This is a genomic window from Dictyobacter sp. Z7_2, assembly GCF_057551105.1.
This window is the reverse complement of sequence record NZ_BAAJPE010000001.1, coordinates 3,401,401-3,459,071: the sequence shown is the minus strand read 5'-3', so window position 1 is coordinate 3,459,071 and position 57,671 is coordinate 3,401,401. Positions and strand designations below refer to the sequence as shown.

Here is a 57,671-nt window from a genome sequence, read left to right as displayed (position 1 = left end):
CACATCGAGTCCAAGCAACGAATTCCCACCCAGCTCAAAAAAGTTATCGAGCATGCCAACAGGAGTAATCCCCAATAGATCCTCCCAGATAGTTGCAATCTGGCTCTCTAGCTCGTTCCCAGGAGCAATATAGGCGCTAAGTAGTGCCGGACGCGCATAGCTCGGATGCATTCGACGCTGCTCATGCGTCTGCTTCAAGATCTCACTGATCGTAAATTGCTTGCTCTGCTCTTTCACCCGACTAAAATCCTGGGTCGATACGATAATCGATCGTACGTCGGTCCCGAGTATCCTCTGTAGAGCCTCCATACCATCAGAAAAAGCGATCCCATAGCGCTGCCGATTGCTCGCGAAATACGCCTGTGCCTCGGCACCATAACCCTCAAGTCCCGCTTTCCAGCCATTCCACTGCCACTCGCTCCAATCGATCGCGATCACACGCCGCGACTCACTCTCATCCCGCTGAGCCCAGCTTTGAGCATAGCAATCAAGAAAAGCATTCGCCGCACTATAATCGAGTTGACCGGGTCCTCCTCCGGTCAAAGCGGTCGTCGAGGAGAAGAGCACCACCAGTTCTACCTCGCTGCCACGTAAAAGCTTTTCGAGCATCTGCACACCATCCAGCTTGGGAGCAAGCACATCGGCAATCTGCTGCGGTGTCTTCAATTGAGTCAATCCAATACCAGGAACGCCAGCAGCATGAAAGACACCATGCAAAGCCCCAAAACGTTGCTGAACCTGCGTCAGAGAGCTCTGCATCTGGCTTACATCTCGGACATCAGCCTTCAGGATCAGCACTTCAGCTCCTGATGTCTCCAACTCGCGCACTTGCCAGATACGTTGTCGTATTTCATACGTCTGCTCATCCTGATCCGACAAAATCGCATCCCACTGCTCACGAGCGGGCAGACCATGGCGACCCAGCAGCACCAACCTGGCTTGATACGTACTGGCCAACCAATGAGCCAACGCCAGACCGATGCCACCCAATCCGCCCGTGATCAAATAGACACCGCCTACACGGACTCGGACAGCCTCACGAGCTTGTGCCACCAGTGGAAAAGGTTCGATGACTTCAATCCAGCGACGCAAGCCGCGTAAGGCTACCAGATCAGCGCTACGTTCCCGTCCCAACTCTGCCCGTAGCGCACGGACAACATTTTTCTCCAGAGGACCTACAATATCGATCAGGCGACAGGACAACTGCGAATACTCTAGCGGCAAAACCTTACAGGCCCCGATCAGAGTAGCATTGAAGGGATACATAACTTCAGTGCCTAGGGCAGGCAAAACGCCATGAGTAACAATATCTATGGAGCACGGCTCAGGCTCGCGCTTGCCCAGAGCTTGAGCCAGAGCATGTAAGCTATACATGCCATACTGCAAAGAAGAAGCCGGCTCATCACGCGCGTCACCGCCAACCGAATGCAGTGACCAGAGATGCACAATACGCAATGGTAGAGCGGGTGATGCTTCACCTGACCAGTACTGACAAAGTTGAACATAATCTTCCCGTTCGGAGGAGCGGATCGTATACAGAGTTTCGCTCAATTGGACAAAAGCAGAGCCAGGCTTTACAGCGATCACGCGCTGCTGATGCTCATGCAGGGAAGCCACCAGAGCATCGCCCACACCCTGCTCATCCATAAAGATCAGCCAGTTAGCCTGTGGCAGAGGATCAAGTATTCGCGAGACCTGAGTAGAATATTCCTGTTTCCATGTCGAGAGGAAAAACCAATCTTTGAGATCAGGGATGCGTGGTAGCTCAGCTTCCTCAATCTGATTACCGGCCACGACAGCAGCACCATTCCGCTCTCCGCTTGAACTGCTAAAAGGAAGCCAATAACGCTGGCGTTCAAAGGGATAAGTTGGCAAGAGAACACGCTGTCTCGACTCAAGCAAAGAGAAATTGTGCCAGGAAACCTTCACCCCCAGCATCCAGAGACGTCCCAGAGCCACTAAAACTAACTCACGTGCCGTTTTACGCTCAGGCTGGACTGCTAACGTCGCCACGACCAAGGACATACGTTCACGGCTACAAGCGGGATGTTGGCGCACAAACGAGCTCAGAGCCTGCCCAGGACCCACTTCAAGGATCACCATCTGCTCATTCTCTAAGAGATGCGCGACACCCGAGGAGAAGCGGACCGTCTGACACATATGTTCGGCCCAATAACCAGGATCGGTCGCCTGAGCGGGAGTAATCCAGTCTCCGGTTACATTCGAGATATACGGCATCTGCGGGACATGCAACTGCACGCGTTGAACAAGTTGCGTGAGACTTTCTTCCAGAGGAGCCAATAAATCTGAATGGAAAGCATGCATCGCCTCGACGCGCTGAACCGCGATGCCCTCACGCAGCAAGCGCGCCTCAAGCTCAGTGATCGCCAGCGGTGTGCCTGTCAGCACGCAGGTTGACGGAGCATTGATAACCGCCACGCTCACATCCTTATTCAACCAGGATTGCAGTTCCTCCTCAGAGAGTGCCACAGCCAGCATCGCACCTTGCGGCTGATGCTGAATCAACTGAGCGCGACGAGCGACCAGCATCAAAGCATCCTCGAGCGAGAACACGCCAGCCAGACAGGCAGACACATATTCGCCAACACTATATCCCAGCATCGCCTGAGGATGTATCCCCCATTGCATCAGCAATTGAGCCAGAGCATATTCCACCACAAACGTTGTTGGCTGGACCAGTTCAGTCATTTTCATCCGCTCGCTTGCGACCTGGACCGCCTGCGTCCGATAATCTGGATTTTGCAGGGAGACCAACAGTTCAGGTTCTGATTCAGCATGTTGTGGCCAGGTCAGAGAGAAGAGCGCCTCCCGCAGATCATACTTGAGATACGGCTTGAGCAGGACACAGCAGCGATCGACCTGTCGACGGAACTCGCCTTCATGTCGATAGAGATCAAATATGGTCTCGATAAACTGAGCACCGATGCCAGGGAAAAGAAACGCCACGGGACGATCGCGATGCTCTTCATGCAATATACTGCTTGTTTGTTCGGATGCAACCTGCAACTGAGTACTGGCCTCAACTCGATCATTTACTACCAGCATGCGTCGATAGGGAAAAACACTTCTTCCGACCTGCAATGTGTAAGCCACATCTGCCAAATCTTGCTCAGGATGCTCGCTCAGATGCTGAGCAAGCTTTATCGTCATCATTTGCAAGGCGTGCTCAGATTTTGCGGAGAGGAGAAGCAGTTGTGCACATTGCTCCGACGCGACCGTAACGCGCAGGGGAGCCTCCTCCAGCACAACATGAGCATTTGTGCCTCCCATACCAAGAGCATTCACCCCGGCGCGTCTGGGGCGGCCTCCACGTGGCCAGCTACGCCGCTCTTGTTGCACATAGAATGGACTCTCAGTCAGTTGTAGCAGAGGATTCGCCTCTTGATAGTGTAGACTTGCCGGGATCTGCTCAGTATGGAGAGCGAGTACGGCCTTGATTAGCCCTGTAACGCCAGCAGCCCGATCCAGATGTCCAACATTCGTCTTGACTGACCCAAGACTACAATAGCCAATCTGATCTGTGGTCTCACGAAAAGCCTTCGTCAAAGAAGTCACTTCGATCGGATCGCCTAATGGAGTGCCTGTACCATGAGCCTCAATATAGCCAATGCTCTCGGCGCTCACGCCAGCCTGAGCCAGCGCATCGAGCACCACCTGAGACTGTCCTTTGACGCTGGGAGCCGTATAGCTCACTTTGCCAGCACCATCATTATTGACAGCCGAACCTTTGATCACGGCATAAATTTGATCGCCATCCTCAAGGGCATCCTCCAGACGTTTCAGAGCCACCAGCCCCACCCCATCGCCAAAGACGCCGCCCTCGGCCTGAGCATCAAAGGCTCGACAGTGACCATCAGGTGATTCCTGACCTCCCGGCTGATAGAGGTACCCTTCATGCACAGGTACATGTATTGAGACGCCTCCTGCCAGCGCCATATCGCACTCGCCAGCGAGCAAACTCTGACTGGCCAGATGGACCGCCACCAGCGAGGTCGAGCAAAAGGTCTGGATTGCCAGACTTGGACCACGTAAATTTAATTTATAGGAAACGCCCGTCGTCAATGAATCTTTGTCCATACTGATTGCGACCTGATAGCCATTGACGCGTTCCTGCAACACATGTAACAGCTCGGGCTGCTTCAACGCAGTATGGAGATAGGTACTGATATTGGTGCCCCCGAAGACCCCGATCAAGCCCTCATAGCCAGCTGGATCATACCCTGCTCGCTCCAGAACCTCCCAACAGCACTCCAGGAAGAGACGATGTTGCGGATCAAGCAGTTCAGCTTCTCGGGGACTATAGCCAAAGAAGGCTGCATCAAACTGCTCGACATCATTAAGTATCGGCCGTGCCTTCACATACTGTGGATGAGTGAGAAGTTCAGGAGCCACACCTGCGGCCAGCAGTTCCTCATCGCTCAAGATAGTGAGCGACTCCGTACCTTCGCACAGATTGCTCCAGAACTGCTCAATGCTATCGGCACCCGGGAAACGTCCGCTCATACCAATAATAGCGATCTCTTGCTCTTGTGCCTGATAGCGTGTTCTTTTCCGACGCTGCTCAAGTAGCTCTGGCTGTTTCTCCTCCAACCGTTGCACAGCCAGAAGAGAGCGCAGATAATCGATCATTGTACTAATCGTAGGAGCTTCAAACAAGGCCACAACCGGCAACTGGATCTGTAGCGCCTTCCGAAGCCGAGCGATGACCTGCAAGCCATTGAGAGAATTGCCGCCCAAATCAAAAAAGTTATCATAGAGTCCAATCTGCTCCACGCCAAGCACTTCATACCAGATCGCACAAAGCAACTGCTCATAATCGATCGCTTGTCGCGCCTTATTCTGCTGCTGCTCATCATGGACCGACTCAGCGCTTACCAGGGCCGGCTTGCTCTCCAGAGATGTCTGTAACGTGTCAAGCATGATCCACTGCCGAACACGTATTGCCAAATTGCCCGTTGAGTTCACAAGATGTGGAGTACCATGGGAAGCCAGCACGCGTTCAAAAGCGTTCAAAGCTTCCCATTGTTCCATTGCCAGGACCGTCCCCATCGTCTTGTGGGAATGAGACGCCTCTGGCTCTGGAGACTCAAGCTGCCAGCTATCCCAATTCACAGTCAGCCAGCGAGTATCTCCCTGTCGCTGAAGCTCCTCAACAAAGGCATCCATAAAGCCATTCGCAGCCGCATAAGCAACCAGACTCAGACCACCGAGGACCGCTGATAGCGAAGAGAACAGCAAGCAAAAATCAACTGTTCTTGCCCGCAGCACCTCTTCCAGAGCGAGCACACCAGCAACCTTGACTTCAAAGTGTCGTTCGCAATCGGCTGGCAGTAGATGATGCAGCGTGGTAAATGAGGATTCATCGGTGACACCTGCGGTATGCAGAATGCCCTGGATACTGCCAAAGTGTTCCTCGGCCTGCCTGAAGGCGGCTTCGAGCTGGGCAGAGTCAGAGACATCCGCCTGTACCAGCACGACCTGCGCGCCAGCAGTTTCCAAAGCCTGCAAGCGCTGGATACGTCGTCGTACGACATCGTCAGTCGTACCATCTGCCAGAAGGTGTGACCACGCGCTACGTTCTGGGAACGGCGTATGTGTCAGCAAGACCAACCGTGCATTCCAGTCTTGAAAGAGATATTCAGCTAATAGCAGACCAATCTGTCCCAATCCACCAGTAATCACATAAACTCCGGCGGGACGCAGGCGACTAGCCGCCGCATCCGCTTCCTCGAGGTGCAATGATTGATAGACGCTGAGCCAGCGCTGCTGCCCACGATACGCGACCATAGGTGCTGATCCGGTTATCCGCATCTCGTGCAGAATGTTCTCAGCTACCTGCGCCGTCATCGCAGTAGTATCGTCCGAGAGAGGAGGGATATCGATTACACGACAGCTCAGATGACTATATTCCTGTGGGATAACTTTGCTTGCCGCCAGTAATGTTGCTCGTTCAGGATACAGATGCTCTTCAGCTGAAAGAGTAGCGAGACCGGAAGCGACGACATAGAGCCGCATCTGCTCATTCACCAGATACTGATCAAGAACCTGTGCCAGAGCGATCAAGCTATAGAAGCCCATCTCCTGATAATATTGAAAGCTCTTCTGACTCCTTGCGAACAGTCGCATCTCTACATTCCAACAATGTAGCAGCGCCTGAGGGCGATATCCAGAGGAAAAGATTTGCTGAAAAAGCTGCTCATAATCGCTCCGCGCATCTGGTCGCAGCGCATAGTGTTCCTCGTCCATGCAGACAAATTGCGGGCCATGAGCCACATAAATACAACGTGTCCCCAGCGCGATCAACCGCTCACCAAGTTGGCTCATCAACTCATTCTCTTGTCCGAAAAGCACAACCACATCAGGCAACGTCACATCCGTAGTCCCAACATAATCGAACGCACTGCGCTCCCACACAGGAACATAAAACCAGTCAGCGATCTCAGCCAGCTTTCCAGCGGCAGCCTGCTCCTTCAACGCCGTCTGTTCCACAAGGAGTTGTCCAGTGCGTTCCTGTGGAGAAGCTATCCAATATGCCTTATGCTCAAAGGGATACGTCGGTAATGCGACCCGCCGGTACTGCCCATGAACTTGTGCCATCGACCAATCGACAGCAATATTCGCCAGCCACAAATGGGCCAGACAAGACAACAAAGCCTCGCGTGTATCCATCCCTGCAATGGAGACAGGCTCAAATCCGAGCAGTGCCGATATTCCATCGGCTCCTGCGCGGAGATGCGCGGAGATAGTATCCGTACTCAAAGTAAACGTCTCGTGTTCAGCAGGAAATGGTGTTACAAAATTGCCATCATGTAGGGAGCTCAAGGCTTCCGCCCGATTGCGGCAGAGCAATGCTCGGCGATAAGCAAACTCGCTACGGCCTACCTGCAAGGTATAAGCGATATCTTCTAAGCGCTGATCTGGCTGCTGCTGCATATGAGCATACAGCCGTTCAGTCTGAGCGTTTAAAGCGGCCTCGCTACGTGCCGACCAGATCAGCAGCTGCCAATCATCCTTGCTGCCAGCAATTGCTTCAACATCGGGATATTCTTCCAGAATCACATGGGCATTCGTGCCTCCCAGCCCAAAGGAACTGACACCTGCGCGACGCGGTTCCCCCGGTTTCAGAGGCTCCCAGGGACGCAATTCAGTATTGACATAAAAAGCGCTCTCCTCCAGACTGCTCTCCGGATGTGGCTGCTCAAAATTAAGACTCGGAGGCAACTGCTGATGGCGTAGTGCCTGGGTCGTTTTGATCAAGCCAGCGATGCCTGACACACGATCTAAATGCCCCACATTCGGCTTGACCGAACCGATCGCACAGAACTGCCTGCGACTCGACCGCTGTTCATACACCTTGCGCATCGCTGCCAGCTCGACAGCATCGCCCAGACGGGTCGCAGTGCCATGCGTCTCGATATAGCTAATGCTCTCGGTGCCGACACCTGCATAGCTCAAAGCCGCCTGGATCACATTCGCCTGCCCATCCAATCCAGGAGCCGTATAGCTCACCCGCGTCCCGCCATCATTATTCATCGCGGAGCCACGTATCACGGCATAGATCTGATCGCCATCCTGTATCGCATCATGCAGACGCTTCAGCGCCACCAGGCCGACTCCACTCCCCATCACGCTCCCCTGAGCCTGAGCGTCAAAAGTGCGGCACTCGCCATCCGGTGAGAGAATCCCACCCTCTTCGTAAATATATCCATGATTACGAGGCACCTGACAGGAGACACCACCGGCCAGAGCCAGATCGCATTCATAATTCAGCAGACTCTGACCTGCAAGATGAACTGCGACCAGCGAGGTTGAACAGAAGGTGTGGACAGAAACGCCTGGACCTTTGAGATTCAATTTATAGCAGATCTTCGATGCTAGCGAATCGCGATCGTTCGAGATATCAATCTGTAGCTGGCTCACCGTTGAGAGTAGCTGAGGATCTGCATAGAGATGATGCAGATAATACGCACTGAAGGCCGAGCCAGCAAAGACCCCGATCAGACCCACATAACGATGTGGATCATAGCCCGCATGCTCCAACGTCTCCCATGCGCACTCCAGGAGCAAGCGATGTTGTGGGTCCATAATCTCTGCTTCGCGAGGAGTATAGCCAAAAAAACCGGCATCAAACTGCTCAATCCCCTCGAGAGCGCCGCCCGCTTTGACATACGAGGGTGAGCGCAGTAGTACGGGATCTACTCCGGCAGCCATCAGTTCGTCATCGCTAAAGCGATGAATAGACTTCACGCCACCCGCAATATTCTGCCAGAACTGTTCGACATTTTGCGCACCAGGAAACCGCCCGGCCATCCCAACGATGGCTAAGGCCGACTCATATGCACTATCGTTCATATCTGTGCCTGTCATTGATTATCCATTCTCTACGCGATGCCTGCTTTTTAGCCTATGAGAGTATTTAGAATACTGTCCCAGTCTCGCGCACGCGATTTCTCAGACCAGCCCGCCGCTTCTCGCTACGTCCCTGCCACTCCTCGACCACCACGGCCTGCGATCCTCCCTGCTCTATATAGCGAGCTAACGCGCCCACGGTAGGAGCTTCATACAGGACATGCGAGGCCAGATTTTTTGCGTCACAGGATTTTTTGATGCGTGCAATCAGATCGATACCAGTCAGCGAATTGCCACCTAATTCGAAGAAATTATCATCCAGGCCAACGGGAGTAATCCCGAGCAAAGCTTCCCAGATGCCAGCGATCTTACGTTCCAGCTCGCTACCTGGCACGGCATAGGGATTCATCAACTCTGGACGCGGATGAGTCGCCTGTCCCTGCCTGCTCTGCTGCGTATGCTCCAGGATCGCTGCGGCAGTAAAATTCTTACTGCGGGCGGCAACTTCGCGGAAGTCCTGCGTCGAGACAACCACCTGAGGCAAACGCGTCGCCAGAATACGTCGCAGCGCCTCGGCCCCATCGGCAAATGAGATACCATACTGTTGCCGATGTGCTCGAAAATAGGTCTGTGCCTCGATATCATAGCCAGCCAGACCCTGAGTCCAGGCATTCCACTGCCATTCGCCCCAATCGATCGCGACCGTTTGCCTAGCATGGGAATGTGGCTGGAGAGCATACAGATCGAGAAAAGCGTTGCCAGCACAATAATCGACCTGTCCCGGACCGCCTCCCGTAACGGAGGTCATAGAAGAGAAGAGCACCAGAAAATCGAGCGGTTGTGCCTCAAAAAGACGTTCCAGCAGCAGAGTTCCTTGAATTTTGGCTGCCATAACCTTCTCAGATTGCGCGCGCGTCTTGAGCTGAATCAAACCAACTCCCGGAACGGCCGCAGCGTGAACTACTCCATGTATCGCCCCAAACAGCTCATAGGCCTGTGTCACCGCGGCACGCATCTGCGCTTCATCAGTACAATCTGCCTGAAGCAGGAGCACCTCCGCGCCCAGAGCCTCAAGAGCCACAACTTTATGCAACTGCTGTCCCAGCCCCTCTTGATCGCCCTGCGTCGCCATGATCTCCTCCCAGGTGGAGCGTGGCGGGACTGGCTTCCGACTGAGCAAGACCAACTTGGCCTGTACCTGCCTCACCAGATCTTCGGCCATCGCCAGAGCGATCCCGCCCAGACCGCCGGTAAACAGATAGACGCCTCCAGTACGCAGCAACTGTTGTTCATCGCGCTCCCAGGGAGCTAAAGCCACAGGCTCGAAGGTTTGCAGCCAGCGCCGACCGGATCGCAGAGCGACCACGGCATCATCAGCGTGCGCGATCAGCTCATCGTATAGCTGCTGCCCGGCACCAGACTCAGACAATGCCACATCGATATTGCGACAACTCAGACTGGCATATTCCTGCGGGATCACCCGACATGGTCCGATCAAAATCGCTTTCGCGGCCTGTAAATGCTCCCGACCGGTCACATCGTACAGATCATCGGTCACGATACTGATATCACAATGCTCAATATCCTGATCATTCAAAGCTTGCGCCAGAGCAATCAGACTATAATAGCCACTTTCCAGCAGAGTACCAAAGGAGGCGGAAACACCCAGAGTCCAGCAGTGAACCACCTGAGTTGGCTGTATATCCTGCTGTTTCAGAGCAGTCAACAGAGCTTCATAATCAGTACGCTTATCTGGGCGGATGCCATATTTTTCCGTCCCATACGTCTGAAACTGTCCACTCGCCTGTACCGTAATCACGCGCTGGCCACTCTGCCGCAGGCGCTCAACCAGCACACCAGAGGGGCCATCTTCGCCACTCAAGACCAGCCAGGTCTGTGACTGTGCAGTAGCGGGTATCTTGTAGGATGCCAGAGCAGGAACCTGTTTCCAGCTTGGGACCGAGAACCAGTCTTTGATATCAGAGAGAAAAGGCAGATCATCATTAGGACCAGCCTGCTGCTCATTGACCTGTGGCTGTGCGGCAGGATTAATCGCAGGAGCATCGCGCCAGTAGCGTTCGCGCTCAAAAGGATAGGTTGGCAACGGGATACGTTGACGTGGCTCATCGGCGGCAAAGGCATCCCAATCGATCGTGACGCCGCTCAGCCAGAGTTTTCCTACAGCCTGTAAGAGGCTCGCCTGATCAGAGCGCTGCTCATGAGCAGATGGCAGAGTAGAAAAAATCAGAGACATCCGTGTCCGTTCGCAAGCCGGATGCTGCTTGACAAATGAGCACAGCGATTGTCCCGGACCCACTTCGACGATAGCAGGTTCACGCTGCTGCAAAATAGTCTCGATACCATCGGCAAAGCGCACAGTCTGACACATATGTTGCGCCCAATACGTCGGATCAGTTGCCTGAGCATCAGTGATCCAGGTGCCAGTCAGATTTGAAACATAAGGAATCTGCGGTGCATGCAGAGAGATCTTTCGCACGAGTGCGGTCACCTGTGTACTGAGTGGTTCAAGCATCGCAGAATGGAAAGCATGCGTTGCCTCGACGCGTCGATAGACGATATCTCGTTGCTGCCACAGCTGCTCCAACTGATTGATAGCCTCGATCGGACCAGACAGGACACAGGTACGAGGACCATTGATAACAGCCAGGCTGATCTGCTCATCCAGATAGGGCTGAACATCCTGCTCCGAGAGCGCCACCGTAACCATCGCACCACCCTGAAACTCTTGAATAATGCGTGCACGCTCAGCCACCAGCATCAAAGCATCATCTTGGGTCAGGACACCTGCCAGACAGGCAGCCACATACTCGCCGACACTATAGCCCAGATAGGCCTGTGGCTGAACGCCCCACGCCATCAATTGTCGAGCCAGAGCCAATTCAAGCACAAAGATAGCAGGCTGAGCAATTCGCGTCTGCTTATGCTCCTCGGCTTGTCCTGCACGAGATGCGCCGCGTCCCAGCATCGCTCGCAGATCCATCACGCCTACCTGCCTGCTCTGTCGCAATTGTCCATCGGCCTCAGCGGGAAACAAGCTCTGACGCAGATCAATCGCGCAGTGCCTTTGTAGATAGGAATTACATTCATCAAAAACCTGCCGAAACACCTTTTCCTGTGCATAGAGCTCTCGAGCGACACCAGTATACTGTTCGCCGACACCTGGGAAAAGGAAGGTCACGGGTCGATCGCGTACCGCATCCTGACGTGTCACGAGGCTCGCCGCATCCTGACGTGCCAGAATCTCGATAGCTTCCGCTCGACTGGAACTGACAAGCATACGTCGATGCTGAAACACATTGCGCCCCACTTGCAGTGTATACGCCACGTTCGCCAACGACGCCTGTTCATCTTGCTGAAGATAGCGCAGCAGATTCACAGTCATCTGAGTCAGAGCACTCTCAGTGGGAGCTGAAAAAACCAGCAATTGCTCTGTACGAGCCTGTGATCCAACAAGTAGCGGTGGAGGCTCCTCCATAATCACATGAGCGTTTGACCCTCCCAGACCAAAGGAGCTCACGCCAGCTCGCCGTGGACTACCATTGCTCGGCCACTCACGTCCAGCCGTATTCACATAGAAAGGACTATTCGCCAGATCAAGATCGCTATTCGGCTGCTCAAAATTGAGGCTGGGTGGAAGATATTTATGCTTAAGTGCCAGAGCAGTTTTGATCAAGCCCGTGACGCCCGCTGCGCGATCCAGATGACCAAGATTCGGCTTAACCGAGCCGATCGCACAAAACTGTTTGCGATCCGTTTTTGTCGCAAACGCCTTCATCATCGCCGCCAGCTCAACGGCATCGCCCATCTCAGTAGCGGTACCATGCGCCTCGACATAAGAAATGCTCTCGACATCCACGCCAGCGTTCCCGATCGCCTCCGCGATCACAGCGGTCTGCCCTTCCAGGCCCGGAGCAGTCACGCTCACCCGCTGACTGCCATCATTATTGGTAGCCGAGCCTCGAATCAGCGCATAGATATGATCACCATCTTCGAGCGCATCCGAAAAACGTTTTAGCAGCACCACACCCACACCATTCCCCATCACGCTCCCATGAGCATCGGCATCAAAGGTTCGGCACACGCCATCGGGTGAAACGATGCCGCCCTCGGTATACAGATAGCCACCCGTATGAGGAATTTCGATTGCCACACCGCCTGCGACAGCCATATCGCACTCATAATTCAGCAGGCTCTGACACGCCATATGCACAGCGACCAGCGACGTCGAGCAGAAGGTCTGCACCGCCATACAGGGTCCCCTCAGATTAAGCTTATAGGCAACATTCGAGACCAGAGCATCGCGCTCGTTTCCGATGGAGGCCTGCATCACGCCAACCTGCTCCATAAAATCGGGGTCTGCATACAGATTACGCACCAGATACGAGCAGAAGCTTGAGCCCGCAAAGATACCTGTGATTGCTTGATTGGCCTCCGGACTATAACCTGCGCCCTCTAATGCCTCCCAGACACATTCTAGGAACAGACGCTGTTGAGGGTCCATCAACTCCGCCTCACGCGGTGTATAGCCAAAGAAAGTGGCATCAAAGCGATCGATATCATCGAGCAGAGAGCCTGCCTTGACAAAGTTAGGCTGTGCCAGCATTGCAGGATCGACGCCATTCGCCAGTAGTTCTTCATCCGAAAAGAAGCGAATTGATGTCACACCCTGAGAGAGATTTTGCCAGAAGGTCTCGACATCACGAGCGCCGGGAAAACGTCCACTCACGCCCACGAGAGCCAGCGCCGAGTCATACTCTTTATCAAGCCAATATGCATGTGTATTCATCCATCAACCTCGCTATCTTGTTTTTCTGCTTGCGCGTGCACGTTGCTGCTGACTGGCCCGACGCTTCTCACCGCGCTCCAGGCGTTCAGTGGCGGCATCATTCGACGAGCCATGTTCGATATATTGAGCCATCATCGCAATCGTCGGGGCCTCATAGAGGAGATGTGAGGCAAACGTTTCGAGCTGAAACATCTTACGCAGACGTGCCATCAGATCGATACCATTCAGCGAATTGCCACCCAATTCGAAGAAATTATCGTTGATGCCCACCGACGAGACGCCCAGCAACTCTTCCCACAGTGTGACGATACGCTGCTCTGCCTCATTGCGAGCCGGTACATAGGCCACTCCCAGGGCTGGTCGGGGATACTTTTCACGCTGCTGATGCAGTGCAAGCTCTTGCTCCAGGACAAAGGCAGCAGAAAATTGTTTGCTCTGTTCCGCCATGATACGAAAGTTTTGTGTTGAGACAATCGCATAATCTATCCCGGTCGTCAGCAGACGCTCAAGAGCCTCCGCACCTTCCTCGAAAGAGATTCCAAACTGCTGTCGATTCTCTTTCAAGAACGCCTGAATCTGCACATCATAGCCGGTCAGACCGGCCTCCCAGGCATTCCATTGCCACTCACCCCAATCGACAGCGACTATGCGACGCGTTTCAGCTTCCGGTCGCTGCGACCAGGATTGTGCATACGCGCCCAGAAAAGCATTTGCGGCGCTATAATCGATCTGTCCCGGGCCGCCACCTGTCATCGCAGTCACCGAGGAGAAGAGCACAAGAAGCTCAACATCACTATCCCGTAGCGCCTCTTCCAGCACCAGCGTTCCAGAAACCTTGGCAGAGAGCACCTCAGACGCCTGCGCTCGCGTCTTCAACTGCGTTAAACCGACGCCAGGCACGCCAGCGGTATGCAGCACGGCATAGATCTGACCAAACCGCTGCTGAGCCTGTTCAATTGCAGACTGCATCTGCGCCAGATTACTAACATCGGCCTGGACTACCTGCACCTCCGCTCCCAAAGCCTCCAGAGCTAACACCTGCTGGATACGTCGACTGACTCCACCCTGCCCCTCATCTTCCAATAACGTCTGTTCCCATAGTTGACGAGGAGGCAGGCCATGTCGTCCAACCAGCACCAGATTCGCCTGATAGGCACGAGCCAACCAGTTAGCCATTGCCAGGCCGATCCCTCCCAGGCCGCCTGTGATCAGATAGGTGCCACCGTGACGCAACGCACGAGACTGTCCTTCACTTGGAGCCAGAGACATCTTTTCAAAGGAAGAGATCCAACGCCGCTTTCCGCGCAAAGCCAGCAGAGCCGTCTCCTCTGAGGAGAGAATCTCCTGAAGTACCTGTGCCATCAGTGCCTTCTCTTGCTGTACCTGCACCACCTGCCCAAGCGTTATATCAATGGAGCGACAGCGGATATTAACATATTCCTGCGGCAATACGCGACAAGGACCCATCAGAGTAGCGCGTGCGGCTTGGAGCATCTCATTTCCGGTAACGTTTTGGACGTCGTTAGAGATAATCGTGATCTGACACTGTTCTAGATCGGCATCGCCGATGGCCTGAGCCAGACTGAAGAGGCTATAAAAGCCCAGTTCCAGCTCTTCTTCGACCGATCTTGTTGCTCGACCAACGCTCCAGAGATGCAAGATCTGCTCCACCCTCTCGCTACGCGTCTGTAAATCTTGCAGCAGCAGTGCATAATCGCCTTTCTCAGCTGGATTCACCTGATAGGCATCCACGCCGAGGCGAGCAAAGCCAGGTCCCGGCCTCACAGTGACAACCTTGCCGCCGTGCTGGATCAACTGCGCGACGAGTTGACTGCCAACACCCTCATCATCCAGCAGGAACACCCAGAGTCGCTCAGCACTGCCAATCTTGTTCGTCAGCGGAGCAGCCGATTGCCAGCTCGGGACATAAAACCAATCCTCCAAAGCCTCACGCGGTAAAGACTTCACAATATCCTGTGGTGCCGCCGCTGATATTGTCTCGCCACGATCCAGAATACTGCCGGCTCCCTTACGGGACTCCAACCAGTAGCGCTGACGCTCAAAGGGATAGGTTGGCAGAGGAATCCGTAGACGTCGTTCATGCTGATAGAACTGTGTCCAATCGATCGTGACGCCGTTCATCCAGAGTCTTCCCAGTGTCTTGAGTAGAAAAGGATGCTCAGCTTCTTTCTCGTAGGCAGGAGGCAACGTCGAGCTCACCAGAATCATCCGCTCACGTGTACAATCTGGATGCTGGCGCACAAACGAGCTTAAAGCTTGTCCGGGTCCTACTTCCAACAGTTGATACTCTGACTCATTCAGCAGCGTGCCGACACCTTCCGCAAAGCGCACGGTCTGACACATATGCAAGGACCAATATGCCGGATCAGTGGCTTGCGCGGCAGTAATCCAGGTGCCAGTCACATTCGAGACATACGGAATGCGAGGCGCATGCAGCGTGAGAGTCTGGACAAAGTTAGTAACACGCTCCTGCAGACTCGCGAGCATCTGCGAATGAAAGGCATGTGTTGTTTCCACATAGCGGTAGGCGATATCATCGAGCCGAAGCTGCTCACAGACGCGAGCCAGATCAGCGGCCGGACCCGCCAGTACGCAGGCATTTGGACTATTGATAATCGCCAGATTTACCGTCTCATTGAGATAGGACTCCACCTGCTCGGACGACAGGGAGACAGCGATCATCTCGCCAGCAGGCAATTCGCTGATCCAGAGGGCACGCTGAGCGACCAGCTTCAAAGCATCCTCAAGCGAGAACACGCCAGCCAGGCAGGCCACCACATACTCGCCCAGACTATAGCCGAGCATAGCCTGTGGCTGTACACCCCATTGCAGCAGCAGTTGAGCCAGAGCATACTCCAGAACAAACGTCAGCGGCTGAGCAATATGCGTCTGCCGGAGATCGTTACGGGCAGATGAATGCCCATTTTGTCCATTTTGTCCATTTCGACCGTTATGACCATTGCTTCCATTGCCATTGCGCCCCAGCAGATCGCGCAGGTTAAGCCCTGCGGTTGGTTGCCCCGGCGTTTCCGCATCGGCCGAGAAAAGAAGATCCTGCAACTTGACGCCTAATTGATCTTGGAGCAGTGCACAACAGCGATCAAACGTCTCACGGAAAGCCGGTTCCTGCAAATACAGCTCATGGGCCAGACCAGGAGTAAGTTCACCTACACCAGGGAAAAGGAAGGCCAATGGGCGATCCGTCCGACTCTCAATGCGCACGCCTGCCGTCTCCGGCAGCGCCAGCAATTGTATAGCCTCTTGTTGATCTTTACAGAGCAACATCATACGATGCTCAAAGCGTCGACGACCTCTCTGCAAGGTATAGGCGACATCAGCCAGATTCTCTCTGGGATGCTGCTCAAGAAAGTCGTGCAAGCGTCCTTTGATGCTGCTGAGAGCAGGCTGCGAACGCGCAGACAAGAGCAGTAACTGCCATGGCCGTGAGGCTCCCGACGGCTCACGTAATGGAGCTTCTTCAACGATTACATGAGCATTCGTGCCCCCCATGCCCAAAGAATTAATGCCGGCCAGACGCGGTTTCTGCGTACGCGGCCAGGGTCGTAATTGAGTATTTACAAAGAACGGGCTCTGCTCAAAATCGATCTCTGGATTCGGCGTCTCATAGTGCAGACTGGGTGGAATCAATTCATTCTGGAGTGCCAGTACCGTTTTGATCAGCCCCGAGACGCCTGCCGCACGATCCAGATGTCCCACGTTTGTCTTGACAGAACCAATCGGACAATACCCATTCTTATCGGTCTGCGTACGAAACGCCTTCGTCAGCGACGTAACCTCAATCGGATCGCCCAACTCGGTCGCCGTGCCATGCGCCTCAATATAGCCAATATTCTCTGCCGCCACGCCAGCATTTGTCAGAGCCTGAGCAACCACCTCAGATTGTCCCACGACGCCGGGGGCTGCATAACTGACCTTAAGAGAACCATCATTATTGATCGCCGAGCCCTTGATCACAGCATGGATATAATCGCCATCCTCGATCGCATCCGAGAGTCGCTTCAGGAGTACCACGCCAACACCATCGCCAAACATACTGCCCCGAGCCTCGGCATCGAAAGTATGACAATGACCATCAGGAGACTCCATGCCACCCGGCTCATAGAGATGTCCACCAACCATAGGGACACGGATCGACGAGCCACCGGCCAGAGCCATATCGCTTTCACCATTCAGCAAGCTCTGACTGGCAAGATGGACCGCGACTAGCGAGGTCGAACAAAATGTCTGGACCGCAAGACTGGGTCCGCGTAGATTCAGCTTATACGATACACTCGATGTCAGAGAATCCTTATCATTGCCTGCCATCAACTGATAATCGTTGATACCGGCCAGCTGTGAGGATTCGGCCGAGAAGAGATAGGTACTTATATTCGTGCCGCCATAGATCCCGATCAGCCCTTCATACGTCTGAGTATCATAGCCAGCCCGCTCCAAGGCCTCCCAGGCGCACTCCAGGAAGAGTCGATGTTGTGGATCAGTCAACTCTGCCTCGCGTGGACTATAGCCAAAGAAGGCCGCATCAAATTGCTCGACAATTTCGGGAGGCAGCATAGGACGAGCCGGAACATAATTGGGTGCCTGTATTACTTCTGGATCGATACCGGCGGCCTCCAGCTCTTCGGAAGTAAAGAACCGGATACTTTCGACGCCATTGGAGAGGTTATCCCAGAATTGTTCCAGCGTACTTGCGCCTGGGAAGCGTCCACTCATGCTCACGATTGCGATGCTCTCCGTCTCAACGCGCTGACGCGCACGACCGCGACGAGCTGCCAGACTCTCCCGCTCCTGTACCTGCTCCGGCTCGGGCTGCTCGGGCTGCAAATATTTAGTCAAGAGGCTAATCGTGGGAGCTTCAAACAGTGCAACCGCTGGAATCGGACGTCGCAAAGCCTTTTTCAGCTTATTGATCACTTCCAGAGCGATCAACGAATTGCCACCCAGATCAAAAAAGTTATCGTACAGACCAATCGTAGTGAAGCCCAGCACCTCTTGCCAGATACCACTGATGATCTGTTCATAATCATTGCCGACCGGCACGCCACCACGCGAGGTACGCATCGACGGTTGCGCCGTCTGGTTGCTTTTCAGCAGGAGATCTGTCCGTATCCATTGTCGCAAGCGAGCATGCAGATCGCCTGTCGAGTTAATCAGATGAGTCTGTCCGCTCATGATAGCGCGTGTCAATCCTTCGATGGCCTCTTCAGGACTCATCGCAAAAGCAGCGATTGTACCCCCCATCGAGCCATGAGCATTTGCCCGTACCTCCCAGGTATCCCAATTGACGCTCTTCCAGCGCCCTGGATTATTACGATTCTCGCGTCGTGCAAAGGCATCCAGATATCCATTAGCGGCGGCATAGGCGGCAAAGCCCAGACCTCCAAGCACAGCCGAGAGCGACGAGAAGAGGAAACAAAAGTCCAGTTCCAGACCATCCAAAGCCTGTGCTAACGCCTGTGTGCCATAGACTTTTGACTGGAAATGTTGCTCACATTCTGTATGCTCAATATCTTGTACCGCTTTAAAATACTTCTCATCGACCAGACCGGCAGCGTGGAAGACACCATGTAGATCCCCGAAAGTTACCAGCACATCTTGAACGATATCCTCTAGCTTCTGAGCATCCGTGACATCCGCACGATAGATAAGAATCTGGCTACCCTGCTCCTCAAGAGCCTGCACGCGCAAAATTTTCTGACTGATCTCATCCTGTGCTTCATGCTGAGACATCCATTCAGACCATTCATGACGAGGAGGCAAACCCGAGCGTCCCAACAAGACCAACCGTGCCTGTACCGTCTGTGCCAAATGCTCGGCGAGAGCTAGACCGATCCCTCCCAGGCCGCCCGTGATCAGATAGACACCTTGTTGGCGGAAGGCGGGAAGCTCTGATACAACCGGCTCCAGAGCATAATCTTCATAATGCTGTCGCCACCGCGCTCCCTGGCGATACGCAACCTCGAAATCGCTGGCTGGTCTGGTGCACTCCTCGATCAGATAGGTCAGATCGCTGGCCTCATTCCATTCACCAGCAGCCGGGACCTCAATATCGACACTGCGGCAGACCAGATTAAGTGGTTCTTGAGAAATGACTTTACAGGCTCCCAGCAAGGTCGCCTTAGCAGGCTCCAACGCCTCATCGCCCAGAATTTCTTGCAAGCCAGTCGAAAGCACAATAATCTGCACCGGCTCATCATACAGATGGGACGAAAGTCCTTTTGCCAGATATAACAAACTGTAAAAGCCTGTTTCCTGCTGCTCTCGAAACGATTCAGCATCCAACGTGCTCGACGCCACAGATGCCTGCCAGCAATGCAAAATACGCTGTGGTAGACGACCTTGCTCCGCCAACAGGCTAAAGAGCCGAGCATAATCCTGTGGCTCACGAGATGAAATAGTAAAGCTCGACTCATCACCCTGGCTCCATTGAGTGGATACAGCAACAGTTATCACGGAATGGCCAAGTCGCTTCAGCCCTTCTCCCAACTGCCTTCCCAGACCCTGCTCATCGCTAAAGATCAGCCAGGAGAAAGGAGATGCAGTCTGACTGACCACCGGTAGACTACTTTCCTGCCAGGCAGCCCGATAAAACCAATCGGCGATTTCCGGCTTCCGTGTGATCGCTACCTGAGCTTGCTCATCGATCGTCCCGAGCGCTGGCAGGCGAGCATTTCCGACGCCAGCCAACCAATAGCGCTGCCTTTCAAAAGGATAGGTGGGAATAGGAATACGTCGTCGTCGCTCATCGGCATAAAAGCCGTCCCAATCGGGAGTCACACCGGCCAGCCAGAGTTTACCGAGAGCGAACAGAATCTGTCCTTGCTCTGTCAGGCCAGCAGTATTAGGAGCCAGTGAGGATACAATCTGCGCAAAGCGTGTGCGCTCGCAGGCTGGATGCTGTCGTACAAACGAACTTAACGCCTGACCGGGTCCAATCTCCAGGAGGACATGTTCTGTATCCCGCAAGAGATGCTCAACGGCATCAGCAAATTGAACCGTCTGACACATATGATCGGCCCAGTACGTCGGATCAGTCGCCTGCTCGGCAGTAATCCAGGTACCTGTTACATTCGAGAGGTAGGAAATCTGTGGAGTTTGCAATGCAATGGTCTGCAACAATTCCAGCAGGGATGCCCGTACAGGTTGCAACAAATGCGAGTGAAACGCATGAGTTGTCTTCACATAACTACAAGCAATTTCCTGCTGCCGAAGTTCTGCTTCAACCGACTCAATCGCTTCAGCGTCGCCTGCCAGGACACAGGTAAAAGGAGTATTCACAATCGCCAGGCTGACACGTTCGCTCAGATAGGACTGCACCTGCGTTGGAGAGAGTGCCACAATCAGCATCTTTCCCATCGCAGCCTGGTGAATCAGCTGGGCACGGCGCGTTACCAGCGTAAGAGCATCTTCCAGAGAGAAGACTCCTGCCAGACAGGCGGCGACATACTCACCCAGGCTATAGCCCAGCATTGCCTTTGGCTCTATCCCCCACTGCATCCAGAGAGTCGCCAATGCATATTCAATACTAAAGACAATTGGCTGAGCCAGATCGGTACGCGCCAATGGATCAGGCATCGTAGCTGCTGCTGACGCTCGTCCGAGCAAGGCACGCAAATCTGGCAATCCACCATTGGAGCTAGTTTCCTGGGTCGCAGAAGGATACAGGATTGGCAAGAGATCTAGCTGGCAGTTTTGCTTCACAATCTCACAACAGCGCTCAAGTGCCTGACGGAAAACTGGCTCCTGCTCATACAGCTCACGCGTTAATCCGGCAGTCTGCTCACCAACACCAGGAAAAAGAAAAGCCACCGCACGATCGCGCCGATCCTGCACATTGTGAGCACCTTTCAAAGTCTCCATGTCCTCAAGGAGAGTCAGAGCCTCGTCTCGGTCGCGACAGACCAGCATCCGCCGCTGCTCAAACACGCTTCTGCCGCGTTGCAGCGTAGAGGCGACATCTGCAAAAGCCTGCTCTGGCTGCTCCTGGAGATGTTGGCGGAGTCGTCGCGCCATCGTCTGCAACGCGGTCTCCGTTTTAGCGGAGAGGAGCAGTAGTTGCGTGGAACGTGTAGCGCTGGCAACTTCAGCTTCGGGAGCCTCTTCCAGCACGACATGAGCGTTTGTCCCACCCATTCCCAGCGAATTCACGCCTGCGCGACGTGGATGCTCTCCGCGTGTCCAGGGCAGCAGGTGATTATTAACAAAAAACGGACTCTGCTCAAAATCGATCTCTGGATTCGGGGACTGGAAATGCAGAGTTGGAGGGATCTGTCCATGCTTCAAAGCCATCACAGCTTTAATCAATCCTGCGACACCGGCGGCTCTATCCAGATGTCCCACATTGGTTTTCAGAGATCCGACGGCACAGTAGCCGCTCTGCTCGGTCTGAACGCGGAACGCCCGTGTCAGTGAAGCAATCTCAATCGGATCACCAAGCTCGGTACCAGTTCCATGCGCTTCAATGTAACCGATACTTTCGGCCGAGACGCCAGCATTCTCAAGTGCCTGAGTCACCACATTCGCCTGACCAATCACGCTTGGAGCGCTATAGCTCACCTTGAGAGAGCCATCATTATTGATCGCGGACCCTTTAATCACCGCATGGATCGTATCACCATCGGCCAGAGCATCTTCCAGACGCTTCAGCACCACGATGCCAACGCCATCGCCCAGCACGCTTCCTTCGGATTTTTCATCGAAGGCGCGACAATGCCCATCTGAGGACTCCTGACCACCTTCCTGGAACATATAGCCGACGCGATCGGGGACACGTACCGAGATACCACCGGCCATCGCCAGATCGCACTCGCCCTGAGCCAGACTCTGGCAGGCCAGATGAGTCGCCACCAGCGAAGTTGAACAGAACGTCTGCACCGCAAAGCTTGGTCCACGCAGATTGAGCTTATAGGAGACCGTTGTGGTCAAAGAATCTTTATCATTTCCGATCCCGATCTGAAAGCCATCGAGCGCCTGTACATCATTGCCATTCGCGATCAGAGAGAGCAGATACATACTCATATTGGTACCGCCAAAGACACCAACCAGACCATCGTACGTCTGACAATCGTAGCCCGCCTGCTCCAGAGCCTCCCAGGCACATTCCAGGAAGAGCCGATGCTGTGGATCGGTCAACTCTGCCTCGCGTGGACTATAGCCAAAGAAATTGGCATCAAACTGATCTACGTGCTCTAACACCGGACGAGCCTTGACATAATCTGGATCGTGCAACAGGGAGGGATCAACGCCGGCCTCAAGCAACTCGGCATCGGAAAAAGGAGTAATCGATTCGACGCCATCGCGCAGATGTTGCCAGAACTGCTCGACGTCGGCGGCTCCCGGAAAACGTCCCGACATACCAACGATAGCGATTCCTGTTTGCTGCGTTTTCGTGCGCGCCTGACGCCGACGCTCCTCGAATACATTTGTCTTTTGAGACTTCTCCTCAACGGGTGCTTCGGGCTGGAGATAGGTAACAAGTGCGCTGATAGTGGGCGCTTCAAACAGAGCAACCGCCGGAATAGGACGATGGAACAACTTTTTCAAGCGCGAGATCACATCCAGAGCGATCAGTGAATTGCCGCCCAGATCAAAGAAATTCTCATACAGCCCGACCTGCTCCATCCCGAGTACCTGCCGCCAGACCTCGCTGATCTGTTGTTCATACTCCTCACGTACAAAGGAAGCGCTCAAGGACACAGTCGAGACGCTCTTCGTGCTGCTTGTGCTTGTCTCGGTCTGCAACGACTCCAAGCGGATCCATTGACGCAGGCGAGCCTCGAGATCGCCGGTTGAGTTCACCAGATGAGTATGTCCACTGGCAAGCACTCTAGTCAGAGCCTCAATTCCCTCAGCGGGACTCATCGCAAACGCCTGGATCGTGGCACCTAATGAGCCATGCACATCTGCGCGTACCTGCCAGGTATCCCAGTTAACACTGATCCACCGCTTCTGCTGCTCAACGGCATTATAATAATCGGCGGCCGCATCCAGGAAAATATTCGCCGAGGCATACGCCGAAAACGCCAGCCCTCCCAGGACAGCCGAGAGCGACGAGAATAGGAGGCAGAAATCAGTCTCAACCTCTGCGAGCGCCTGTGCCAAAGCATACGTGCCATACACCTTTGACTGGAAATGAGCTTCACAGTCGGCGACTGTAAGATCCTGGATCGTTTGGAAAGCTTCCGGAGCCGTCAGGCCAGCCGCATGAAAGACGCCATTGATAGATCCAAAGGCATCCAATCCAGCTTTCACCATCTGCTGCACATGAGCGGCATCCGCCACATCGCCCTTGCATAGCAACACCTCGCTACCAGCGGCCTCCAGCCTCTGAATCAAGCGAATTTTCTGCTTCACCTCAGCATCGGCAAGCTCATCATGGAGAAGGCCATCCCACTCACCACGCTCAGGCAAAGCAGACCGCCCGATCAGTATCAATCGTGCCTGATATGTATCGGCCAGATACTCAGCCAGAGCCAGCCCGATCCCACCAAATCCGCCAGTAATCAGATAGACGCCATGCTGTCTCAACGGCACAGCCTCAGAGGAAATGGCAGGCAATGGCATCGCTCGATAACTTTGTATCTGCCTCACGCCCTGACGATACGCGACCACCAGATCACTACTCTGGCTACAAGCTTCCGCCAGGACATACTCAGGAGCTTGCTCCGTAATCTCAAGATCGATGCTGCGACAATTGATATTCAGCGGCTCCTGAGGAATAACTTTACAGGCTCCCAGGATAGTCGCATTCTCTGGTTGCAGCCAATCGTGCTCGCTCACCTTCTGGAGATGTGAGGAGAATGCCAGCAACTGCACGGAGTGCTCAAAAAGATGCTCCGAGAGAGCGCGTGCCAGGAAAATCAGGCTATAGAATCCCTGCTCCTGCCGTGTCTTAAAGGTCTCTACATTTGCCGGCTGCCGAGCATCATCAAGCTGGATACCCCATCCATGCAAAACGCGAAAAGGCAATTTCCCCTGTTGTGCCAGCAAAGTACAGAGCTGTGTATAATCGCGCCCCTCCTCGCCAACGCGGACAGAAAAGCTCGTGTCGTCAAACTGAGCAAACTGGGTGCCAGCATAGACGCGAATAAGCCTGTGTCCCTGGCTTTGGAGCTGTTCTCCGACACGTTCAAGCAGTCCGCCTTGATCAGGAAAGACCAACCAGGTTTGAGGGCCATCGATCCGCTCATCGGTCAGTAGCTGTTCCTGCCACTGTGCTTGATAAAACCAATCTGTGCTATCGACGGTGCGACTAATAATCTGCGGCTGTTCAGTAACTTTTTTCGTCTGAGGCTCATCGATCCAATAGCGCTTGCGCTCAAAGGGATAGGTTGGCAGCGAGACGCGCAACCGTTTCTCCTCAGTATGCAACTGCTGCCAATCCAGCGTCACGCCAGCCAGCCAGAGCTGACCAATCATCTTGAGCAAGACCGCCCGTCCGGATAGCTCACTATCCTGCGAGATACTGGCTACCAGACGCTCGGCATATTGCTCATCGATCGTAAAGGCAGTGCCTCCATGACCGATCTCCAGCACAACGCTGTCGCCGCTGGTGAGCAGATGCTTGATACCGGCTGCTGGATCATGTGGCTGATGCAGTTGCTGGCTCCAATAGCCAGGATCGGTCACCTGTTCGCTACTCAGGGCTGAGCTCGTTTCATTGATACCCAGAGGGATCTGGGGAGCCTGCCAGTTCAACGTACGCATAAATGTCAGAGTTGCCAGGTCACCTACAAGCGAGGATTGACCATGCTGAAGGGCCAATTTCAAGGCATCGCGTAGACTCAGGACACCACAAACGCGGGCGACAATCTCTAGACTCTGGCTGGTTCCCCACACGATCTGAGGTTGGATGCCGGTCTGCAACAACGCCTGTGTGAGTGCGTACGTGCTTGCGAAGGCGATAATTCGTGGTAGTGCGGAATCTTGCTGCACACTTGCGGCAATAAAATCGCTAACCTGTTCAAGCTCAAACAGAGCAAGCAAATCTGGTCCACGCAAAGACGCAATCGTCCGAGCGCACTCTTCAATGCAGGATTGAAAGTAGCTATCGCTTCGATATAGCTCCCAGGCCAGACGCGTCAAAGCTTCTCCCGTACCCGTATACACCAGAGAGACCTGACGATCTCTATTGACCTGATACGAACTACCGGCGGCCTGTGTGCTGGCCTGATAAAGATCGCTACTGGCGCTCTGCATATCGCGGCTAATAACAATCCGCCGATAATTAAATTCGCCTCGTCCGACCTGAAGCGTATAGGCAGCATCTGCCAGATTGATCTCGGGCCGCTGAGCGAAATAAGCGGCCAGATTTTCTGTAGCCGTTGTCAGAGCGCTAGCGCTTTTGGCAGAGAGTGTCAGTAACTGCCATGGTTGTGCCTCATCCGACGCATCCCTGAAGGGAGCCTCTTCCAGCACAATATGAGCATTCGTTCCGCCGACTCCAAATGAGCTGACTCCGGCGCGTCGTGGAGTCTCCCCCTGCTTCCACTCTTGGAGCTGCGTATTCACATAGAATGGACTCTGCTCCAGATTCAAATCAGCGCTGGCACTTTCAAAATCCAGGCTTGGCGGCAGTTGCTGATGCTTTAAAGCCAGGGCAGCCTTAATCAATCCAGTCACGCCTGAGGCCCGGTCCAGATGACCAATATTCGGCTTCACCGAACCGATCGCACAAAATTGTGTCTTATCGGTACCGCGAGCAAAAGCTTTTTTCATCGCAGCCAGCTCTACCGAATCGCCCAGAGCAGTACCGGTGCCATGCGTCTCGACATAGCCAATACTCTCGACATCCACCCCGGCATTGCTGATCGCCTGTGCAATCACCTCAGTCTGCCCATTTAGACCCGGTGCCGTATAGCTGACGCGTACACTGCCATCATTATTAACCGAGGAGCCCAGCAGGATTGCATAGATTTGATCACCATCTTCGAGTGCATCTTCGAGCCGTTTCAACGCCACGACGCCCGCCCCGTTCCCCATCACACTCCCCTGCCCCTGCCCATCGAGCGCCCGACAGACACCGTCGGGCGACAGGATGCCCCCCTCTTCATACATATAACCGGCGACCTGTGGCAGCATCAGAGCCACGCCACCAGCCAGAGCGATATCGCACTCGTAGTTGAGCAGGCTCTGAGAGGCCATATGCGTCGCCACAAGTGAGGTAGAGCAGAACGTCTGTACAGAGATACCAGGACCTCGCAAGTTCAACTTATACGACACAGTCGAGGCCAGAGAATCTTTATCATTCCCAACCGAAGCCTGAGCATAGCCCACATCGCTCATCAGATCGCGATTGGGGATCAGATTTTGCAGCAGATAGGTGCTAAAAGCGGTTCCGGCAAAAACGCTGATCAGATCTGGATAGCGTTCGGGATCATAGCCAGCATCTTCCAAAGCCTCCCAGGCGCATTCCAGAAAGAGTCGATGTTGCGGATCGGTCACCTCCGCTTCGCGTGGAGAATATTTAAAGAAGGAGGCATCAAACAGAGCAGCATCATCCAGGATAGCGCCTGCTTTGACATAATTGGGATTCGCTAGAAGCTCAGAATCAACGCCAGCCTGCAAAAGTTCCGCATCGGAGAACTGGCGAATCGCCTTCTCTCCATGTGTAATCTGCCGCCAGAGTTCTGGTACATTCCGCGCTCCAGGGAAACGGCCCGACATGCCCACCAGGGCAATGGCGGTATCATACGCGACGGTATTCGAAGAAGTGGCATCTGACATACTACGTTATCTCACCCTTCTAGTTTCTCGCATGCGCTGCTTGAGATTCTCTCGACGCTTCTCGCTGCGCTCACGTGTTTTCGCCTCAACAGAGGCGGGAGCCTGATTTTGTTCAAGATGGTTTGCCATCAAGCCGACGGTTGGCGCTTCATATAAGATATAAGCGGGCAGATCGGCATAATTAAATGCTTTGCGCAGATGAGCAATCAGATCCACGCCCAATAAGGAATTCCCTCCGAGATCGAAAAAGTTATCATGAATCCCGACCGGCTCGATGCCAAGCAGTTGCTCCCATAAGGTCGCGATCGCCCGCTCCAGATCATTGCGTGGCGCAATATAGGACGTCTCTAATTCAGGCCGGACATGCGTAGCGGAAGCTTGCTCTTCACGGTGCTCGCGCTGCAACAGATTAGCGACGGTAAAAGCCTTACTGGCCGTCAGGACATCTGTAAATTCCTGCGTTGAAACAATAATCTGCTCATGCCCGGCCCGCAGAGCGCTCTCTAACGCGGCCATCCCCTCGTGGAAAGTCAGACCAAAGCGTCGTCGATTCTCCTTCAACATATCGCCCATCGCCCCAAAGCCAGCCATCCCCTCTTCCCAGGCATTCCACAGCCACTCGCTCCAATCGATCGCCAGCGTGCGACCATGCTGGTAGCGATGTTGATGGGCATAGCTATCAAGAAAAGCGTTAGCAGCACAATAATCGACCTGCCCCGGACTTCCAGTCATTGAGGTAATCGAGGAAAAAAGCGCCAGGAAATCCAGCGGGACATCCTGTAAAATGCGCTCCAGCACCAATGTGCCCTGAATCTTTGGACGCAAGACCTGCATGGCCTGTTCAGCCTGCTTCAATTGGATCAGACCACTGCCTGGGACCCCTGCCAGATGGAAGACTCCATGCAAGACTCCAAAGCGCATCAGGACCTGCCTCTTCACCTCCTGCATCTGAGCTTCGTCGGCAACATCGGCGGACAGCGACAGAACTTCAGCTCCTTCAGCCTCCATTGCAAAAATGCGTCGGATACGCCAGCCATCAGTCCCAACTTCATTTGATTGCTCTTGCAGAGCGGCCCACTTGTCGCGATTGGGCAGAGGTGTACGTCCCACCAGCACGATTCTCGCGTGATAGGACTGTGCAAGATGTTCTGCCAGTGCCAGGCCAATCCCTCCCAGACCACCAGTCAGCAGATAGACGCCACCCTGTCGCAAAGCAGGAGTGGTAGCAGTATCGGCTAAAGTCACGGGAGCAAAGTCCGGCACCCAGCGTCGTCCTCCACGCAACGCCACCACCCGCTCCTGATCCTGTACCAGCAACTCTATCAGCGGCAAGGCCGTCGAGCGCGTCGTCAGACTCACATCGATGCTCTGACAGCTCAGCGCGGGATACTCTTGTGGAATCACAATTGCGGGACCTTTAAGCAAAGCGCGGAATGGATCAAGCTCCTCATAGCCAAAGACATCATAGGTATCATGCGTGACACAAGAGATATGACATGGCTTCTGACTCTGATCCCCTAAAGTTTGTGCCAGAGACAACAAACTCGAGAAACCTTGCTCAATCAGCGCCTCGCCATCAGCATCCAAACTCCACAGATGCACAATCTGATCAGGCAGCAAATCATGAGTGCGCAGCTCTTTAAAAAGCTGCTGATAATCTTCGCGCACAGCGGCCCGTACTTGATAACATTGCTCCTCCAGCCGCCCAAACATGGGACCCTGTTCAACCAGGACCACCTGCTGCTGCCGATCCTTGAGTTGCTGGATAAGTTCAGTACTTACGCCGCGCTGATCGCGGAAGATCAGCCAGCATTGCGGCTGCCTGACCAACCGATCGAGCAGATGAGTTGATGCCTGTTCAACGCTCTGCTTCCAGAGTGGTAGAGAGAAATACTCACGTACCTGCTGCTTACGCTCCGATCGCCCACTCGCAGACTTGAGTAGTTTGACGACGCCAGGAGTTACATCATCGGCCGCTTTTGGCTCCAACCAGTAGCGCTGGCGCTCAAAAGGATAGGTTGGCAGAGGAATACGTTGACGGCGCTCTTGGGCATAGAACCCTTCCCAATCGACCTGTACGCCTGCCAGCCAGAGTCTCCCAAGCGTATTCAGTAGATAGGACTGCTCAGGCTGTGACTCTCGTGCAGACGGCAGCGTAGATAACACCAATTGCATCTGCTCACGCGTACAATCCGGATGCTGGCGCACAAACGATCCCAGCGACTGGCCTGGACCTACCTCCAACAAAAGCATCTCTTTATCTTCAAGCAGTTGTGCCACCCCATCGGCAAAGCGCACGCTCTGACACATATGTCTGGCCCAATAGCCTGGATCAGTAGCTTGCTCGGCAGTAATCCAGGTACCAGTCACATTCGAGATATACGGGATCTGTGGTGGATTAAGCATCACGCTACTGGCTAAAGCCGTCAGAGATGAGCTCACCCCAGCCAGCATCGATGAATGAAAAGCATGTGTTGTTTCCACACGCCGGAAGGCAATCTCCTGCCGCATCAGATGCTGCTCCACCTGATCAAGCGCATCATATGGTCCCGCGAGGACACAGGTATTCGGTGCATTGATGATTGCGAGATTGACATCCTCACTGAGGTACGGCTGGATCGCTTCTTCGGAGAGCACAACGGCCAGCATTGCTCCTTTAGGTTGTGCCTGAATCAACTGCGCTCGTTGCGTTACCAGCTTGAGTGCATCTTCAAGCGAGAGGACCCCACTCAGACAGGCCGCAACGTACTCACCCAGGCTATATCCGATAAATGCCTGGGGATGAATCCCCCATTGCATGAGTAATTGTGCCAGTGCGTACGAGATCACAAACACAGCAGGCTGAGCAACCGCTGTATCGTGCAGAGTGAGCTGATCTTTAACCTGCTCTTGTACTGGCTGGCTATGATGATTCTTTCGGCCCAATAACGTTCTCAAATCCAGAGCGGGAGCCGCTTCATTGACCGTAACTGTCTTCTCAGGAAAGAGCAAAAGAAGAAGATCAAAGTTTACCTGAGCTTTGACAATAGCACAACATCGATCAACCACCGCGTGAAAGATCTCTTCTTGCTGATACAGAGACCTTGCCAGGCCGCCATACTGTTCTCCCACCCCGGGCAGCAGGAAAGCAACCGGGCGCTCGCGCCTGCTTTGATACGTCTGACTAAGCGAACTGGCACTATGCTGAGCTAAAGCCTCAATGGCCTCAGATCGATCGCGGCAAACAAGAACCTGACGATAGTCAAATGCGCTGCGACCGCGTTGCAATGTAAAGGAGACGTCGGCAAGATCCAATTCGGGATGCTCCCGCAAATGCTGAGTCAGGTTAGTCGACATCGCTTGTAACGCGGTCGCGGTACGAGCAGAGAGCGGCAATAATTGCCATGGACGTGATCCACTGGTGGGAATAGCAGGAGGTGCTTCTTCCAACACCACATGAGCATTGGTGCCACCCATCCCGAGTGAATTCACCCCGGCGCGGCGCGGCTTGCCGTTGCGCTTCCAGGGACGCAAAGTTGTGTTGACATAAAAAGGACTATGTTCAAAATCAATTTCTGGATTCGGCGTCTCATAGTGCAGGCTAGGAGGGATCATCTCGCGCTGAAGTGCCAGACTCGCCTTAATCAAGCCAGTCGCGCCTGCCGCTCGATCAAGATGGCCTATATTTGTTTTAATCGAGCCGATACCACAATAGTGTTCCTTATCCGTCTGAGTCCGATACGTTTTGGTCAGCGAGGTGACTTCGATCGGATCGCCCAATTCGGTTGCTGTCCCATGTGCCTCGACATACTCAATGCTCTCCGCTGTCACGCCAGCATTCGCCAGAGCCTGAGCGACTACCTCGGCCTGTCCCGCCACGCTTGGAGCACTATAGCTAACCTTCAATGAGCCATCATTATTAATCGCCGAGCCCTTGATCACCGAGTAGATAGTATCGCCATCTTCGATCGCATCGGAGAGACGCTTGAGTGTCACCACTGCAACACCATCGCCAAAGATGCTACCGCGAGCCTGAGCATCAAAAGTGCGACAATGCCCATCGGGCGAATCCATACCGCCTTCCTGATAGAGATACCCTGTAACAGTTGGTACCTTTAGAGAAACGCCACCCGCCAGGGCGATATCGCATTCGCCATGCAACAGATGCTGACATGCCAGATGCGTCGCCACCAATGAAGTAGAGCAGAATGTCTGAACTGCAAAGCTTGGTCCTTTCAAATTCAACTTATAGGAAACAGTTGTCGTCAAAGAATCTTTATCATTGCCAACGCCAAGTTGAAAGCCATCGACCGACTGCAAAAGATCCGATTGCGCAGCCAGCTCAAGCATGTATGTACTGATATTCGATCCACCAAAAACGCTAATCAGGCCAGGATAAGTATAGGGATCGTAGCCGGCCAGTTCCAGAGCCTCCCAGGCGCATTCCAGAAAGAGCCGATGCTGTGGATCAGTCAATTCAGCTTCACGTGGACTATACCCAAAAAAGGTTGCGTCAAAGCGATCGATATCTTTCATGATCGGACGCGCTCTGACGTAATTGGGATGGTGGACAAGTTGTGGATCAACGCCTGCTGCCAGCAACTCCTCTTCCGAGAAGAAGGTGATCGACTCGACTCCCTGACAGATATTCTGCCAGAGCTCATCGACACTCGCCGCTCCTGGAAATCGTCCAGCCATCCCAACGACCGCAATCGCATCCTGCTTCTGATCCTGCGCACGCTGACGACGGCGCTGCTGCCGCGACTCTTTCTGCGCATCACTCTCCTGAAGCTGCTCAGGATTAAGATATTTAGCCAGCGCACTGACAGTTGGAGCTTCAAACAGCACAACAGCAGGAATCTGGATCTGAAACTCTTTCTTTAAGCGAGCGATCACCTGTAATCCCAGCAGAGAATTCCCACCCAGATCAAAGAAATTATCATAAAGTCCAATCTGATCGATATTAAGCTCTTCCTGAAAAATCTCAGCAATCTTGCGCTCATACTTGCCGGTACTCGGCACATAGGTCGTCGCCAGAGCGGGCCGTGTATAGCGTGGGGCTGCGCTGGACACCTCATGCAGCTTCTTCACATGCACGCTCTCCAATTGGAGCCAGTTACGCATACGCTCATGCAGATCGCCGGTCGAGACCACAATGTGTGTTTGATCACACTGTGACAACAGACGATTAAAGGCCGCAACTCCTTCATCCGCGCTCATCGAGTACAGCGAGACCGTCGACCCCATAACTCCATAGCGATGCACGCCATGACGCTCTTCTTTCACCTGCCAGATATCCCAGCCCATGCTATTCCAGTGAGTGCCCTGTTGTAGTTGATTATGCTGATGTGCCAACACATCCATATAGATGTTTGCGGCCGTATAACCAATGAAGGCCAATCCTCCCAGCACAGAAACTAGCGACGAGAACAGAATACAGAAATCGAGTTCCTCAGCAGCTAGAGCCTGCTCCAGAGCACGTGTGCCATACACCTTCGGCTGAAAATGTGCTTCGCATACAGCCACTGGATCAATCTCCTGCACCACGCCAAACGCCTGCTCATCGAAGATGCCTGCGGCATGCAGGACGCCATGGAGTCGTCCAAAGCGTTCGTGGATAGCGACCATGACCCTGCTCATCTGCTCAGCATCGGCGACATCCGCCTGCAAGAGCAGCACTTCGGCCCCCAGCATTTCTAGCTTTTGCACACTCTGTATCTTGACACTAAGAGGATTGGTAGCATCATGCGACTCAAGCCAATCCTGCCAGGTAGATCGCTCAGGCAGAGCAGAGCGTCCCAGCAGCACCAGGCGTGCCTGAAACGTTTGTGCCAGATATTCGGCCAGCACCAAACCCAGGCCGCCCAGGCCGCCAGTAATCAGATAGACGCCACGCTGCTGCAAGGGGAGATCTTGCGTGGCTGGCTCAGCGATATACTGTGCCTGAAACGTCTCAACCCATCGTTGGCCGTTACGATAAGCGACTGCGATATCCAGCGCGGAGGAACATACCTCTGACAATAACGTCTGCCGATTCAGCTCATCGCCAGCGAGCAGATCAATGCTCCGACACACGATATGCTGATACTCTTGTGGAATAACCTTACAGGCCGCCAGAATCGTCGCCTTCTCTGGCACTAACGTCTCCGTGCCCAAGACAGGCTGCACGTTGCTGGAAAGGACCGTAACCTGTATCCGTTCCATCTGTTGCTCGTACCCTGAACGTCCCAGAGCCTGCGCCAGATAGAGGATGCTGTATAAACCATGTTGCTGACAATCCTGAAACTGTAACGCTGGCGTCGGTTGCTGATCAGTTTTTGCGAGGCTCCAGGCATGAACAATCTGTGCGGGGAAAAGATTATCCTCTAGTAGAGCGGTACACAGTGATACATAATCATCGGCCACGGCAGATCGCAGCGTATAGTGCAGTGCATCCTCCCGACGCAAAACATGTCCTTCATATACAATCACTACAGTACAGCCAGCCAGCCTGAGATCTTCAGCCAGACGAGATCCCGGCCCATCGACATCCGCAAAAACCAGCCAGACACCATCAGGCATAGTATGGTGTGCTTGGAGGGGGCTCTGTTGCCAGACTGGTCGATAGAACCAGTCACCAATATCGGACTTCTTGCCGCTACGCACCTTCTGACGAGTCTGTGCCGGTGTCGGTGACTCTATCCAGTAGCGCTGTCGCTCAAAGGGATAGCCCGGCAACACGATACGTTGTGGAATGTTCTCACCATGTAGCGCCTGCCAATCAACCAGTCCGCCCAGCTGCCAGTAGCGCCCGATAGCAAGGAGAAGGGCCGCTCGTGCAGATTGAGCTTCATGGGCGGCCGGCAGCGTTGAAAAAATGAGTGGAAAGCGTTCGCGCTTGCACAAAGGATGCTGGCGCACAAACGAAGATAACGATTGTCCGACGCCCACCTCTAAGAGCACCAGATCTGACTGCTGCAAAAGCTGAGACACTCCATCCGCGAACTGGACAGTCCGACACATATGCTCAGCCCAATAGCCAGGATCAGTCGCTTGTGCGTCAGTTATCCAGGTACCAGTCACATTCGAGATATAGGGGATAGTGGGAGCATGCAATGTACAGCTCTGGGCCAGTTTCGTCAAATCTTTCTTGATCACATCGAGCATCTGAGAATGAAAGGCGTGCGTCGTTGCCACGGGACGCGAGACGATCTCCAGTTGGAGGAGTTGCTCAGCCAACGCCTGCAAAGCGGCCGGTGGTCCAGCCAGCACACAGGTCGCCGGAGCATTCACGGCAGCAAGATTAATCTGCTCGCTCAGATACGGTTGTACATCCTGAACCGAGAGTGCAACCGCCAGCATAGTTCCTGCCGGTAACTGCTGAATCAACTGTGCTCGACGTGTCACCAGCTTCAGAGCATCCTCCAGCGAGAGCACACCTGCCAGACAGGCAGCCACATATTCGCCCAGACTATAGCCTAGCATAGCCTGCGGCTGTATCCCCCAGCGGATCAATAGTTGAGCCAGTGCATACTCAATGATAAAAACCCAGGGCTGAGCCAGCGAGGTCTGTTGGATCACCTGAGAAGACTTCGGCTGCACAGGTTCTGGTAGACGACCCATCAGGATACTCAACTGCGAGAGCGGCTCGACTGCATCATTTTTGCTCGCTCCTTGCAACTGAGCTTCGATATCTACTCCTAACTCTTTCACAAAGCTATAGCAAGTATCGACTATCTGCCGGAATGTCTCTTCTGTCTCATAAAGCTCCTGAGCCATACCAGGATATTGCTCACCCAATCCAGGGAGCAGAAATGCGACTGCACGTGTACGTGTTGTCTGCTCAGCCATCAACTCATGCTGTTGTAGCCGCTGCTGTGCATCCTCGGCACTGCGTACCACCACAAAACGCCGCTGCTCTAATCGTGCGCGTCCAACCTGGAGCGTATAAGCAACATCCGCAAGAGAGAGCGCTGGCTGATCGTGCAGAAAGGAGCTGAGATGCATACCAGTCTGCTCCAGAGCGCTGGCTGATTTGGCCGAAAACGGGAGCAGTTGCCACTTGTCAGGTGTTTGGGCAGTCCTCTCGACCGGAGGAGCCTCCTCCAGCAGAAGATGAGCGTTCGTACCTGACCAGCCAAACGAACTGACACCTGCAATGCGACGCTCGCCACGGATCTCGCCTGCACCTCCTAATGTCGTAAGCGACCAGGGTTCGGATCGCTGAGGAACCTTCACCGCGATCTCTTGCCAGGGGATATATGGATTAGGAGTACGAAGATTCAAATGGGCCGGGATCTCTTTGTGCTGTAATGCCAGAACTGTTTTAATCACGCCAGCGATACCGGCGGCTCCCGCCAGATGACCAATGTTCGTTTTGACTGCTCCCACCAACAGACTCTGCTCTGGCAAGCGCCCATGCCCATAGACATTCTGGAGGGCCTCGATCTCAATTGGATCACCTAACGCAGTTCCAGAGCCATGAGCCTCGACGTAGCTAACCCGCATGGGATCAATACCTGCATTCTGTAATGCCTGTTGCATCACCGCTTCTTGCGAGAGCCGATTGGGAGCCGTGATGCCATTGCTTCGCCCATCTTGATTCACAGCCGAGCCACGAATGACGGCGAGAATGGGATCATGATTGACCTGCGCATCGGAGAGGCGTTTCAGCACGACTATGCCACAGCCTTCACCAAGCACAAAGCCATCGGCATCGGCATCGAAAGTTTTGCAGTGACCATCTTTAGCAAGCATATTCATCTTGCAGGCATTGACAACATTTTCCGGCAGCATCACTGCGCTCACGCCGCCGACCAGAGCCAGATTACATTCCCGATTGCGCAGGCTCTGGCCCGCCAGATGAATTGCGACCAGAGATGAGGAGCAGGCGGTATCAATCGTGAGAGTTGGTCCATGAAAATCAAAAAGATAGGGAAGCCGACCAGCGGCGATGCTAGCCGAGCTTCCAATCCCAAAATAGGGATCATTCACATAGTTTTCTTCGCTATCGCTCCGCATCTGACGTTGAGCATACTCATAATTATTCATCATGCCCATAAAGACGCCGGTCTGACTTCCAGAAAGCGTATCGACCGCCAGGCCAGCGTTCTCCAATGCCTGCCAGGCAACTTCAAGCAACAGGCGCTGCTGAGGGTCCATCCGCAAGGCCTCGCGTGGCGAGATGCCAAAGAAGCTCGCATCGAACTGTGCCAGGTCATCTACAAAGCATCCACGACGTGTATACATCTTGCCAGGAGTATCAGGAGTAGGATCATAATATAAGTCGCTATCCCAGCGTTCATGCGGAACATCGCTACTGACATCTCGGCCCTCTTGCAGGAGCTGCCAGAAGGCCTCAGGAGTATTGGCACCACCCGGAAAGCGACAGGCCATACCCACAATCGCCAGTGGCTCACTGGCGAAGCTGTCTCCAGAGTTCGCACTCACTGATGCACTGGAGGAAGACGACACCTGATCAGGCGTCTCTTCTTGCGGCTCATCCTGTTTAAGTAGATGCCGCGTCAGCAGAGCAATATTGGGATAATCGTACACAATCGTAGGTGATAAAGAGTAGCCCAGCAGATCTTCGAGATCACCAGATAAACCCACAGTATCAACCGAGGTAAGTCCATAATCCTTCAAAGGTCGATGAGTATCTATCGTCGAGGGTTCGATATCGAGATACTCACTCAGTTTCTCTTTGAGCCAGTTCTGCAAAGTTGCTTCAGACACAAGAAGGGATGACGGCAACGCATCAAACTCTTGCTTTTCCTCACTCATCCCAGAGACTCAGACTTTCTGCTAAATAATCGGCCTGGCAGGCACGACGCTGCACTTTTCCACTCGAGGTCTTAAGGACGCTGCCAGCCTTAACCAGTACAAGATCATCAATCTGTAACTCATGCTCTTCCATCACAGCCGCTCTAATCGCCCTCATCACTTCTTGAGGGTCCAATGGCTTCCTACCAAGTGTCGTATCCTGCGTCGCAGAAAATGTATGCGCAGGTTTATAGCGCGGCTCAATTTCGGCAATCACGACCAGTTGTTCACGATTCTCTCTCTCTACAGAAAAAGCGGCGCAGCAAGAGAAGCGAATCGTCTCATGTGCTTTTTCGGTTGTAGCCTCAATATCCTGAGGATAATAATTACTACCATGAATGATAATTAAATCTTTTTGTCGGCCCGTTATAAATAAGATATCGTCAGCGATAAAACCCAGATCGCCGGTACGCAAGAAAGGTCCTTCATGAGTATCGCTGGTATAGTAGTGGAAGGTACTTTGTGTAGCCTCATCCTTGTGCCAATACCCCTGTGTGATACTCGTTCCACGTACACAAATCTCGCCCACCTGATCGGGAAGGCTTCTTGTGCCATCTTCCGGATTCACAATCAAGACATCTAGTTTCTCCGGCACACGTGGATAGCCAATATATGCTTGAGCCTCTGAATCATGCTCGTCTACGATCTCAACCTGATGCAGTTTGAGTTTGCTTTGATTAAAACTGCGTACCACCGTAGGAACTAACCTGGTCGAAGAAGCAATCATCAGGGTCGCTTCAGCCATCCCATAGCCTGGCATCATCGAATTCGCATTCAAGCCACATTCACCAAAGGTCGCGTGGAAACGATCCAGCGTCGCCTTGCGCAGAGGCTCTCCGCCATTAGCAATCACTTCCAGAGAGCTCAGATCAAGCTGCTGACGCTGTTCGGCTGTTATCTTACGGCAACACAGATCAAAAGAGAAATTAGGTGCCATCGTCATCGTAGCCCGGCAATCGCTGATTGCCTTCAGCCAGCGAAAAGGACGCTGCAAAAAGGTCACCGGCGAGAGCAGCATGGCGGGAAACCCGATATACATAGGATAAAGAATGCCACAGACCAGGCCAAGATCATGATACGGTGGCAGCCAGCTGACGATATAGCTCTGCTCGCTCTGCAGGCTAGACTCATGAATGATCTGCAAATTATCGATGATGTTTTGATGTGAGACCATCACCCCTTTTGGAGTTCCGGTCGAGCCTGATGTATATTGTAAGAATGCTAATGACGCTCCATTTATAACTGGTACTTGCCACTGCTCCGCCCAATATTCCGCCAGGATATCAGTCGCGATACACTCTGCATCGATCTCACTATTGACTAAATACTGCTGGAGATTCGGAAGCAAGGTACTATCACTTAAAATAATACGCGCCTGTGTATCAGTAATGATCGATTGAATACGCGCGATTAAACGAGGAGAATGAGGTGGATAAGCCGGTACGGCTATTGCGCCCGCATAGAGGCATCCATAAAAAGCTACTACATACGCCAGCCCGGGCTGATGCAAGATCAAAACAGGCTGACCTGCTGCACCTTTGCTCTGCAAAACCGCTCCCAGTATACGGGCCTTTTGATCTAATTCCGCATAGGTCAGCTGCATTTCTACCAGACTTTTCTGTGAAAGAAACGCATACGCCTGACGTTGAGGCTGATGCTCAGCACGCTGGCGAAATATATCCACTAATGTCACTGTTTCCGTGGACGGATCGAGCTGATATATACTCACGGATCTTTTCTCCAAACAACTAATTACAATCAGCACCGCGCGAATCTACAACAAGCATACGCTAGAGCTTTATAGCTGTCATGACTGACCTGCTGTATCTTTTCTACCCTCGAAAGTGTAGTTTTGCGCTAACCATAAGATGAAAAAAGCGCAGTATATTCAAAGTAATACTGCGCATGGAAACATTTCTGCTATAATCCGACCATTCATCAAATACGAAAAAGACAGTGAATCTATGGTGAACTAATTTGATCAATAATGGAAAACAATCCTGTTTGGTACGCGGCCAATAAGGCATCACGCTCACAATGCACACCCAACTGTTCATAAATGTGCTGCCGATGTTTTCCTACTGTCGCTGGTGCAATGCATAATAAATTGGCAATCGCCTCTTGATCATGGCCACGACACATCAGCAGGAGCACCTGCCGTTCGCGTTTCGTCAGCGGCCCATTCACATGATAATCCAGACTGCGACACTGTCCACGCAAAAACGATGACTGCTCAATCGTATATAACAACCAGCCACAGATTTGGCCCAGCAACTGCGCCGCTGGTATGGGGATTGAAGGACGGTCTTTGCACTGAGGATCGCTGGTGATACACAGCGTTCCGTAGACAATATGACCAAATTGAATTGGTAAGGTCAGGCTCAACGTCGATGAGTGTATATCTTTGCGCTTCCCCCGTGTATGACCTGGATGCAGATAAGCTCGACCCTGGAAGAGGCGCTTCACCTCATCGCATAAATACGATACATCACCCTGAGCCTGCTCGCAAAGTTGTTGCCCTGTTTGTAATAATTCCATACCCAATTGCATATCTTCAATGGTTTTCATACTCACAGACTCATCTTGTGAGTCCTGTCCCAGGTTACCGGCCAGTAGAACGGAATAATGAGCGTACATACGGAATAAACCTCCACCAATGACATTTCTACAATATCATGTCTCTCATTAGTTGTTTACGTCAGTATCATCTCTACATATAATTTTCTATTCCAGTTAGTCTATATATTCTCTGCCGCGCTCCTCTCTATCTTCATTTCCTGACTTTTACTAGCTAAAATGTTTTAGACGTCGAGGACATAAAAAAATAATTAAGACACCTTTATTACCTCATTTTTGCAGGCGTATCCTATTTTTATTGCCCAATTATTATGATAAGATATCCGATGCACCCATCTGGTATGCATTTCAGTGCATTTCTGTGTATTCCAAAAAATGCTTTATTTTTATAGGAAAAACAAGATTATGAACAATGTAGATGTTAGTACCTTTGGAGACTTACTCATCTCTTTACGCAAGCAACGGCGTATTAGCCAGAACGATCTGGCCGATAAGTTGAATGTCCATCGTAATACTATCGGAAAATGGGAACGTGGCATCTGCTTACCAGAACGCAAAACGCTTGTTCTAGAGCTTGCCAAACACTTACGTCTCAATGATCTCGACACACGACAATTACTCGAAGCCAGCCTGACTGCACTCTCCACACACTGGCAGATGCCCTATCAACGCAACCTCTTCTTCACCGGGCGCGAGGATATCCTGGAACAATTGCACCAGGCCCTCAGCCCTGCCAATACTACCTCTTCCCATCAATCGTACGCTCTCAGCGGCCTGGGAGGCATCGGCAAAACGCAGACCGCCATCGAATATGCCTATCGCTATGCCAACGACTATGCCGCCGTCTTCTGGATCAGTGCCGACACCAATGAAAGTATTACATCAAGCATCATCGCCATTGCACAACTCCTCAATCTTGCAGAAAAACAAGAACAAGACCAGGGAAAAATTGTGGCAGCCGTCGCCCGCTGGCTCGCCAGCCACAGCGATTGGTTATTAATCTTCGATAATGTCGAAGATGTTGGGATGGTCAAAGACTTTCTTCCCACAGCGCGTGAAGGTTCCCGCTTGCTCACAACGCGCCTCCAGGCCCTGGGCACGCTCGCGCACACCATTGATCTGGCCAAGATACCACTTGATGAGGGAATACAATTCCTGCTACGCCGTGCCAAAATCTTGCGACCTGATACCTCCCAAAAACATCTACCGCCATCCGAAGTTACCGCCGCCAGAGCCCTCACGCTCACCCTCGACGGCTTACCCCTCGCACTCGATCAAGCTGGTGCTTACATCGAAGCGACACGGTGCAGTGTGGCCGACTACCTCGAACTCTTTCAATCCTCACAATTACGCCTTCTCGACGAGCGTGACACCTATGCAGACCACCCTCATTCTGTCACCAGAACATTTACCCTCGCCTTTGAGCAAGTCCAGCGCAATAGCGTATTGGCAGCCGAACTACTAACTGTCTGTGCCTATCTGGCTCCTGAAGCCATTCCCGAAGCTTTTTTTATCGAGGGTGCAGCAGAATTTGGAGCTACCTTTGCGTCACAGGTCTCTGATCCCTTCCATCTCCAAACAGCCATCAAAGTCTTGTTAACCTATTCGCTACTTCAGCGCAACGCGGACACGCGCATGGTAACGGTCCATCGACTTGTGCAAACGGTACTCAAGGGACGTTTACCAAAAGCTGCCCAACGCATCTGGGCCACGCGTGTCACATGTGCGATGAGCAATCACTTCCCGGCCGATGAGACAACACACGTCAACTATTGGCCAGATTGTGACCGCTTGCTCCCCCATGCCCTGGCATGTCTGGCTCTGAGTGAACAGTGGAGTGGAAACGGACCACAGCATATTACCTTGATCAACCGGGTCGCCACCTACCTCATAGAACGTGGACGTTATCCAGAATCCAAACGACTCCTCCTGCAATCATTGCAGCTTGGAAAGCAGATGCTTGACCCCGAACACCCTCTTATCGCAGAAGCGCTCAATCGTATGGGATCGCTCCACCTGAGGCAAGGAAAGTATGCAGACGCCGAGTCATATTTCCAGCAAGCATTAAGCATTCAGGAGAGCACCCACCAAAAAGATCAGCTTCCTATGACTGGTACTCTCAGTGGATTGGCCACACTGTACATGCGTCAGGGAAAGTATCAGCAGGCCGAACCTCTCTTCCTGCGCGCCTTAGCTATTCGTGAGCAAGCATTAGGAACCGACCATCCTCAGGTCGCAAACTCTCTAAGTGGACTGGCCATTCTCTATGGAGATCTGGGGAGATACCAGGAAGCTGAACCTCTCTATGTACGAGCCTTAGCTATCCGTGAGCGGACATTAGGTCCTGACCATGCTCAAGTAGCCACTTTACTCAACAATCTGGCCGAGGATTATAAGCAGCAAGGCATGCATCAAAAGGCGGAACCTCTCTTCCTGCGCACCCTGAAAATCTGGGAACGGGATTTAGGGCCTGACCATGTCCGTGTTGCTTATCCTATCAACAATCTGGCCGATCTCTGCGCACAGCAGGGAAAGTATCAAGAAGCTGAAGCACTCTTCCTGCGCGGTCTGAAAATCTGGGAGCAGGGATTGGGGCCTGAACACGTTCTGCTCGCCGATGTACTCGAAGAGCTGGCTCTTCTCTACATCAAACAAAATAAGCTATCAGAGGCTGAACCGCTTTTGCAGCGTGCCTTACGGCTGAGGGAAAATGCATTGGGGCCTGACCATAGTGCAGTTGCAGATAGTTCACTGTATCTGGCACAGCTCTACCAACTCCAGCAACGACCGAGAGAAGCGCTCCCACTGTATCGGCAAGAGCTAAGGATTCGAGAACAAACGCTGGGACCAGAACACGAAAAAACCAAAACCGCTGACACTACCTATACCAATCTTTTAAAGGAGCTCGGCATGGATAAAGAGGATGCCCTCTGATTTCTCAGTTCCCTTGTTCTGGTAGGAAAAATACGATACACGCGGTATGACAAAACTCCACACATCCAGTATGCTTACAAAGACTATTACATATCTATTTATTCAATAAATCTTCCTTTTACTTTCATACTTGCGTGTATCCCTGAGACACAATCTTCCGGTCGCAGGCACAGAAATCTACCAGGATAAGATCGACTATGCAGACACAATCGTATGATGATGCTTATGAAACGACGCTGGCTCTGGTTGGCCTGACTGGCCGTTTTCCAGGTGCGAGCTCAGTTGATACTTTCTGGCATAATCTTACGCAAGGAAAAAAGTCGATCCGCACACTGACCGATGATGAATTACTGGCGGCCGGACTAGATCCTGCCCTGCTATTGCGGCCTGGTTATGTCAAAGCGGGAGCACTCCTTGACGACATCGATCTCTTCGATGCTGCCTTTTTCGGCTATACGCCTCGCGAAGCCGAGGTTCTTGATCCTCAGCATCGCCTCTTTCTGGAATGCAGCTGGGAGGCGTTAGAACAGGCAGGATATCATTCCGACAGCTATGCTGGTCAGATCGGTATCTTTGCTGGTTCCGGCTTCAGCACTTACGGCGTCAACAATCTCTACACCAACCCAGGCATCATTGAAGCGCTCGGTGAATTTCATGTCAATGTCAGCAACGAACATGACTCATTGGCATCTATGGTAGCCTATAAACTCAACCTGCATGGACCTGCACTCTCTGTACAAACCTTCTGCTCCTCATCATTAGTCTCCATTCATCTGGCCTGTCAAAGCCTCCTCATCTACGAATGCGACATGGCACTGGCGGGAGGAGTAGCCATCAATGTGCCCCAGGTCAGTGGATACCAGTATGAAGAGGGAGGGATACTTTCTCCCGACGGTGAATGCCGCACATTCGATGCGCAAGCGCAGGGCAGTGTGATGGGAAGTGGTATCGGAGTTGTGGTGCTGAAACGCCTGGAGTCCGCCCTCGCCGACGGAGATCATATTTACGCCCTGATCCGTGGTTCCGCAGTCAATAATGACGGAGCTCAACGGGTCAGCTATACCGCTCCAGGACTCACTGGACAGGCGAAAGTGATCACAGAGGCGCTGAGTAACGCCAATGTAGCCGCTGAGACCATCAGTTACATCGAGGCACACGGTACTGGGACCTCACTTGGAGATGAGATTGAGTTGGCGGCCATGCTCAAAGCCTTTAGCCAGGAGACGCAAAAAAGAAACTTCTGTGCCATCGGTTCAGTAAAACCAAATATTGGTCATCTCGATCGAGCCTCGGGCGTGACTGGCCTCATCAAAACAGCGCTAGCACTCTACCATCAACAAATACCGCCTCAGCTAAACTTTACAGCGCCTCAGCCCCACCTCTCATTAGAGGAAAGTCCTTTCTATGTCCCCACTGCGCTGCAATCCTGGCTGACAACCAATCAACCGCGACGAGCGGGAGTCAGTTCATTTGGGCTTGGTGGTACAAATGCACACGTAATTTTAGAAGCCGCCCCCACCAATCAAACGGCCAGCCCTCCTCATACGCACGCGCTACTGATCCTCTCGGCAAAAACGCCCGAGGCACTACAAAAGCAAGCCAGCAGCCTGGCCAGTCATCTAACCCAACATCCCGAACAGACGCTCACCGATATTGCCTATACACTACAGGTCGGACGCGCCGGGTGGAACTACCGCACCACAGTCATCGGCTCAACGCATCAGGAAGTCAGCACACAACTAGCACAATTTGCACCGACGAGCACCGTAATCCCAGAACAGACACTGCGGCAGAGAGATTTAGCGCTCTTCTTCCCAGGCGAGAGTACCTTCAATCAACAGTGGCTACACGCCCTCTCACAGCACATACCAGAATTCCGTACCGAAGTTGAACAGCTCATCGAGCGCGCACGTCCCTGGCTCGATGCCTCTACACACCACACACTACGCTCTACATGGTCAGCCCTGGCAATAGCCCCACTCAGCCATGAGCAACGACGCAGTCTCAGCTTCCTGACAGAATATGCACTGGCCCAATTGCTCCAAAGAAGCACGATAGTACCAACTCCTCAATCATTCTATGGCTATGGTACCGGTGAGTACACAGCACTCTGCGTAGCAGGCCTGCTCTCATTTGAAGAAGCCCTACTCTTGATTACTCATCAAAAGTCAGGGCAGCCGGCACGACCATACGCGCCTATCGCCATAACCTATCATTCTCACCTGACAGGAACTCGCATCACAGCCAGTGAGTGGCATAATCCAGGCTTCTGGCGTGCGATCGAACACCCTACTCTGGCCCTCTCGACGGTACTCGCCCAATTACCAACGCAGCCAGACATACAGCCACCAGTTTTTCTCTTCCTTACATCCAAACATTGCCTGCCACCGACCAGCGCTAGCCGATCCATCATTGCGCTAGAGACAGATGATTATCCGCTTACGAAATTCCTATTATCTCTCTCAGGAAAACTCTGGCAAGCAGGTATATCCATTGACTGGAAACAACTCTATCGCAACGAACAGCGCCAACGTGTACCGTTGCCGACCTATCCCTTTGAACGGAAACGGTACTGGATCGATCCACCACTTGTACGCAAACGTCAGGCAGACTATCAAGCCAAACAGCAACAAAAAGCGCCTGAAAAGACGGCTGATCCCAAACAATGGCTGTATAAGCCGCTCTGGAAAAAAAATCCGTTACCCACACACCACTCACAGCAGACACTCCAGACAATGCCACGTACCGCCTGGCTACTCTTTATTGATGCGTGTAACATCGGAGAAAGGCTAGCGCAGCAACTCACCCAGGCGGGACACACCGTTCTCAAAGTCTATGCAGGCACACAGCGCACAGATCCGCACAACGGTTCAGCCACGATCCGGCCGGAGGAAGCTGAGGACTATCACCTGCTCTGCCAACACTGGCTTGCCCACACCAGCCAGCCACGTCAGATCATCCATGGCTGGAGTATTACCTCTGAGCAGGAACAATCCACGCTAGAGGAACAACAGCGACAACACCAAAGGCAACAGCAAGCAAGTTTCTACAGTCTCCTGTATCTGGCCCAGGCGCTAGGTACACAATTCCATGCTCAAACCCTATCGCTACGCGTGCTCTCCACGATGCTGCAAGCGGTCGAGCCGGGAGAATGGCTACACCTGGGAAAACAGACACTAGCAGGTGCCTGTAAAGTTATTCCGCAGGAACACACGCATCTACTCATCCAGAGCATTGATATACGGCTCGCCGACGATACGCATGAAACGGAAAGGCTTCTCCAGTCCTTGACAGACGAGTTCACCCACGACATCGAAGATATGACGATCGCCTATCGAGCGCATCAACGTTGGACACAACAATATGAGCACATTCGGATCGACGACAAGCCCGCGCCAGAGCAAGCGCTACGTACGCATGGGGTTTACCTCCTGACAGGAGGATTAGGACAGGTTGCTCGACAGATTAACAGCTATCTTGCACACACCTTTCAGGCACGACTCGCATTGCTCATCCGCACCCCTTTGCCTGCTCGCACAGAATGGACACAGTGGCTGGCCCGGCATGAGCAGGATAATCGCACCAGCAAGCTCATACAGCATATCCTGGAACTGGAGTTAGCCGGGGCAGAAGTACTACTACTTCAGGCCGACGTAACGCAGAAACAGCAGGTAGAGCAAGCTATTCAAGCAACCTATCGACGCTTTGGCACGCTCCATGGAGTCTTTCACACGGCAGGCTGCTCTGATGCGGCCGCCTTCAAAACGCTTGACGAGCTCGATCTGGCAACATGCGAGCTGCATTTTCGTCCCAAAATCGCGGGCCTGTACACGCTAGAGCAAGCGCTACGTGGGTGTCAACTGGATTTCTGTCTCCTCTTTTCATCGCTCTCAGCGATACTTGGTGGATTGAGTTTTGCCAGCTATAGCGCCGCCAATCTATTTATGGATGCCTTTGCGTCTCAAAAAAACCTGCAAGCCGCCAACCAGCGCTGGATCAGTGTCAATTGGGATACCTGGCACAGCGAGGGTGATACTCATGGAGTACTTGGCAAAACGGTCGCAGCCTACACCATGCAGACAACCGAGGCTCTAGAGATCCTTCAAGCAGTGCTCGCCTCGCAGCAAACCCACCTCATCATCTCGACGGGTGATCTATCGCAACGCCTGCGGCAATGGATTCAGCTCAACACCATCCATAGCTCGACAGAGACAGCGCTGCCGGCTGCCATATCATCAATAGCCCAGACAACACTTTTACCCATTGCCGAATTACGTGCCACCTATGCGCAGCACATGAGCCGTATCTGGCAAGAGGTGCTCGGTCTGGAGCAAGTCAACCCTTACGAGAACTTTTTCGATCTCGGAGGAAATTCGCTCAGCGGCTTACAAGTTCTCAGCCTTCTGCGCAAAACACTGGAGCGTTCCATTCCCATCGTGGCGCTCTTTGAAGCCCCAACCATCAGCAAGCTCGTCGAGTATCTTCTCCCGCCGCCATCCGCAGAGACGAGTCAAACACCGGAGCCTGCACCAACTAATCAGCTAGAGCAACGCCGGACAGGGACCCGTTACACTGATCAATCCGAGATAGCAATCATTGGCATGGCTGGACGCTTCCCTGGGGCAGCTACGATCGAGCAGTTCTGGCAGAACCTTTGTGATGGGATCGAGTCGACGACGCTCTTTTCAGATGCAGAGTTGCGAGCGGCGGGCATTGATCCACAGATCATCGACCATCCCAACTATGTAAAGACACGACCAATCCTGGACGATATCTCAGGCTTTGATGCATCTTTCTTTGGCTATAGTCCCCGCGAAGCCGAACTCCTTGATCCCCAGCATAGACTTTTTCTGGAATGTGCCTGGGAAGCCCTTGAACGTGCAGGCTATGCGCCTTCCAGCTATGAGGGATTGATTGGTGTTTTTGGTGGAGCAAATATCAGTAGTTATCTGCATCATCTATTAACGCAAGAGGCAGTAGTTGAAGCCTTCAAAGATCTGGTCGATGGCTATCAGATCTCCGTTGGCATGGATAAAGACTCTTTGACCACCAGCGTCTCCTATAAATTGAATTTGCATGGACCAAGTCTGGCGGTCCAGACCTTCTGCTCAACCTCGCTGGTCGCCGTTCATCTAGCCTGTCAAAGCCTGCACAATGGAGAGAGCGACATAGCGCTGGCGGGGGGTGTCTCGATCCGCGTGCCCGACCACACCGGACATCTTTATCAACCCGGCGGACAGGAATCGCCCGACGGTCATTGTCGTGCCTTTGATGCTCAAGCGCAAGGCAGTGTCTTTGGAGACGGCGTAGGGATCGTCGTCTTGAAACGTGTTGTGGAAGCCATCGAGGATGGAGATCAAATCTACGCCGTGATCAAAGGTTCGGCGATCAACAACGATGGAGCAGAAAAGGTAAGCTACAGTGCTCCTGGCATTAACGGTCAAACGCAAGTAGTCCAGGCGGCGCTAGCTCGTGCTGGCGTCACAGCCGAGAGCATCAGTTATATCGAAGCGCACGGAACGGGCACCGTACTGGGAGATCCCATTGAAATCGCGTCACTGACAAAAGCCTTCACATCCAGCACACAGGAAAAACAATACTGTGCGCTTGGCTCCGTCAAAACCAACATCGGTCATCTGGACCGTGCAGCCGGCGTTATAGGATTAATCAAAGCAGCGCTGGCCCTGCATCATGAAAAGATACCCGCCACGCTCCACTATCAGCAGCCCAACCCGCAGATTCCATTCTCAGACAGTCCATTTTTCGTCAATGACACGCTCCGTTCCTGGCCACGTAGCACTACAGCACCACGTCGAGCTGGCATCAATGCGCTTGGCATGGGAGGAACTAACGCGCATGTGATCATTGAAGAAGCTCCCATCCTACCTGACGCACCATCCAGCCAGCACAGACATCTCCTGGTGTTTTCAGCAAAAACGCTCACAGCTCTGGATCGCATCTCTGAAAACCTGATCCATTATCTGCAAAGCGAGCCGACCGACAACCTTGCAGATATAGCCTACACGCTCCAGGTCGGGCGGGAACGCTTTGCATACCGTCGCACACTCGTCTGTGAGAATCACCAGGACGCCTGCCAGCAAATCACCGCACAGCTTACGACCCAGCCAGCACCTACGCCAGAAACGCATCAGAACAGGCCCGTCAACTTCCTTTTCCCTGGTATTGGAGAACTGACAGAGGAGATCACTGCTCACCTCTATCAACAAGAGAAGGTTTTTCGCACACAGATCGATCGCTGCTGCACCCTGCTCAAACCGCTCATGAATCTGGATCTACAAAAATTCTTTAGCACGCCCACCAGTTCGCTCTGGCAAAAGACCCTGTACGCACAGCCACTCACCTTTATCATCCAGTACGCCTTGGCCCAACAATATCTTCACTGGGGAATTCAGCCCCAGGCCATGTTTGGTTACAGCCTGGGCGAATACGTCGCAGCCTGCCTTGCAGATGTCTTCTCCCTGGAAGATGCATTACACCTTGTGGCGCGACGAGCCCAACTGATCCAGGAGCAGATTCCCGGTTCGATGCTCTCAGTTGCGCTCTCGGAGGCCGAAGTGGCCCCTTATTTGAGTGCCGAGATCTCATTAGCCAGCATCGCCACCCCCCATACCTGCGTTTTAGCCGGAGAAACGGCCGCCTTAACATCGCTTGCAAACCAGTTCAAGAGGCAAAGTATTGCCGCCAGCTTCCTGAAGACTGAGCACGCCTTTCATTCCAGCTTACTTGCTCCAGCGCAGAGTGAACTCACTCGACTGTGCCAGACCATCTCCCTTAAAGCGCCTCGCATTCCTTACATCTCGAATGTGACTGGTACCTGGATCACACCCGAACAGGCCACGAGCCCTACCTACTGGTCGCAGCACCTCTGCCAGACGGTCCAATGTTCTGCTGGCATCGAAACCATTTTACAGATAAAAGATCAGGTCCTTTTGGAGATAGGCAATGCTCAAAGTCTGACCATATTTGTGAAACAGCATCCTGCCTGTAGCATGGAGCAGAGAGCCTACATCTTTGCCAGCCTCCCTTCACCCCACGAGCGCACGCCGCAAGCACACGTGCCCTTCATCATCCTGGGCAAGCTCTGGCAGGCGGGGGTAGCGCTTCGTTGGACCACCTTCTACAGCTCAGAAAAGCGCAAACGTATCCAACTGCCCACCTATCCCTTTGAGCATCAACGCTATTGGATTGAAGTCTCGGCCTCTTCTTCATCTGGTGACACAGTACAGGCACCAATGACTGAAGCCCTCTCCGCAGATCCCATTGAAGCACTCGTGCAGCAAGAAGGAGCTAAGCGACCATTTGCAGATTGGTTTTATCTGCCATCTTGGACCCGCTCAACCTTACCCTCATCTGATCAACTACGTACCAGAATGCAACGCGAGGCGGTCCGCTGGCTCCTCTTCGTGGATAGCCACGGACTCGGTCTAAAGCTCGCCAAAAATTTACGTCAGCTGGAGCAGGAAGTAATTACAGTGACAGCAGACAGAGCATTTAAGTGTCTACGACCAGATACATATACGCTTCGCCCCAATGAAGCAAGTGACTACGCAGCACTCTTCCATGCGTTAGAGCTCTCCTCGCGGCCACTCCCACAGATCATACATTTTTGGTCGCTCGATACATCCTCGCCCCACTCCACCGATGCACCACACGAACGTGGCTTCTACAGCCTCCTGGCCCTGGCGCAAGCCTTTGGCACTTTTGAAACGACGGAAACGCAATTAACCGTCGTGACCAGAGATCTTTTTGAGGTCGTCGGGACAGAGCATCTACGCTTAGAACAGGCAACGGTAATTGGCCCATGTAAAGTCATACCCCAGGAACACCCCACCCTGCGCTGTCGTCTGGTTGATCTCACACATGGAACATACACTACTCGAGCGCACGCATTTGTTGCCTCCGCCCTGTTGACAGAATGCCTGGCCGCAACATCTGACACTGTAGTAGCGCTCCGAGGAACACACCGCTGGATACAAACATTCGAGCCGTTGCGCCTTCCACCGCCACCGCCGGCCCAACAAACATTCCGCCCGCGGGGAGTCTATCTCATCACGGGTGCGCTGGGCGGGATTGCACTGGCGCTAGCGAATTTTCTGGCGCGCACCGTTCAAGCCCGGCTCGCGCTTCTGATACGTACCGAGCTACCTCCACGAGCGCGATGGGCTGACATTATTGCCAGCAGCGATCCCCACAAAGGGCTTGGTTATCAGCTTGGTCAATTGCTAGAGCTGGAGGCGGCTGGATCGGAGGTTCTTATTCTTCAGGCTGACGTGAGCGTTAAGGATCAAGTGCAGAGCGCGATTGCCCGGACGCTAAAGGTATTTGGGACGCTTCACGGAGTTTTTCATCTTGCGGGTTCGCCAGCCGAAGGACTGATCCAGCGCAAGACCCGCCAGATGGTCAAGCAGGTCTTCGCCGCAAAGATTCAAGGGACGCAGAACCTATCGCATGCACTGCAAGGCATTTCACTCGATTTTCTCGTCCTCTTCTCGTCGCTCTGCTCGACGACAGGTGGAGGACCTGGGCAGATCGATTACAGTGCAGCCAACGCCTATCTTGACGTCTATGCTCAGCAAGCGAAATCAGCGCATCGTCAGATCATCGCGCTCGACTGGGACGAATGGCAATGGAATGCCTGGGAGAAAGGACTGATTGGCTATCCACCTGAGATGCAGCGTTATTTCACATTGCGCCGTCAACGCTTTGGCATCACTTTCGCCGAAGGAATGGATGTGCTATGCGCACTGATCGGCAGTAATCTTTCGCAGGTGATCGTCTCTCCTGAAGATTTCTTACAAATGGTCGCGGGAAGTACCTCTTACTCGGTGGAGAGTATTACGCACGATGTAGAGAACTTCCGTCTGCAACACGATCCAGGAACCAGCCATTATACGCGCCCACTCCTGGGTACCGCATATGTTGCCCCGGACAGCGAATTGGAGCGGGAGATCGCATCTATCTGGAGCACGCTTTTGGGTATTGAGCACATCGGCGTTGCGGACAACTTTTTTGATCTCGGCGGACACTCTCTGATTGGGATGCAGCTCATGACGCGCCTGCGCCAGACCTTTGGAGTAGAGATCCGCCTCACGACTCTTTTTGATGCTCCTACAATCGCCGAGTTGGCACTGGCGGTCGAGATGTTGCTGATTGATGAAATTGAGCTGTCATTTGAGGAAACTGAACATGTATACGAAAGATGAACTTGCGCAACGACGTGCGCGTCTCTCCCCTCAACATCGAGCCAAACTGCAACAGCGCATCCAGCGAAGTGCATCCGAGCAACCACATGCCCACGCCACAGAACCTATCCCGCAGCGTGAAAGAAACCGTCCCATCCCACTATCATTCGCGCAACAACGACTCTGGTTCTTACAGCAGTTCACGCCCAGCAGCACGGCCTATCACGAGATTATCGCGCTCCGCCTCGAAGGAAACCTACAATATGCCTTCTTAGATCATGCTCTCACGACCCTGATCGCGCGTCACGAGATCCTTCGCACCACCTTTCCACTTCTGGATGAGAACGTCCAGCAGATCATTGCACCCGCCATGGATGCCACGATCCCGCTTATCGATATAAGCGATTTGACAGCTGAGGAAAAAACGCGTGCCATAGATCTGCACCTGGAAACGTCTCAACGCCCCTTTGATCTGGCCCGAGAAGATGCATGGCGCATCTGCCTGCTCCGTCTCGCCGAGCAGGAACACATATTCTTCGTCTGTATGCATCATATCATCACCGATGCCTGGTCATTAGAAATATTTGTGCGCGAAATCACCCAACTCTACCACGCCTATAGCCAGGGATTGCCTTCGCCGCTCCAACCACTCCCTATCCAATATGCTGATTATGCCTGCTGGCAGCGCCAATGGCTCAACGACCAGCATCAAGAGGAGCAATTAGCCTACTGGCAAAAGCAACTCATCCCACCATTTCCCTTGCTCGAATTTCCCCTGGATTATCCTCGTCCGCCCATCATGAGAAACAAAGGACAACGCCAACGCTGGTCAGTAGCGCCTGAGCTCAAAGAGCTGATTTATCAGCGCTGCCGCCAACAGAACGTGACGCCATTCATGTTTCTATTAGCAGCCTTCCAGGTCCTGCTCTATCGTTACAGTTCACAAGAGGAAATTATCGTCGGCTCGCCGGTAGCGGGACGCATCCGCCCTGAACTAGAAGGACTACTTGGATGCTTTGTCAATACGCTGGCTTTCCATACCCATCTTACAGCAACGAGCTCATTCAGCCAGATACTTGAGGAGCTACGTACGACCGCATTGGAGGCTTACGAACATCAAGATCTGCCATTTGAAAAGCTCGTCGAAGTGCTACAACCGGAACGCAGCATGGCCCATCATCCAATCTTCCAGATAGCATTTGTCTGGCAGAACGTCCCGCTCAACACACAGACGCTTAGCGACCTTCAGATCGAACCTTACGAAATCGAACAACAAACAACACGCTTCGATTTCACGCTGGTCTTGCAGGAAACGCCTCAGGAGATCAGTGGCTATGCTGAATTCAATACTGATCTCTTTCAACCGGCAACCATCAAGCAGATCTTATATAGCTACGAGCAGCTACTCACCTCCCTGGCACGTCAGCCCGAGCAAGCGTTGATGAACATCTCGCTCTTGACACAGTCGGAGACCCAGCGGCTGCTCGCACGCTGGAATGCAAGCATACAGGCAGAGCCTACTCAAGATTCCTGCTTACATCAGTTCATAGAGGCGCAGGTTGCCCGCACACCTGATGCCATCGCCCTATGCTTTGAGGAGCAATTCATCACCTATCGACAGCTTGATGAGCGTGCCAATCAACTCACACACTGGCTGCTCCAGCAAGGAGTCCATCTTGAGAGCTTTATCGGCGTGCTACTGGATCGTTCTCACGATCTCGTCATAGCGGCGCTGGCGATTCTCAAAGCGGGAGGTGTCTACGTTCCTTTTGACCCAGAAGAGCCTGCTGAACGCCTGGCGAGCATGCTCACCGACCTGCACCCTATTCTGCTACTCACACAGAAACAATACATCACACGGCTCTCCGCCCAGCCAACACCGATCCTGTGCCTGGATGATCCCACTTACTCCTGGCGCAGCAATGCAACGACAGCACCGCAGAGCCAGGTCCAGCCACAAAATCTGGCCTACCAGATCTACACCTCCGGCTCCACAGGAGCGCCCAAGGGAGTCATGATCACCCATCAGAACATCACCCGGCGTGTCCTCTGGCAACAGGAAGCCTATCCGCTCACAGCGACCGACACGACCCTCTACAAAATGGCCGTCTGTTTTGACCCCTCTATCAGTGACATCTTCTGTCCACTCAGTGTTGGCGCTCGTATAGTTATCGCCCGCGCTGGCGGACAGAAGGATCATGGATATCTACTTCATCTCATACAGATGCACAACATAAACTTTTTTAGTACCATACCCTCATCATTGCGCGTGATGCAACAGGAGCCTGCCTGGGACATCTGCACGAGTATTCGAATGGTCATGTGTGGAGGTGAACCGCTTTCGCCAGAGATTTGCGCCCGCTTCACATCCAGCCATCCTCAGGCGCAACTGATAAACCTGTATGGACCAACCGAAGCGACGATCCAGGCATCCAGTTGGCCATGCACAGCAACCCCACATCCAACCATCCCGATAGGATATCCTGTCTCCGACACACAACTCTATGTGCTCGATGCGATGCTCCAACCCGTTCCCGTTGGAATGACAGGCGATCTATATATCGGTGGCATAGGACTGGCGCGAGGCTACTGGCAACAACCAGGCGTAACCGCAGCAAATTTTTTGCCACACCCCTTCGCAACTCAACCTGGTGAGCGCATTTATCGTACAGGTGACCTGGCCCGCTATACAGCGGACGGGACATTCGAATTTGTGGGGCGAACCGATCATCAGGTAAAAATTCGTGGCTTCCGCATCGAACTTGCAGAGATCGAGCGTGTATTACTCCTCCACGACTACCTGCAAAACGTCATTGTTCTGGAGCAACCGGAGGAACCACAACTCCGCGCCTATCTGAGCCTCAAACCCAATCGCTACGTCGCACCAGCAGATCTACAGAGCTTTCTACAAGAGCGCCTCCCAGCGCACATGATTCCAGCCGTGTATATCTATCTCCCTGAATTTCCATTGCTCACAAGCGGCAAAGTTGATCGCAAACGCCTTCCGCCACCTGATCTTGCATCTCGCCGTGCCCTCCTTCCACACAACATCATTAAGCCACGCGAACCGATTTCGGAAATACTAACCACGATCTGGTCACAACTGCTCAAAGTATCAGAAATTGGCATTGAGGACAACTTTTTTGCGTTAGGTGGTCATTCGCTCCTTGCGACACAGATGAGTGCGCAAGTACGTAAAATCTTTGGGATTGAACTTTCGCTATCACACTTCTTCGCGACCCCAACGATCGCCGCCTTAGCAGCGGAGATACAAGGACAAAGCACGACAACAACGCCGCCTCTACGAGCAGTTGCACGCACGCAACCCCTACCGACCTCCTTCAGCCAGCAACAGCAATGGCTTCAGGACCAACTGGCAACAAAGGATCAGTTGCGCCACATCTTTGGCGCGGTCCAACTCCAGGGAAACCTCGACATTGAGGTGCTTCAAAGCAGCTTCGACCTGATGACACAGCGTCACGAGGCGCTACGGACCACCTTTCAGATAAGCGCGAATGACCTGACCCAACAGATTCATGCCAGCGGACAGATCCCCCTTACCATCATCGATCTTCAGGAGCTAAATGAGCCAGCAAGTACAACCGCAACAACTACATTTATAAATGAAATGCGTCGTTACGATTTTGATCTGGCACATGGTCCACTCCTCACGGCCAGCCTACTCCGCCTGCGGACAGACACCCATCTGCTTCTCATCGCAGGTCATCACATCATTTTTGACGGCTGGTCAACAGAAATTTTCCTGCGCGATCTCGCACAGTTTTATGCCACCAGGCTCACAAACGTACCAACAGAGCTTCCTGCGCTCCCTTTACAATACGCCGACTATGCCACCTGGCAGCAGCAAGCGCTGCCAGCAGAGAGACAGGAGATACTACGCCAGTATTGGCAACAACAGCTCATCAACCTGCCCGTACTCCAATTGCCGCACCTGCACACGCCTCCCCAAAAATCAATCTTCCGTGCCGAGACCTTCTCGCTTCAATTCTCCCCGCAGCAGACGCAGGTATTCATACAATTCTGCCAGCATGAAGGAATAACGCTCTACATGTTATTTCTGGCAGCCTTACAAGCGCTCCTTGCCCGCTACAGTGGTCAGGACGATATCGTCATCGGCTCACCGATTGCGGGCAGAAATGCGGCTGACATGGAAAATGTCATTGGCAGCTTTATGAATACGCTTCTTTTACGTATCGATCTATCCGGCAATCCATCTTTTCGGACACTTTTAACGCGTGTGCGTCAGAGTGCACTGGGAGCCTACGCCCATCAAGAACTACCATTTGAGCAGCTCCGCACGCTATTGCCTCTCAAAGAACAGACGGAGCATCCATCACTCTTCCAGGTACTCTTTGCGCTACAAAACACACCTGAAGAGGACAAGACATTGCCAGACATCACTGCAACCTTTATCCCGCTAGAAAGCCTGACGACACCTTTTGAGCTCGACCTCACGCTCTGGCAAGCACAAGAACAATTGATGGGGAGTCTCAAATACAATGCGGAAATCTTCGATTCAAAGCTGATAGAGCGTTTCAACAACGATTTTCAGGCATTTCTAGCACTGGTTGTTACCGACCCGGAGCAGCATATCGCCTCCGTCCAACTCATCTCATCTCAAGATGCATCGAAGCTACTACAGATCTGGAACAATACCGACACACCTTACGCGCAGCATACATGTATTCATCAGCTTTTCGAAGAACAGGCGGAACGCACTCCTGATGCGCTTGCCGCTCTCTACAACGACACGACACTCACCTATCAGCAACTCAACCAGCAAGCCAACCAGATCGCCCATCTGCTCCTTGAGCAGGGAAATGCTCCACAGCAACAGACAGCGCTCCTTCTGGATCGCTCACTGGAGATATTGCCCGCCCTGCTGGGCATCTTAAAAGCGGGCAACGCCTACATCCCGCTCGAGCCAGACATGCCACCCAGGCGCTTATACGCCATCTTAACCTCCTGTACGCCAACGGCCCTACTCACCCAGAGCAAACATCTAGAATTGCTCGCTCAGCTTGATCCACTTCCCGCCCTCACCACCATCATCTGTCTGGATAAGCTTTCGCTGGATGAGACACAAGCACAAGCATATGCATCAAGAGAGATCCAGTTGATGCAGGCAGCGGATCTGATAACACAACCGACGCACAATCCGCCTCAACGGATTACAGCGGACGCGCTGGCTTATATTATTTTCACATCAGGCTCAACTGGGACCCCAAAGGGAGTGATGATTCAGCATCGAGCGGTCATCAACCTCATCGAATGGGTCAATCAAACCTTTCTAATCACGCAGCAAGATCGTCTACTTTTTATTACCTCGCTCTGCTTTGATCTCTCAGTCTACGATATTTTCGGGATGCTTGCTGCCGGAGGTTCCATCCAGATCGGGCCTACCGAAACGCTCCAGAATCCCGAGAGCCTGCTCGATCTCCTCTATCAGGAGCCCATCACATTCTGGGACTCTGCACCTGCGGCCTTTGGGCAACTTTTACCTTTTCTCGCCAGCGCCCCACAGAGCGCTAGCCAGTTACGCCTGATTTTTCTCAGTGGTGATTGGATTCCCATTAGTATGCCTGATCAGCTTCGGCAAGTCTTCCCAAACGCCGAGGTCGTTTCGCTGGGAGGAGCTACTGAAGCAGCTATCTGGTCCAATTTCTTCCGGATTACCTCCGTAGCAGAAGAATGGACCAGTATCCCCTACGGTCGCCCAATTCAGAACGCCCGCTACTACATTCTTGATGACTATCAGCAACCCTGTCCACCGGGAGTGGCCGGTGAGATCTATATTGGAGGCCAGTGTCTGGCCATTGGCTATACGAATGACCCCGTACTCACGGCGACGAAATTCTTGCCCTCACCCTTCGCGCAGACGTCTGGAGAGCGCCTCTATCGCACAGGTGATATGGCACGCTTCTGGCACGACGGTATCATCGAGTTCCTGGGAAGACGAGATACACAGATAAAAATTCGCGGTTTCCGCATTGAAACAGGCGAAGTTGAAGCCGCATTACTGCATCATCCACAAGTACAGGGAGCGATCGTGCTGACCCAAGCAAAAAACCGGACAGACAAAAAAATTATCGCCTACCTTGTCCCCAAATCGGGACATCCAACGCTTTCTTACCGTACCCTACGCGCCTATCTAAGCGAGCACATTCCAGACTATATGATACCAAGCAGCTTTATCTGGCTCCCCCAACTGCCTC

General features: G+C 53.1%; 9 protein-coding genes (2 of these 9 only partly in view). 3 read left to right on the top strand and 6 right to left on the bottom strand.

Translation table 11 applies throughout. From position 1 onward, the window contains the following. From AC27N8_RS13400 to AC27N8_RS13375, 6 genes are all read right to left on the bottom strand, one after another. Positions 1-8,388 carry the 5' portion of an SDR family NAD(P)-dependent oxidoreductase gene (locus AC27N8_RS13400; protein WP_487067794.1) on the bottom strand. The gene continues 195 nt to the left of window position 1, outside the view, so 8,388 of the gene's 8,583 nt are visible here — the first part of the coding sequence; the start codon lies at positions 8,386-8,388; its stop codon lies beyond the left edge, outside the window. 49 nt (positions 8,389-8,437) lie between these two features. After that, positions 8,438-13,177, bottom strand: coding sequence for a type I polyketide synthase (locus AC27N8_RS13395; RefSeq protein ID WP_487067792.1), 4,740 nt, complete (start codon positions 13,175-13,177; stop codon positions 8,438-8,440). A 12-nt stretch (positions 13,178-13,189) separates the two neighbouring features. After that, positions 13,190-26,941, bottom strand: coding sequence for an SDR family oxidoreductase (locus AC27N8_RS13390; protein WP_487067790.1), 13,752 nt, complete (start codon positions 26,939-26,941; stop codon positions 13,190-13,192). A gap of 6 nt (positions 26,942-26,947) precedes the next feature. Further along, on the bottom strand, positions 26,948-36,682 hold the full coding sequence (locus AC27N8_RS13385) for an SDR family NAD(P)-dependent oxidoreductase (RefSeq protein WP_487067788.1): 9,735 nt from the start codon (positions 36,680-36,682) through the stop codon (positions 26,948-26,950). Further along, positions 36,675-38,450, bottom strand: a complete 1,776-nt coding sequence (locus tag AC27N8_RS13380) for a fatty acyl-AMP ligase (protein WP_487067786.1) — start codon at positions 38,448-38,450, stop codon at positions 36,675-36,677. The genes AC27N8_RS13385 and AC27N8_RS13380 overlap by 8 nt, the downstream gene beginning before the upstream one ends. 233 nt (positions 38,451-38,683) lie before the next feature. Next, on the bottom strand, positions 38,684-39,358 hold the full coding sequence (locus AC27N8_RS13375; RefSeq protein ID WP_487067784.1) for a helix-turn-helix transcriptional regulator: 675 nt from the start codon (positions 39,356-39,358) through the stop codon (positions 38,684-38,686). 345 nt (positions 39,359-39,703) lie between these two features. Here AC27N8_RS13375 and fxsT point away from each other — a divergent pair, with 345 nt between their 5' ends. The 3 genes from fxsT to AC27N8_RS13360 form a co-directional block, all read left to right on the top strand. After that, positions 39,704-42,232: an FxSxx-COOH system tetratricopeptide repeat protein gene (gene fxsT / locus AC27N8_RS13370; RefSeq protein ID WP_487067782.1), complete on the top strand. Its 2,529-nt coding sequence runs from the start codon at positions 39,704-39,706 to the stop codon at positions 42,230-42,232. A 197-nt stretch (positions 42,233-42,429) separates the two neighbouring features. Next, a complete protein-coding gene (locus AC27N8_RS13365; RefSeq protein WP_487067780.1) occupies positions 42,430-51,456 on the top strand; it encodes a type I polyketide synthase in 9,027 nt (3,008 codons plus the stop codon). After that, positions 51,440-57,671 carry the start of an amino acid adenylation domain-containing protein gene (locus AC27N8_RS13360; RefSeq protein ID WP_487067778.1) on the top strand. It continues 7,091 nt past the right edge of the window, so only the first 6,232 of its 13,323 coding nucleotides appear in the window; the start codon lies at positions 51,440-51,442; its stop codon lies beyond the right edge, outside the window. Before AC27N8_RS13365 ends, AC27N8_RS13360 begins: the two co-directional genes overlap by 17 nt.

What these genes read in the sequence shown, in the direction of transcription:
- AC27N8_RS13395 (WP_487067792.1), bottom strand. Translation starts at nt 13,177, where the DNA reads ATGAATACACATGCATATTGGCTTGATAAAGAGTATGACTCGGCGCTG.
- AC27N8_RS13390 (WP_487067790.1), bottom strand. Translation starts at nt 26,941, where the DNA reads ATGTCAGATGCCACTTCTTCGAATACCGTCGCGTATGATACCGCCATT.
- AC27N8_RS13385 (WP_487067788.1), bottom strand. Translation starts at nt 36,682, where the DNA reads ATGAGTGAGGAAAAGCAAGAGTTTGATGCGTTGCCGTCATCCCTTCTT.
- AC27N8_RS13375 (WP_487067784.1), bottom strand. Translation starts at nt 39,358, where the DNA reads ATGTACGCTCATTATTCCGTTCTACTGGCCGGTAACCTGGGACAGGAC.
- fxsT (WP_487067782.1), top strand. Translation starts at nt 39,704, where the DNA reads ATGAACAATGTAGATGTTAGTACCTTTGGAGACTTACTCATCTCTTTA.
- AC27N8_RS13365 (WP_487067780.1), top strand. Translation starts at nt 42,430, where the DNA reads ATGCAGACACAATCGTATGATGATGCTTATGAAACGACGCTGGCTCTG.